Here is a 56,778-nt window from a genome sequence, read left to right on the forward strand (position 1 = left end):
ACGATGCAGGGCCCGGATTGCATCCACGCCCAAGCCTCCCGCTTCGCCCTGATAGGCGATGGAGGAATCGATGAACCTGTCCGACAGCACCCAACGGCCCTCGTTCAGCGCCGGCCGGATGACCTTCTCGACATGATCGGCCCGCGCCGCCGCGAACAGCAGTGCTTCGGCCCGCGCGCTCCATCGTGCTTCCTCGCCGCCGAGCAGAAGTTCGCGGATTTCCTCGGCGCCGGGACTCCCGCCCGGTTCGCGCGTCACGTGGACGTCGAGCCCCCTCGCCTGCAGCGCGTCCCGAAGCGCGGTCAGTTGAGTCGACTTTCCGACCCCCTCGCCGCCTTCGAGGCTGATGAAGCGCCCCCGCTCCACCGGTTAAGCGAGACCGACGAGGCCCTTGAGCCCGATCCATGCACGACGGAAGAAGCCGGCCTCTTCGACCGCCTCGCCGGCGACCAGCGGCAAAGTCGCCTCTGCGCCATCGACGGTCACGACCAGTTCGGCCACTTCCTGTCCTTGCGCGATCGGGGCCTTGAGCGGTCCCATGTAACGGATCTTGGCGCTCGGATCGGCGGCCATGCCCGCAGCGAAGGTCGCCGCCAGATCGCGCGGCGCGATCAAGGGAACGCTGTCGGCACTGCCCAGCTGCACGTCGGCGCGGCCGATCTCCGCACCTTCCTGGAACAGCGGCATGCTCTCCCACGCATTGAAGCCCCATTCCATGATATCGCGCGATTCCGCGACACGCGCGCCGTAGCTGTCGAGACCCGACACCACCATGATCAGCCGCCGCCCGTCGCGTTCGGCCGACCCGGTGAAGCCGTAGCCAGCTTCTTCGGTATGACCCGTCTTGAGACCGTCGGCACCCGAAACGCTTCCGAACAGCGGGTTGCGGTTGGGTTGGGTGATCGGGTCACCCGCCTGCGTCTCGCCCCAAGTGAATTCGGGCTTGCCGTAATATTTGGCGTACAGTTCCGGATGATCCTCGATCGTCGAGCGTGCCAGCTCGGCAAGGTCGCGCGCCGTGACGAGGGTCGCGCCCTCGTCGGGCCAGCCCACCGGATTGCCGAAACGACTGCCGCGCAGCCCCAGCGCCTCGGCACTGGAGTTCATGCGGTCGACGAACGCTTCCTCTGTTCCCGCGATGCATTCCGCCAGCACGACGGTCGCATCGTTACCCGAGACCGTGACGATGCCGTTCAGGAGATTCCCGACGCTGACCTGCTCGTTTGGCGAAAGGAACATCGTCGATCCCGCCGCCGGGCCCGACCACTGCCGCCACGTCTCGGGGCGGACGGTACACATCTTGTCCTCGTCGAGCTTGCCCGCATCGATCAGCTCGAAGGCGACGTGCGTGGTCATCATCTTGGCCATCGAAGCGGGCGGGATCTGCCGGTCGCTGTCGCGATCGAGCAGCACCTGACCCGACGACAGGTCGATCAGATAGGCGATCGGCGCGTCGGTCTCGATGGAAGGCTGCGCCAGGGCGGCAGCAGGAAGGACGGCAAGGGCAATAAGAGCACGGCGCATCGACGAGACTTTCGAATTGGAGGAATTGATCGCGGACGACTGTAGGGCGACGCCCTGCAACGCCTCAAGCCCCATCGTTCAAAATCGGACTAGCGCTCGATCGCGTCCGCGACGAGACCGATGGTCAGCGCGTAGAAGTTCGAGCAATTATAGTCGAGGATCATGTCATAGTTGCGCGACAGCAGGTAGGCGGTGTTCCCCGGACCGTCCGGCTCGAACAGCTTGAGTTCCACACCGTCGGAAAAACTCGACCCGACCGGCGTCACGCCCCGCGCGCGCCATTCGGCCATTGTCATCCAGCGGCTGTGCCGGTTGAAAACGGCGGGGCACCGTTCGGGTTCGGTCGTCCGCCGCACCGCATTGCGGTCGAAGTTCGACGGGACACTCACGGGAATTCCCCAGTCGATGCCGCGGATCCAGCCCTTGGACGCCAGATAGTTTCCGATCGAAGCGAACGCATCGGGCTCCGAATTCCAGATATCGGCAAAATTGTCGCCGTCCCCGTCGGCCGCCAGCGTGAGGATATTGGTCGGCATGAACTGCGTCTTGCCCGCCGCGCCGGCCCAACTGCCCTTCAGATGCCCGCGCGTGTAACCCTGGTCGAGCAGTTTCAGCGCGGCGATGAACTCGCCCTCGAAGAGGTCGCGACGACGCCCCTCCCACGCCAGGGCACCCAGCGCTTCGAACAGGTCGAAATTGCCGGTGACCCGTCCATAGCTGGTTTCCTTGCCGTAGATGGCGAGGATGACGTCCTTGTCGACGCCGTAGCGGTTCTGGACCCAGTTGAGACTGTCCCAGTTCTGCCGCGCCTCGGCCTTCCCGCGCTGGATGATGTCGCGGGTCACGTGGCGGCGCTGGTAGGGGGCGTAGGGCGGAATGACGTTCGATCCCGGCGATCCTCCCGGCTGCGAACGGTCGAGTTCGATCGCCCGGCTGCTCGGCTGCAATCCCGGCAGGACGCTGTCGACGGTCTGGGCGCGAACCCCCTCGGCGATGGCCCGGGCGCGAAGATGGTCCTTATACGATCCCCAGGCGATGTCCCCTTCCGGCGTAGCGGGAACCTGCGCGAGGTTGGAACGCTGCGCGTCCGCGGGAAGCGGCGCAAGCGGATCGTCCGCGGCGGGCTGGCTACAGGCGGGCAACGCGAAGAGCGCGCTCGCGGCAATAAGGGAAATACGCATCAAAGAGCTTACGAACATGCAGGCCATCCTATCCATCGCGGGGGCGAGGGCCAGCCACATTCGTCGCGGCTGAGCCTCAATCCAGCCTTTCCATGTAGGACGGCCTGCCTGTATGGGGCCTGACGCAGACCCGTGCGATCCTCGATGCGGAGAGGTGGCAGAGTGGTCGAATGCAGCGGTCTTGAAAACCGCCGTGGGTGCAAGCTCACCGTGGGTTCGAATCCCACCCTCTCCGCCATCCACGAGGAAGCAGTCAGCACCTTCGGGTCCTTCTTCGGTTCGGTATCATTCACCCCCGCCGCCGAGGACTAGCTGGCCGACCATCAGGGCGATCGACGCCGTCAGCCCCCCGATCGGCACCCACATAGGCACCTTCCGGATGCCGCCGCTCTGATCGTCGTCTCGCCGCTTGATCGCGATGAGCGCGGCATTGGCCACCGCGAAGACGGCGAGAATGATGAAGCTCGTTCCCCGCGCCAAGGAGGCCGTGGGGAAGAACAATGCCAGCGCCAGCACGATCCCGCCGGCGATGACCGTGGCCAGGATTGGGGTTTTCGTCCGCTCGTTCACATCGCTCAACCACGATGGCGCTCCGCCCCTTCGCGTGCCGAGATCATGGACGACCCGCGCCGCCATGATGATCTGCGCCAACGCACCGTTGACGATGATCAGCAAGCTGACGCCACCCAGCAGCCACCCGGGCTGGCCGCGGGCCTCGACGACTTCCACCAGCGGCGCCTCGGCCTCGTTGAGGGTCGCGGGATCGAGCACCGACACCGCGGCCAGAGCGACCAGAACATAGAAGAGCAGACTGACGAACAGCGCGACGAAGATAGCGAGCGGCACGGCTCTCGCTTGGTCCTCCGTTTCCTCGGAAAGCGTGACGATATCCTCGAAACCGATGAAGCTGTAGAAAGCGAGGAAGGCGGCGAGCAGGATGGCGACGCCGATCCCCTGATCCAGCCCCTCCCCCGACCAGGCGGACCTGAGTGCAGCCGGATAATCGACTGCCGCGGGAAGCGCGAACCACAAGACGTAGAGCAATCCGAACACCCCCGCCGCGGTCGTCACCCCCATGAACCAGGCCGATTGCTTGATTCCGATCGCGGCGACGATGGTCAATGACCCGACAAGCAGCGGGATCGACCACCATTTCGACACGTCCACGAATACCCCGAGGTAACCCACGAACCCGGTGGCGATCGTCGCAGCGGACACCAGTCCGGTAGCGATGACGGCCCACGCCACCGACACGGTCAGCCACTTCGTATCAAACCCGCGAGCGACGAATGCGGCGGACCCGCCGCTTTCGGGAACGCGCGTCGCCAGCTCCGCATAGGAAAAGGCCGTCAGACCGGCTGCGAAACTGGCCACGAGGAACGCGAACGGCGCGAGAGCGCCGGCTTCCCCGATGATCTTTCCGATCACCACATAGATGCCTGCCCCGAGCACCGTTCCCAGTGCATAGACCGACAACATCGCAGGAGCGATGTTGCGCGCCAGTTCGCCCTCTTTTTGATCGCTCATGTTCCCGCAACGGCGCGGAGCAGCGATTCTATCCGTCGGTGCTCGCTACGACGGAGCGGGCTATTCGAAGATGCGCTTGTATGCCGCCACCTTCGGCGCATCGTGCCGCACGATATACGGGTGGCGGGGGTTCTTGCGGGCGAAATCCTGATGATAGCCTTCCGCCGTCACGAAGAAGCGGAAGGGTTCGAGCTTGGTGACGATCGGCCGGTCGTAGACCCCGGCCTGTCCCAGCTGGCGGATATAGGCCCTTGCCTGCTTCTTCTGTCGCTCGTCGATCGGAAAGAAAACCGACCGATAATGGCTGCCGACATCGGGCCCCTGTCGATTGAGCTGCGTTGGGTCGGCAATCACCGAGAAATAGACCTGCATCAATTCGGCATAGCTGGTCCGGCGCGGATCGAAGGTGACCTTCACCGTCTCCGCATGGCCGGTACTTCCGCGGGTGATGTCCTGATAGGTCACGTCGCGCGACGCGCCGCCGGTGAAGCCCGATACCGCCGATTTGACGCCGTCGACTTCTTCGAACACCGCTTCGACACCCCAGAAGCAGCCGCCCGCAAAATAAGCGACCTCGATGGGCGCGTCGTTGGCCAGCGTCATCTTGGCTGCGGGAACGCGGGCATAGTCCTTCGCCATCGCGGGCGAGAACGCGAGCGCCGCTCCGGTCAGGAGACCGGCGAAAGCACCGGCGGTGAAGATTTTCTGTCGCATGGATTGATCCTCCTTACTTCGGGGATGCAGGGGAGCGTACCGACTGGTTACGCTTCAGTTGTTCTTTGAGTTTGCGCACGGGCGGGGTGTAGAGAAAGCCGAAGCTCACGCACCCCTCGCGCCCGTCGACCGCATGATGCAGCCGGTGCGCCTGATAGAGCCGCTGGGCATAGCCCGACTTCGGCACGATGCGGAAGGGCCAGCGCTGGTGCACCAGCCCGTCGTGCGCGATGAAATAGAGGATGCCGTAGATCGTCGTGCCGAGCGCCACGTACCACAACCAAACGGGACCCGTCGTCGCACCGATCGCGAACAGGGCCGTCGCCAGCACCGCGAACACCACCGCGTAGAGATCGTTCTTCTCGAACATTCCCGTCCGCGGTTCGTGGTGCGAGGCGTGCCACCCCCATCCCAATGGGCCGTGCATGACCCAGCGATGCACCGCATAGGCGGTCAGTTCCATCGCCGCGACGACCGCGAATGCGATCAGCAGGCCCTGCCAGACAGGGAAGGTGGACAGAAAATCGAAGCTCATGACGTCCTTCGCTTGGCCCGTTCGCCCGGCAGGCGCCACCACGGCGTCGCGGGCGAGAGATGATGTTCGTGGTGATAGCCGAAATGGAAACAGCTCAATAGGCTGGCCCACACGGGAAAATCGTTGGATCGGCTGTTATGATGGTCCGCGAAGGTCTCACCGTCGCGGTGCCGATGGGGGCGATAGGTTCCGAAGTAGAAAAGCTGCACCGACGCCGCCAGCGACGGGCCTGCCCAGAACAGGATATGCACCGCCCGCTCGACACCGCCCACAAGGTAGAGCGCGATGACATAAAGCGTCACGACGCCCCCGGTGGTCCAGAACACATACCAATCCAGATATCGGCCCATGAACGTCATGTACCAGCGCGGCGCGCTTTGCGGATGCGCAGGGTCGAAATCGGGATCCTCCGCCGTTCCCACATGATCGTGGTGGGCGTGATGCTTGGGATGCAACCGCGCATAGCTGAACCCCATGTAGAGGCGCAGCGCCAGCGTCCCGATCCCGCGATTGACGCGCTCCAGTCCGGGCGCGAGGCTGCCGTGCATCGCGTCGTGCGCGACGATGAACAGCCCCACCGACAACCAGGTCTGGATCACGAACAGCGCCATCGCCAGAACCGGCTGCTCCCACGCCACCAGGAACCAGACACCCGCGACATGCCCGCCCGTCCACGCCCCGATGATGAGGATCGCGAGCGTCAGGCCGGTGCACGTCTGGCGCTCGGCATCGCGGGAAAGGGCGGGATCGTCGTTCACGGTGAAGGACTTAGCGCTAGCACGGGCTTATTGAAAGCAGGCTGAACGGTCAGGTCTGTCGCACCGGATCGGGGTGCAGCTCGTCCATCCGCCGCGAGCGCCCATCGGGGCAGACGATCCGAACATGGTGCGGCTTCAGATCGCGGGGGGACGACACGCCGCAACTGTGTGCGATGATGTTCACTTCCTTGCGCATCTGAGCGACGAAATTGGCAACTTTCGTCGATTTCTCCTCGGGCACCAGTCCACGCTGCAGCCGCTTGTTGTGGGTCGTCACGCCCGTGGGGCAGTGATTGGTGTGGCACTTCATCGCCTGGATGCAGCCGATCGAGAACATGAACCCGCGCGCCGCATTGACGAAATCCGTTCCCGTCGCCAGCGCCCATGCGACGTCCGACGGCGTGATCATCTTGCCGGAAACGACGATGCGGATACGGTCCTGCAACCCGTGCTTGCGGCGCAGGTGCACCGTCAGCGGCAGGGATTCGTGCGCGACCATGCCGACATTGTCCATCAACGGCATCGGCGCGGCGCCGGTCCCGCCATCACCGCCGTCGATGGTAATGAAATCGGGCGCGCACTCCTGCCCGCGCTGGTTGATCGCCGCAAAGAAGCCGTCGAGCCATCCGTCGTCGCCCAGCACGGTCTTGATTCCTACCGGCAACCCCGACACACGCCGCAACCGTTCGATCTGGTCGAGCAGTTGCTGATCGTTCGCGATGTCGAGGTGACGGTTGGGCGAGATGCTGTCCTTGTTCACCGGAATGTGCCGGATCGCTGCGATTTCCTCGGTAACCTTGTGCGCCGGCAGGATCCCGCCCTTCCCCGGCTTGGCTCCCTGCGCCAGCTTCAGTTCGATCATCTTCACTTCCGGATGGGAAGCGATCGACTTCAATTTGTCCTCGTCGAGATTGCCGTCCTCGTCGCGCACGCCATATTTCGCCGTTCCGATCTGAAAGACGATATCGCCGCCTCCCTCGAGGTGCGCGGGCGCGAGACCGCCCTCCCCCGTCGACATCCAGCAGCCCGCCTTCGCCGTTCCCAGCGACAACGCGCGGATCGCCGGCTTGGACAACGACCCGTAGCTCATCGAACTCATGTTGAAGAAGCTGGGCGCCTCGTAGGGCCGCGCGGCCCCCGGCCCGATGATCAGCGGCGACGCCTCGACCGCTTCCTCATCCAGGGCGGGCCACGCCGAATTGACGAAGATCGGGGTTCCCACCGGCTGCAGGTTCTTGGTCGATCCGAACGGCCGCACGTTCCCCTTGCCGTCTGCCGAACGATATACCCAGTCCCGCTGCGCCCGGTTGAACGGCATCTCCTCGCGGTCCATCGCGAAAAAATACTGGCGGAAGAACTCCCCGAGCGAACTGAACAGCTTCCGGAATCGCCCGATCACCGGGAAATTGCGACGCACCGCATCCGAGGTCTGCGTGACGTCGATCACGAACAGGACGGCAACGATCAGCACCCCGATCCCCAGTGCCCAGATAAAGGCGAAAGCGAGCCAGGTGCCGGCATCCGCCACGTTCATATCGTGCTGTCCATCAACATTTCCCGAGCGCGGAGAGATATTCCCGCGCCCACCAGTGCACGTCCTCGCGCTGCAGCCCTGCGAACAATGTCTGCCATCGCTCCACCCGCTCGTCGCGGCTCATCGTCAGCGCGCGATCGATCTGCTTGGCGATGTCGATCTTGGCGTGCGGATTGACGGGCAGCGCGGCGTCCATCTGCGCGGCCGCCCCCGTGAACTGCGACAGGATCAGGACCCCCGGATCGTCGGGATCCTGCGCCGCGACATACTCCTTCGCGACGAGGTTCATGCCGTCGCGAAGCGAGGTGACGAGACCCACGTGCGATCCGTGAAAGATCCCGGCCAGCTGTTCGCGCGAATAGCCGCGATTGACGTACCGGATGGGCACCCAGTCGACGCGCGCATACTGCCCGTTGATCCGTCCCGACAGCGCGTCCAGCTTCCCGCGGATTTCCTTGTAGGCGCGTACTTGAGCGCGCGATGGAGGCGCGATCTGCAACAGGGTGACCTTGTTGTGCCAATCCTCGCGTTCCAGCAGGGTGCGATAGCCTTCGAACCGTTCGATCAGTCCCTTGGAATAGTCGAGCCGATCGACCCCCACGATGATCTTGCCCGGCACATTGTCGCGGGTCCGGATCAACGTCGCCTGCGCTTCGGGCGTTTTGACCATGTCGGCGAAGGCATCGGCATCGATCCCGATGGGAAAGGTCATGCAACAGAGCGAGCGACCCTCGTGGGTCAGTTGCGTGCCCTCGACATTCGCGTCCAGTTCCCGCTCGCAATAATGGAGGAAACTCTCGCGCCAGTCGTCCGACTGGAAACCGATGAGGTCGTAGGCCAGCATCGTCCGCACCAGCCGCTGGTGATAGGGCAACGCCTGCAGCAGCCGGTGGGGCGGCCACGGGGTATGAAGAAAGAAGCCGATCTTGTTGGATATACCGAGCTTTCGCAGCTCGTCCGCCATCGGAATGAAATGGTAATCGTGGATCCAGATGCGGTCGTCCGGTCTGATCATCGGGGCCAGCGCGGCGGCGAGGGCGGCGTTGACCGCCTCGTATCGCTTGCCGAACGCATTGTCGAAATCCGCAAGCCCCAGCCGGTAATGGAACAGCGGCCATAACGTTCGGTTGGCATAGCCGTTATAATATTCATCGACCTGCTTCTCGCCCAGATCGACCGTGGCGAAGGTCACACCACCGACCTCGGTACAATTCACCTCGCCCGTATAGCTGCTCGCGGTGTTCCCCGACCATCCGAACCACAGGCCCTTCGACTGGGCGAGCGCCTCGTCGAGAGCTACCGCCAGGCCTCCCTGTGCGCCCTTCTCCCCCTGCGGATCGGGGATCGCGACCCGGTTGGAAACGACGACCAGCCGGCTCACCGTACCGCACTCCACGGCCGCGACAGGAGCTTCGCGCAGTTGATCAGTCCGACGAGCGAATAGGTCTGCGGATAATTGCCCCACAATTCGCCGCTCGCGAAATCGGTGTCCTCGGACAACAGCCCCGCGGGGGTCAGCCTATCGAGCATCGTCTCGAAGAGTTCGAGCGCCTCGTCGTCGCGGCCGCAGCGGTGCAGCGCCTCGATCAGCCAGAAGGTGCAGAAATTGAACGCCGTCTCGGGCAGTCCGAAATCATCTTCGGTGGCATAGCGAAGCATGTGCTCGCCCTTGCGAAGCCGCTGTTCGACCGCATCCATCGTGGCGAGGAACTTGGGATCGTCGGCATCGAGAAACCGCATGTCGACCAGTTGCAACAGGCTCGCGTCCAGTTCGTCCCCGTCGAAGATTGCGGAGAAACGCCCCGCTTCTTCCTGCCAGGCGCGATCTTCGATCACGCCGCGCATCCGCTCCGCCGCCTCGCGCCAGTAGGTCGCGCGGTCCTCGATCCCCAGTTCGCCCGCGATGCTCGCCAGCCGGTCGGCCGCCGCCCAGCACATCACGCTCGAATAGGTATGCACCGACGCGCGCGTGCGGAATTCCCACAATCCCGCGTCGGGCTGGTCGAACCGCGCCAGCGCCTTCTCGCCGACTTTCTCGAGCGCGTGGAAATCCGCCTCGTTGCCCGCACGGAACAGCCGCCGGTCGAAAAAGGCCTGCGCGTTCGACAGCACGATCTGTCCGTAGGCGTCATGCTGTTCCTGTTCGAACGCCGCATTGCCCTTGCGCACCGGCCCCATGCCGCGATAGCCGCCGAGCGCCTCGGCCACCCCTTCGTCGAGCTGCGCCTCCCCGCCGACGCCGTAGAGCGGCTGGACCTTCCCCTCCCCCGCCGCGTCGACGATATCGCGCAGGTAGGCCAGATACTGTTCGAGCACGTCGAGTGCGCCCAGCCGGTTGAGCGCCTGGACCGTATAATAGGCATCGCGCACCCAGCAGTAGCGATAGTCCCAGTTGCGCTCCGAACCCGGCGCCTCGGGGATCGAGGTGGTCAGCGCCGCGACGATCGCCCCCGTCTCCTCGTGCTGGCACAGCTTCAGCGTGATGGCGCAGCGGATCACCATCTCCTGCCAGTCCAGCGGGATCGCCAGGCCGCGCACCCAGTTCATCCAGTGCCGCTCGGTCCGCTCGAGCATCCGCGCCACCGTGCTGCCGATCCGCCCCCGGAAACTCTCGTCGGTACCGAGGAAGAAGGCGTGGTCCTTTTCGACCCGGAAACCGCGCCCGTCGAGGACACGCCCGATCGGCGCGTCGGTCGACAGCCGAAGCGGCGCGGGCGCCATTTCGTAGCGGACATGATTGCTGCCCCGCGTCCGGTTGGCGTCATGGCTGCCCCAGTTCGTCGCGGGATTGAGCAAGACGCGCAGTCGCGGCGATCCCTTTACCGGGCGCACGATCCGCGCAAACGCCACGGGACGATACAGCCGCCCGGACGACATGTACCGCGGGCAGAAGTCGATGACGTCGAGCTCGTCCCCTTCCGCATCGGTCAGCCGGGTGACGAGGATCGGCGCGTTGCGAACGAACCGCGGTTCGGCCGACACCTGGTTCTCAAGGCACATCCGCCACTCGCCGCGCGGCTGATCGCGTTCGCCGGACGCTTCCGGGCCGAGCAGCGAACAGAACAGCGGATCGCCGTCCACCTGCGGCTGGCATCCCCATACCATGCCCGCCTCGTTGTCGATCAGCGCGGACACCTGGCAATTGCCGATCGGCCACAGGTCGAGGTTGGGCCGGTCCTTCATCGCAGCCATTCCCACAAAGCCGCCACGCTTTCGAGCTGATAGGCTGCCGCGGTCTCCCGCGCGGGTCCCACCAGTACTGCCGCGCCGCCCATCGCGCGCGCGGCCCGGAACGCATGTTCGTCGGTCAGGTCGTCCCCGATCATCACCGGCCTTCCATCGCATAGCGGCGCATCGCGCATCAACCGATCGAGCGCGTCGCCCTTGGTCCCGCCGGGCAGCCGCACCTCGATCACGTGGTTCCCGTCCTGCACCTCGAGGCCATAGCGGGCCGCCAGGCGAACGATCACCTCGTGCAGTTCCGCCTGCTTGTCCGGGCACTCGCGAAAATGCAGCGCCGCGCCAAATGTCTTGTCCTCGAACCGCACGCCCTCGTCGGCCGCGATCGCCGCAATCTTCGCGCTCGCCGCGGCCAGTCCGGGCTGTCCATCGTCGGGGGATTCCGTCCGACCGTCGATCCGGCGCTCCAGGCCGTGGGATCCCACCAGCGCGATACGATCATCCCCGATCCGCTGCTCCAGCGACGACAGCGCCCGCCCGCTGATTATGCACAGCCGCCCGTCGAGCCGCTCGTACAGCGCCGACAGCCGCGCCTGTTCGGCCTCGGTAAGGAAGACGGCCTCGGGATCGTCCTCGAACCCCGCCAGCGTCCCGTCGAAATCGAGGAACAGGCTCGCGCCGTCGAGCAGCGCAGCGGGCGGCGGTGGCAGGTCGGATGAACGGTCCAGCAGCAGTCGATCCTTTCCTCGCGCCGATCGGGATGCCCTAGACACCATTGTTGCCCGGACCGCGCAAGCACTGCTTTGGACTGGCCCCTGCCCGGTCGAGACGGTATAGCGCCCCCATGCTTCAGAAATCGAACGCCAAGACCCTCGTGCCTTTCGCATGGGACGATCCCTTCGCCCTCGAAGACCAGCTTACCGACGAAGAGCGCATGGTCCGCGATACCGCGCATGCCTACGCGCAGGAAAAGCTGCTTCCCCATGTCGCGAAGGCGTTCAACGAGGAAACTTTCGATCCCGACATCATGCCGCAGATGGGCGAACTGGGCATGCTCGGCGCCACGGTGCCGGAAGAATATGGCGGCGCGGGCCTCGGCTATGTCAGCTACGGGCTGATCGCGCGCGAGGTCGAGCGCGTCGACAGCGGCTATCGCAGCGCCTGTTCGGTCCAGTCGAGCCTCGTGATGCACCCCATCAACGCCTATGGCTCCGAAGAGCAGAAGCGCACGTATCTGCCCAAACTGGCGACCGGCGAATGGGTCGGCTGCTTCGGCCTCACCGAACCCGACGCGGGCAGCGATCCCGGCGGGATGCGCACGCGCGCCAAGAAGGTCGATGGCGGCTTTGTCCTCAATGGTGCGAAAATGTGGATCACCAATTCGCCCATCGCCGACGTCTTCGTCGTCTGGGCCAAATCTGATGCGCACGACGGCAAGATCCGCGGCTTCGTTCTGGAAAAGGGGATGAAGGGCCTGTCCGCGCCGCAGGTGAAGGAAAAGCTGTCCCTTCGCGCCTCGATCACCGGACAGATCGTGATGGAGGATGTCGAGGTCGGAGAGGATGCGCTGCTCCCCGACGTCGAGGGTCTGAAGGGGCCGTTCGGCTGTCTCAATGTCGCTCGATACGGGATCTCGTGGGGCGTGATGGGGTCGGCGGAAGCCTGCTTCACCGCGGCACGCAGTTACCAGCTCGATCGCAACCAGTTCGGGCGCCCGCTCGCCGCCAACCAGATCCCGCAGCTCAAGATGGCCGACATGGTCACCGAAATCGGCCTCGGCCTTCAGGCGAGCCTGCGGGTCGGGCGGCTGCTCGACGACGGGAAATTGACACCCGAGATGATCTCGATCGTGAAACGCAACAACTGCGGGAAGGCACTGGCGATCGCCCGCGTCGCGCGCGACATGCTCGGCGGCAACGGTATTTCGTCCGAATATCCGGTGATGCGCCACATGCTGAACCTCGAAACGGTCAACACCTACGAGGGCACGCACGACGTCCACGCGCTCATCCTCGGACGCGCGATCACGGGGATTTCGGCTTTCTAATCGCTCGGTGCGGGCCGTTTCAGCAGCACGAGCTCCTCGCCCTGGTAATCGAAGCGCCGCTCCGCCGCGAAACCGAGGCGCTCGGCCAGCCGGTGCGAGGATGCGTTTCGGGGGTCGATCATCGCATAGAGATCGCCGCCCCGTTCGGCGTCGAACCACATCAGGGCGGCGCGGCATGCCTCACCGGCATAGCCCTGCCCGTGCATCGGCGCGGCGAAGATGTAGCCGAGCTCGGCCTCGCCGTCCCAGCCCTTGCCTCGCAGACTGTCGAAGATCGCGACCGTTCCGATCACGTCGCCTTCGTCACGCCGCTCGACCATCCACCCGCCGATGCCGTTGACGGTCCAGCCGCCGACGCTCGCGAGCGTTCGCCGCCACAATTCCTCGCGCCCGATGGGTTCAGGCCCAAAGAAGCGGTACACCTCCGGATGCTGGTGATAGGCGTATATCGCGTCGAAATCCTCCGCGACGAAGCCGCGAAGGATCAGACGTTCGGTCGATAGCCGAGGCGCGGGATGCGCGCCCAACGAGCGACTAGCTCTTCTTGGAGAGGCTCAGACCGCCGAAACGCTTGTTGAAGCGTTCGACCTGGCCGCCCTGTGCCGCCTTGCGCGTACCGCCGGTCCAGGCCGGGTGCGTCTTGGGATCGATGTCGAGCGCGAGCGTGTCGCCCTCGGCGCCCCAGGTCGAGCGGGTCTGGAACTTGGTACCGTCGGTCATTTCGACGTTGATGATGTGATAATCGGGATGCGTGTCGGTTTTCATGGCGTTTTTCCGTTGGTTGGGCTGGTTTCCGACCAGCCTCTTGGGAAGGTCGCGGCTCTCTAGCCAACACCGTCCCGATTGACAAGTGAAAGTCCTGCGCTAGGCGTCGACGTCGATGGAAGGGTTTCGCTCCTGTCATGGGAGCGGCGAAGAGGGAAGCCGGCGAACATCCGGCGCTGTGCCCGCAACTGTGAGCCCCGCGGCAATCCGCCGGGGCAAGCCAGATACCGACCTTTCCATCCGTCCGTTCGTGCTGCCGGGACCAGCGGCGCGGCGCGGGAGACGCATGGCGCACGCATAAGCCGCGCGCCTGTCCTTCCTGCCGTGGCGATCCTGTCGTCATGGTTTGAAAGAGAAGGACTTTTCGTGCCCATCATCGCCTTCCTGGCCGCCTCCGTTCAGCCGGCGCCCGAACCCGCTATCGACCCGCAACAGGTCTCGCCCATCGTGGTCACGACGTCGCGAGAGGAAGAAGCCCTTCCCGACGCCGAACCCGTCACGCTGCTCGACGACACGACGGTCGAAGCGTTGGCACCCGCACGCCACACCGACCTGTTGCGCCTCTTCCCGTCCGCCTCGTTGTCGGAAACCGGCTCGCCAGGCTCGCAAGCACAACTGCGGATCCGCGGAGCAGAAGCGAACCAGACCCTCCTGTTCGTCGGGGGGATCAAGGCCAACGACCCCGCCGCGTCCAACGAGGCTCGCTTCGAATTGCTCGGCCTCCCGCTCGGCAATGCGCTCGAACTCGTGCGCGGACCCCGTTCCGCGCTGTGGGGTGCCGAGGCGATCGGCGGGGTCGTGGCCGTCCGGCCTGGCATCGGCACTGACGGATCGCGCATCCGGGCCGAGGCGGGAAGCGATGGTTTCCTACGCGCCGACGCCGCGACACGCCTCGGCAGCTTCGATCTGAGTGCGGGTTATCAGCGCGCCGACGGTTTCGACAGTTTCGATGGAAACGGCGATAAAGACGGCTATTCGAACCTATCTGCTGCGGTGTCCGGCACCATCGGCCTCGGCGCCATCGACCTTGAACTGTCGGCCTTCGGGATCGAAGGGACCAGCGAATATGATGGCTTCGACCCCCTCACCTTCCTCCGCGCCGACACGCGCGACGTCACCGACAACCGCCTCGGCGCTGCAAGAGTAGGTCTTGCCGGCGACGCAGGCGCGGGTTGGTCGTTCGAGGCCGACGCCAGTTTCCTCGCCTCGTCGAACGACAATCGGTTGGACGACGTCTTCCTCAATCGCACCAGCGCCGAGCGGCTCGCCACGGGTGCGCAGGCGCTGCACGAAGGCCGACTCGGTCGATTTCGCTCCGAGACCATCCTTGCGCTTCGCCATGAAACCGAATGGTACCGCGCGCGCGACGACCAATATGGAGGCGCGACCGACCAAGAGCGTCAACGAGGCAATACCGCCGCCGCGATCGAATGGAGCCTCGAAGGGGCAGCCATTCGCCCCGAACTCGCCGTGCGTCACGACATCTTCACCGATTTTGCGGACGCGACCAGCGTTCAGATCGGCCTTTCCGGCGAGGCCGCTCGACAGCTCACTTTGTTCGCTCGCTACGGCACCGGCATCGCGCAGCCCAGCTTCACCGATCTCTACGGCTTCTTCCCCGGCAGCTTTGTCGGCAACCCCGACCTCGCGCCCGAACGCAGCCGCGGCGGGGAGATCGGGGGACTGTTCGGGAGCCGCGGGGGGAACCATATCGCGCTGTCTCTCTTTGACCAGACGCTCACCGACGAGATCGTCTCGACGTTCGATTCGACGACCTTTCTGTCGGGCGCGGCCAATAGCGAGATCGACAGCCGCCGCCGCGGGATCGAGGTCGAGGGCCATGTTCGGCTGGCATCCTTCCTGACCGCCGGCGCGAACTACAGCTATCTCGATGCTAGCGAGGGAAGCGTTGCGGACGCCGCACTCGACGAGGTCCGCCGACCCGATCATCGCGCCGCCCTGATACTGACCGGCGAGCGCGACGACCTCACCATCGGGGCCACACTCGCGTACGTCGGCGCGCGGTTCGACACCGACTTCGATCGGTTTCCTGCCGAAACGCTACGGCTCGATCCCTACGTGCTCGCCGACGCGCGGATCGCTTACCGATGGACCGATGCGCTGTCCTTGTCGCTGCGCGGTCGCAACCTGTTCGACACGCGCTATCAGGATGTGATCGGCTATCGAACCGCCGGGAGGGGCTTATATGCCGGTCTCGATCTTCGCCTCTAGCACCGCTGCCGCCCTGCGGATCGCCAGCCTCGACCTGTGCGCCGACGAATTTGCCCTGAGCTTCGCTGCACCGGGCCGCGTCGTCAGCGTCAGCCACCTCGGCGCCGATCCTGCGGAATTCGCGCTGGCGCGGCGCGCACGGGGATTGCATCGCAACGACGGCACGATCGCCGACATCGCGCGTCTGAAGCCCGACGTCATTCTGACGTCGCGCGCCCTGCCGACGGGCGGTGCACGGCTCGCCCGGCGCCTCGGCATCCGGATCGAGACGCTTCGCCCCACCACTCATCCGCGCGAGGTGCGCGCTGAGGTTCGTCGGCTCGCACCGCTCCTTGGAAATCGCCGCGCCGCCGCGCAGTGGATCGCTCGGTTCGACCGAATGGCCGCCGACCCTCCACCCCCGCGTCGCGCCCTTTTTCTGGGCGCTGGAGGGTCGGAAGTCGGTTCACTCAGTTCGGCGTGGCTGGCGATGGCAGGAATAGCCCCGATCGCCATCGCACCCGGGCGCAGCCGGATCGAGCAGATCGTCCGTACCAGGCCCCGCCTCATCCTCGAAAGCCGCTATCGGTCGGGAGACTGGCACCGCGGCGGCGATTGGAGAAGCCATCCGCTCGTCGCCAACCTCGATGCACCGCGATACGTTATCGACGGCCGGGCGATGAATTGCGGGCAGGTCGCGATGCTCGGCGCGATCGAGGAGCTGAAGGAACAGCGTAGATGATCCGCTGGCTTCCCCTTCTCCTTCTCGCGTTGCTGGCGACGGCTCATCTGCTGGTGCCGACCGACCTGTTCGCGCTCGACGACTCCATTGCCCGGGCTATTCTGCTCGAACTGCGAGCGCCGCGGACGTTGCTCGCCATCGGCTATGGCGCAACGCTGGGGATCAGCGGCGCCGCGCTCCAGGCAGTCTTCGCTAACCCCCTCGCCTCCCCCGACATCACCGGCGCAGCGTCGGGTGGTGCGCTGGGGGCGGTCGCGGTCGCGCATTTCCTCGCGATGACGACCCCCATCGCGCTGGCGCTGGGCGGTGCCGCAGGATCGGGCCTCGCGCTCGCGGGCCTCTTCGCGATTGCGGGACGCGGCGCGGATCCGGCGCGGCTCCTCCTGGCGGGACTTGCCATCGCGCTGGCGGCCGGCGCTGCGACATCGCTACTCCTCGCGCTCGCCCCCTCCCCCTTCGCCTTCTACGATCAGTGGCGTTGGCTGATGGGGAGCCTGGTTGATCGGGGGTGGCCCGATGCAGCCTCTGCACTGGTTCCTTCGGCAATATGCGGAACGATCCTGTGGTGCGACCGCCGCGCCTACGATCTGCTCGCTCTCGGCGGCGACGTCGCAGCTTCCTACGGGATTGATCCGACGAGCCTTGCGCGGCGCACGATCCTTCTGTCCGCGATCGCCATCGGTGCCTGTGTCGCCGCGTGCGGTGCGATCGGGTTTGTCGGACTGATCGCGCCGATCGCGGCCCGGCGGCTGGTACGCGGCCATCCGGGACGCGCTCTGCTCCCGTCGGCCCTGCTGGGTGCAGCGCTCCTGCTGGGCGCCGACATGCTTGTGCAAGCGGGCCCTCCCGGACGCCCGATCCCGATCGGGGTCGTGACCGCCCTCATCGGAACGCCGCTTTTCATCGCGCTGCTGATGCGTCTCGGTAGGAGCCCAGCGGCATGAGCCTCGTCGCTGAAAAAGTCGCCCTGCCCGGTCGTCTCGACCCGTGCGACCTCCGGGTCGAGCGCGGCGAGCGCGTGGCGCTCATCGGCCCCAATGGCAGCGGCAAGACCAGCCTGCTGCGCGCTCTGGCAGGAATTGACGGAACGGCTCTGGCCCTCACGGTCGACGACGAACCGGTGCGTCAGAACAGTCCTGCCCGCCGAGCGCGAATGATCGGCTACCTTCCCGCCGCACGCCGGGTCGACTGGGCGATCCCTGTTGCCGATCTCCTGCGCCTCGCCCCGATACCGGTCGACGAAACACGGCTAGCGGGCCTCATCGACCGGCTTGCGCTCTCCGACTTTCTGCAACGCGCGGCCAACGCCTTGTCGACGGGCGAACGCGCACGGGTGCTGATCGCCCGAACGCTGGCGACCGATCCGCATTTTCTGCTGCTCGACGAACCGCTCGCCAACCTCGACCCCTTCTGGGTGCTGACGATCGTCGATCTGTTCAAAGAGGAAGCGGGGCGCGAACGCGGCATCGTCGTCGCGCTGCACGATCTTGCGCAGATAGAGGGGTTCGACCGGCTCGTTCTGATGGACAAGGGACGGATCGTCGCCGACGCGCCGAGGGCCGAATTGCAGCAAAGCGACCGGATCGCCCGGCTGTTCGACCTCACGCGCGGCGAGGACGGGACCTTGCGTCTCTAGCCTTGATCGCGTCCGTCATCGGGCGGATCGGCGATCATTGCGGTGAAATTGACCTCGCAGGTCGTCTCGCCCTCGACCGAAGCCTTTCCGGCGAACTTGCAGATGTTGCGGCGCATCTGCACGATCTCCGCATCGAGATGAAGCAGGCATCCGGGCTCCACGGGCTTGCGGAACTTGGCCCCCTCGATCGCCATGAAATAGACAAGCTTGCCCGAACCCGCGAGATCGAGGCTTTCCACGGCGAGGACGCCGGCGGCCTGCGCCAACGCCTCGATCTGGAGGACGCCGGGCATGATCGGGCGACCGGGAAAATGCCCCTGGAAGAACTGCTCGTTCATCGTCACGGCCTTCACCGCACGGATGGAACTGTTCTTCTCGAGCCGCTCGACCCGGTCGACGAGCAGAAGAGGATAACGGTGCGGCAGCGCCGCCATGACCCGCACGACATCGAGCGGACCCATCACGGCGCTGTCGCCCCCGTTGTCCATTAGCGGCCCTGCGGAGTCGCGGCGGGCTGCTGCGCCGGCTGCTGCGGCGCGGGCGCGTTGACGTTGATCGTCGTCAACGTGCGGTTGAGTTCATTGAGAACATCGGTCGTCACGTCCACGGCCGGCGCGTTCGCCAGCGTGCTGTTCAACGGAACGATGATCGTCGCGCGGCGGGTGTTCAGAACCTGCGTATAGGCCGGCTCGAGCGCGGTCGCGATCTGCTGGAGCACGAAATTGCGGTTACGGTCGACGACCGCACTACGCTGCTGGATTTCGCGCGCGATCGTGTTGCGCTGCTGTTCGAATGCCTGTGCACGCTGCTGGAGCGCGGCGTCCGGCTGTGCGCCGTTGAGCGCCTGGAGTGCCGTATTGAGCGCCTGCCCTTCGGCCTGCAGCGGGGTGGCGAGTTCGTTCTGACGCGCCTGCACCGCCTGGACCTGCTGCTGCAGCTGGGTGTTGGCAGTGACGCAGGCGTTGCAGGTCGAGATGACGCGTTCGACGTCGACGACGCCGATCTTGGCATCGGGGAGCGCCTGGGCGCTGGCAGCCTGCGGGGCAAGAGTGGCGGCAGCGGCAAAACCGGCCGCGATCACGAGATTTTTCATTTAAAAAGAAGTTCCTACATTGAAATTGAAGACACGCGGCTCGTCGCCATCCTGCTTGAGGATGGTAGTCGCAAGATCGATACGCAGCGGGCCGAAGGGCGATATCCAGTTGGCACCGATCCCGGCGGTCAGGCGCGGGCTGGAACTGTTTCCGACGAACACTTCGCGATATCCCGGCTGGAAGACGTACGAGTTCTCTTCCTCTCCGAAATCGTCACACGAAGTGATCGGCATCTGACCGCCCATTCCATCGTCGATCGTGTCGCCGGGACGCACAATCTGCTGGTTGAGGCCGGTGCCGGGCACCGGGGTACAGAAGAAGAGAATATCCTGCGTCAGCGGCTCGGTAAGATCGAAGACCGAACCGATATCGACGAAGACCGACGGACGAATGCCGAAGCTGCGGATCCCGGCCGAAACCGGGATTTCCACTTCCGCACGCCCGAAATAATAGGCGCGACCGCCGAGCGAGGAACGACGGCCGTCTTCGGGCACTTCGCCCAGCGACCCGTCGGCAAGATACGGGATGCGCTGAACACGCGGCCCGATCCCGCGAATGTCGAACCCGCGAAAACCGCTCTGCGGTCCGAAGAAGCGGTCGGTGATGCGGATCGGATCCAGCCCTTCGATCTCGCTGTCTTCGAACGGGGCGATATAGCCGCCTTCGGCGCTGAGCGAGAGGATGAAGTCGCTGGGCAGCTGGAAATAGCGCGACACGTTTCCGCGAGTACGCAAATAGCGCGTATCGCCTCCGAGCCCGGCGAAGTCTTGGCTGAAGCTGGCCCGCCACCCGCGCGAAGCACGGATGCCGTTGGTATTGTCGAACGCGAGGCTGTAGCCGACCAGCGAAGTCAGACGCTCGCCCTGCTCCGCGCAGAACACACCACCGCGCAGGAGGTCGCATTCGTCGTCGTCGAGAACGCCGTTGCCGTCGAAGTCCGTGAAGAAGATGTTCCGATCAAGCGTAATCTCGTCGAGGCTGAGGCTGTAGCGGAAGCCCGCCGACAGGAATTCGGTCACCGGGAAGCCGAGCCGGAGCCCGCCACCCGTACGAACCTGGTTAAAGGTCGTCTCGAAGTCACCATCGATCAGTCGACGACCCGGGCTCGAGAAATCCTGCCGGAACAGATCGGCGCCGAACAGGATGCGACGATCGAACAGATAGGGTTCGGTGAAACCGAGCTGCACCGACTGGGAGAAGCGCGACCAGTTGACGCCGGCGTTGAGCGTCTGGCCCTTGCCCATGAAATTGGTCTCGGCGATCGAGGCGGCGAGCAGGAACTGCTCGAGGCTCGAATAGCCGGCCTGGAAGGTCAGCTGACCGGTCGGGCGGTCCTCGACCGCGACCGACAGCGCGACGCGATCGTCGGCGACCTGCGTCTGCGTGATTTCCAGTTCTTCCTGGAAATAGCCGAGGCTCTTGATGCGGTTCTCGGTACGCTGAATCGCAGCGGCGTTGAAGCTGTCGCCCTCGAACAGGCGGAATTCGCGGCGGATGACGTTGTCGCGCGTCGTGACGTTGCCGGTGATGTCGACCCGATCGATATAGACGCGGCGCGATTCATTCGTGCGGAACGTCACGTCCATCGTCAGATCGTCGGGGTTGCGGCTGTAGGCGGGCGTGATGTCCGCGAACGCATAGCCCAGAAGACCCGCGGTCTCGTTGAGGTTGGTGATGACATCTTCGGCGCGCTCGACGTCGAACCAGTCGCCCGTCTGGATCGGGACCTGGGCCCGCATGACGCTTTCGGGATAGTCGCGCAGCGCACTATCGACGTCCACGTCCCCGAACTTGTAGCGCTGTCCTTCCTCGACGACGTAGGTGACCACGAAATCCTCGCGGTCCGGCGTCAGTTCGGCAAGCGCGCTGACAACACGGAAATCGGCGTAGCCCTGCGTCAGGTAGAAGACGCGGAGCGCCTGTTGATCCGCCGCGATGCGGTCCGCGTCGTAGCTGGTGTTGGACTTGAGAAAGCCCAGAATGCCGCCCGCCTCGCGCGAGAACATTTCCTTGATAAGCTTGCCGTCCGAAAACTGCTCGTTCCCGATGATGTTGATCGAGCGGATCTGGGAACGCGCGCCTTCGCTGATCTCGAAGATCAGGTCGACACGGTTCTGGTCCAGTTCGACGATCTTGGGCTCGACCACCGCGGCATAGCGACCTTCGCGGGTGTAGAGTTCGATGATCCGGTCCACGTCGGCGCGCACACCTTCGCGGGTGAAGATCTGGCGCGGCGCGAGACGGATTTCGGCGGCGATATCCTCGTTGCTGATCCGGTCGTTCCCCTCGAGGACGATCCGGTTGATGATCGGGTTTTCGGCGATTTCGATGACGATGTTGCCGGTATCTGCACCGTTGATGATGACGTCGGCAAACAGATTGGTATCGTAGAGATTGCGCAGCGCCGCATCGAGCGAGTCCGCATCGTAGCTCTGGCCCGGCTGCAGCCCCGAATAGGCGATCACCGTCTCGCGCTCGATGCGCTGAGTGCCGGTGACCTGGATCGAGCGGATCGTACCTTCGCGCGGGTTCTGCGCGGTCGAAGGCGTAACCGGCTGCGCGGTGGCGGCATCCTGTGCCGGCTCCTGCGCCACGTCGAGTTCGGGAAGCGGTACTTCCTCGATGTCCTGTGCCAACGCCGGGCTCGCCAGCAGGCATCCCGACAGGATCGTTCCCACCAGCAATGCCCTGTTCGTCCGGCTCATCGCCGTTGTCGCTTTGACTTTCACGCGTTCCCCGCCCTTTTTCATGATGATGATGCCGGAAGCCGTGTCCCGCGCACTGTTCGAAATTTCGCGCCCGTCTAGCGCCTTCGAGGCTACCCGATCAAGCGTTCGATCCGGTCCGCCACGCCGATCGAGGAAAGATCGTTGAACGTGGTAAACAGGATCAGTGCCAGCAGCAGGGCCAACCCTCCACGAAAGGCCCATTCCTGAACGTGCGGACTGACCGGCCGCCTGCGGATCCCCTCGATCGCGTAGAAGAGAAGATGTCCGCCATCGAGCATGGGGACTGGCAGGAGATTGATGAAGCCCAGATTAATCGACAGCAAAGCCGCGAAACCCACTGCCGCTTCCCAGCCCAACTGAGCCTGCTGGCCGGTGATCTGCGCCATCTTGATCGGGCCGCCGATCTCCTTGACCGACAGGTTGCCGAACAGGATCCGCCCGAGACCGTCGACGATCCAGGTGAGCAGACGCCAGGTTTCCGTCACTCCCTTGCCCACCGCCGCGATCGGACCGACCGCCGCCCGCTCGACCGAGCCCTCGACCCCTAGGCGACCGACGGTGAATTCCTGGCCGTAGCGATCGGTCGCGACGTGAGCGGCAAGCTGGGTGCGTGTGGATCGCACTTCCCCGTCCCGCTCGTAGCGGATGTCCACCTCTTCTCCCGGCCGGATGACGACCGTGCGCATGATGTCGTCGAAGGAAGCGATGTCCCGGCCTGCGATCGAGACGATCTCGTCCCCCGGAACTAGCCCTGCGGCGGCAGCGGCGCTGTCGGGCTCGACGCTGTTGATCTGGCTCGTGGACTGTGCGGTTCCGATTGCCATGAAGAAGGCGGCGAAGATGACGATCGCAAGTAGGAAATTGGCCATCGGGCCTGCCAGAACGATCAGGAAGCGTTGCCACACCGGCTTGTTCTGGAAATGGTCGGGGTCACCGTTGCTTTCGCCCGGGCGGCTCGCCGCATCGGCATCGCCCGCGAACTTCACGTAACCGCCGACGGGGAGCATCGCGACTTTCCAGCGCATCCCGCGCTTGTCGGTCCAACCGAAGATCTCCTTCCCGAACCCGATCGAGAAGGCGTCGCATTTCACGCCGAACAGACGGGCGACCCCGTAGTGGCCAAGCTCGTGGAAGAACACGAGCGGCCCGAGCACCGCCACGAAGGCGGCGAGAATGAAGAAGATGCTGGGTTGTTCGATCATGCCGCTCTCGCCTTCACCAGCGCGGCGGCGTCGGTACGTGCGGCGTCATCGACCAGCAGGACGTCGTCGATGGTCCGCAGCGGCCCCTCGTTCGCGGCCTTCTCGAGCACCTGCTCAACCGTTGCCGCGATGTCGGCAAAACCGATCTTTCGATCGAGAAAGGCCGCCACCGCCACCTCGTTCGCGGCATTGAGACGCGCGGGCGCGCTTCCTCCCGATTCAAGGGCGGTTCGCGCAAGTCGCAGCGCAGGAAAACGGTCGGCGTCGGGCGCTTCGAAATCGAGCCGTGCCACCGTTGCAAGGTCGAGCCGCTCGATATCTGTCTTCATCCGATCGGGCCAGGCGAGGCAGTGAGCGATCGGCACCCGCATGTCGCTGGGACCCAGCTGGGCCAGGATCGAACCGTCGCGATATTCGACGCAGCTGTGAATGACCGACTGGGGATGAACGACGATGTCGATCCGCTCGCTGGGAAGCCCGAACAGATGATGCGCCTCGATCAGCTCGAGACCCTTGTTCATCATCGTCGCGCTGTCGACGCTGATCTTCGCCCCCATCGACCAGTTGGGATGCGCCACCGCCTGCTCGGGCGTCTTGGCCGCCATCTCGTCGGCGGACAGGGTCCGGAACGGGCCACCGCTCGCGGTCAGGATCAGCCGATCGACCTGCGAGCAATCGCCATCCGCAAGACATTGGAAGATCGCATTATGCTCGCTGTCGACGGGCAGGATCCGCGCCCCATGCCGTCGCGCCGCTTCCATCATGAGCGCGCCCGCCGTGACGAGGCTTTCCTTGTTGGCGAGGCCGACGGTCACGCCCGCCTCGATCGCCGCCATCACCGGCTTCAGACCTGCCGTTCCGACGATCGCCGCCATGACCAGATCCGCGTCGCGCGCCACCGCGCACAGCGCGTCCTCGCCCGCCAGTGCCTCGCAATCGGTTTCCGAAAGTGCCGTGCGCAATTCGCCGAGCAGCCCGCCGTCCGCAATGACCGCCCGTTCGGCACCGACGCGCCGCGCGATCTGCGCCAGCCCCTCGACGTCGCTTCCGGCGGTCACCGATACGATGTCGAAGGCCGGATCGTCCTCGATCAGCGACAGAGTCGATCCGCCGACCGATCCGGTGGCTCCGAGAATGGCGATACGCTTGCTCACAGCCAGCCCGTATAGACCAGAACGGCGGTCAGTGTCGCCACCACCAGAAGGCCGTCCAACCGGTCGAAGACTCCGCCATGGCCCGGTAGCCAGCGCCCCGAATCCTTCACGCCAGCCATCCGCTTCATCTGGCTTTCGAACAGGTCGCCGACCTGCGCCGCCACCGCCGCGAACGGCGCGAGCATATAGAGACCGTGCGGCAGACCGACCCGCCATGTCCACAGCCCGCCGAGCACCGCCGCGAATACCATGCCGCCGATCAGACCTTCCCAGGTCTTGTTGGGACTGATCGCAGGAGCCAGCCTGTTTTTGCCCATCGTCTTGCCGACGGCATAGCCGCCGATGTCGGTCGCCCACGTCACGATGAACACCCACATGACGAGGTAGAAACCGTCCAGCGCGACCAGCAGGCCCGACCGGTCGCGCAGCCACAGGAGCGCGATGGCAGGGATCAGGCAGTAGAAGAAACCCGCCACCTTCCACCCCAGTCCCCGGTCGCGGACCAGCTGCATCCATTCCCAGTAGATCGCGGTGGCCACGGCGGCAACGAAGATCGCGAACATCATCCCGCCGGTCCAGGCGACCGCCACGGCGATCGCAACCATCAGCAATCCCACGATTGCCCGAATCGTCAGTTCGTTCATCGGCCGCCGAACCGCCGCTGGCGTTTCTGATAGACCGCGATCGCCTCGCCCAGCGCCGCCGCATCGAAGTCGGGCCACAATTGGTCGAGGAAGATGAATTCGGCGTAGGCCGCCTGCCACAGAAGGAAATTGCTCAGTCGCTGCTCGCCCGACGTGCGGATGACGAGGTCGAGGTCGGGCAAACCGGCAGTCTGCATTGCATTTTCCATCGCGTCGCAATCGATACTGTCGACGGTCCGGTCCCCCGACGCCACCTGCTCCGCAAGCCGCCGCGCCGCGGCCGCGATTTCCTGCCGGCTCCCGTAGTTCAGCGCCACGTTGAGCGTCAGTCGCTCGTTGCCCGCCGTTTTCTCCGACGCGCGCTGCAGTCGGTTCCAGAGGTCCGGCCCGAAGGCGCTCGGCTCGCCGATGAAGCGTAGGCGCACACCTTCGCGCGCCAGCTCTTCCAGCTCGCGATCGAGGTAGAAGCGCATCAGCCCCTTGAGATCGGTGACTTCTTCCTCGCTCCGGCGCCAGTTCTCGCTCGAGAAGGCGTAGAGCGTCAGGCATTCGACCCCGTATTCGACCGCGGCGCGCAAAGTGCGTCGTACCGCCTCGGCACCTTCGCGGTGACCCGCGACACGGGGCAGCCCCTTCGCTTTCGCCCAGCGCCCGTTGCCGTCCATGATGATGGCAACGTGGCGCGGCACGTTCGCGCGGGTTTCCGCACTCGTCTCCGAAGAAGAGGCCAGCGCCTCGCTCACTGGGTGAGGATTTCCTTTTCCTTCGCCTCCGCGATCTTGTCGATCTCGGCGATCTTGTCGTCGGTCATCTTCTGGACTTCGGTCTCGTGACGCTTGCGCTCGTCCTCGCCGAATTCACCCTTCTTTTCATCGGCCTTGATCGCATCGTTGCCATCACGTCGCACGTTGCGAACCGCGATTTTTGCCTTTTCGGCATATTGTCCGACGAGCTTCGCAAGCTCCTTGCGACGTTCCTCGGTCAGATCGGGGAGCGGCAGGCGAATGAGCTGCCCGTCGACCACGGGATTGACCCCAAGGCCCGCGTTGCGGATCGCCTTTTCGACATTGCCGATGTTCGACTTGTCCCAAACCTGCACGCTGATCAGCCGCGGCTCGGGTACCGAAACGGTCGCGACCTGGTTGATCGGCATGTTCGCACCATAGACCTCGACCTGCACCGGATCGAGCAGCGCGGTCGACGCGCGTCCCGTCCGCAGACCCGAAAGGTCGCCTCGAAGGCTTTCGACCGCGCCGTCCATGCGGCGGGAAATGTCGCTTTTCTCGTACTGGGCCATCACTCGCTCTCCTCGTTGGTGACGATCGTCGCGGTCCCCTGCCCCGCCAGCACGCGCTGCAGCGTGCCTTCCTCGCGGATGTTGAAGACGACGATCGGAATATCATTGTCGCGGCACAGCGCCACCGCGCTCGCGTCCATGACGCGCAGATTGTCCGCCAGCACGCGGTCGAAGGTCAGGCTCTCGTAGCGGTTCGCACCCTTCACCTTCTTGGGATCCGCATCATAGACACCGTCCACGCTGGTTCCCTTGAGCAATGCGTCGCAGCTCATCTCGGCCGCCCGCAGCGCCGCGGTCGTGTCGGTCGTGAAGAAGGGACTGCCCGTCCCGGCCGCGAAGATCACGACGCGGCCCTTTTCCATGTGCCGCCGGGCGCGGCGACGAATATAGGGTTCGCACACGCTCGCCATCGGAATGGCGGACTGGACCCGGGTATCGACTCCGATCTGCTCGAGGGCATTCTGCATCGCCAGCGCATTCATCACGGTCGCGAGCATGCCCATGTAATCGGCGCTCGCCCGGTCGATGCCCTGCGCGGCGCCCGCGACCCCGCGAAAGATGTTGCCCCCACCGACCACGATGCACAGCTCGAATCCCGCTTCCTTGGCCTTCTTGATCTCGCCCGCGACGCGGCCGGTCGTTTCCGGATCGATCCCGAACGCACCTTTCCCCATCAGGACCTCGCCCGACAGTTTCAAAAGGACGCGATTGAAGGTCGGGCGGGTCATGAGGTCTCCGGGCACGAGGGTTTAAAGGCTCTTAGAAGGCACCGCCCAGCGTCACAAGGCATGAGGGCATGAAAAAAGGGCGGGAAAGCCAAAGCTCGCCCGCCCCAATCCATTCGGTTCGAAAGGAAAAGAACTACCGACCCGCGGCCTTCGCCACTTCCGCGGCGAAGTCGTCTTCTTCCTTCTCGATGCCCTCGCCGAGCTGATAGCGTTCGAAGGCGACGAGTTTGATCTCGGCACCCGCTTCCTTGCCCGCAGCGCCGACGACGTCCGAAACCGGCGTCTTGTTGTCCATGACGAACAGCTGGCTCATCAGCGCGTTTTCCTTCGCGAACTTCTTGATCGAACCTTCGACCATCTTTTCCGCGATATTCTCGGGCTTGCCCGATTCCATCGCCTTGGCCTTAGCGATTTCACGCTCGCGATCGAGCATGTCCTGGTCGAGATCGTCCGCCGTCAGCGCCAGCGGATTGGCCGCCGCGATATGCATCGCGACCTGCTTGCCCAGCGTCTGGAGTTGCGCGGCGTCAGCCGTGCTCTCGAGCGCGACGAGTACGCCGATCTTGCCGAGGTTCGGCGCGGCGGCGTTGTGGACGTAGCTGACGATCGCACCCTGGTCGACGGACAGCGTTGATGTCCGGCGCAGCGACTGGTTCTCGCCGATCTTGGCGATGTTGTCGGTCAGGCGGTCTTCCACCGTGCCGTCGGCACCCGGATAATTCATGGCCTTCAGCGCGTCGATGTCGCCGTCGGCCGTGAGGCTGAGTTCGGCCACGTCCTTCACGAACGCCTGGAACGTGTCGTTCTTGGCGACGAAGTCGGTTTCCGAATTAACTTCGATCACGGCGCCCTTGTTCCCGTCGACGGCAACGCCCACGAGACCTTCGGCAGCCGTGCGGCCCGACTTCTTCGCGGCGGCGGCAAGGCCCTTGGTGCGCAGCCAGTCGACCGCGGCTTCCATGTCGCCGTCGGTTTCGGCGAGCGCCTTCTTGCAATCCATCATGCCCGCGTTGGTGCGGTCGCGGAGTTCTTTCACCTGAGCGGCGGAAATGGCCATTGAGGACGGTCCTTTCGAATTTGTGCAAGGGGGAAGGAACGGCCCATCGCCGTGCCCTCCCCCGGATCATGGTGTCGTGGCGCCAGCCCTACCGGGCCCGCACGACGGAAATGTTACGCGGTCGCGGCCGCTTCGGCGGGCGGATTCTCGCTCGCGCCGAAATCCTCGCCGCTCATCTGCGACTCCTGACCGCGACCCACGTTCGCCGCATTGGCGATGGCATCGCAGTACAGGCGGATGGCCCGGCTGGCATCGTCGTTGCCCGGAACCGGGAACGCGATCCCGCTCGGGTCGCAGTTCGAATCGAGGATCGCGATCACCGGGATGCCAAGCGTGTTGGCTTCCTTGATGGCGAGGTCTTCCTTGTTGGTGTCGATCACGAACATGACGTCGGGAAGCCCGCCCATATCGCGAATCCCGCCGAGGCTCTTCTCCAGCTTGTCGCGCTCGCGCGTGAGCTGAAGGACTTCCTTCTTGGTGAGGCCCGCGGTGTCTCCACCGAGCTTCTCTTCGAGGCTCTTGAGACGCTTGATCGAATTGGAAATGGTCTTCCAGTTGGTCAGCATACCGCCGAGCCAGCGATGGTTGACGTAGTGCTGACCGCAGCTCGCCGCATATTCGGCGATCGGCTCCGACGCGGTGCGCTTGGTCCCCACGAACAGCACCTTGCCGCCGCGCTGCACCGTCTGTTCGACGAAATCGAGCGCGCGGGCAAAGAGCGGAACGCTCTGCGAAAGATCGATGATATGGACACCGTTGCGCGCGCCGAAGATGTACGGCTTCATGCGCGGGTTCCAGCGGTGGGTCTGGTGGCCGAAATGCGATCCGGCTTCGAGCAATTGCTGCATGGTGACGACATTGGCCGCCATAGGATAGTCTCCTTCCGGTTATACGTCGGCGGGTCCAGAGAACTCTTCATGAGAGCACCGGTATGGTGGTCCCGCCTGCGAGATGGCGCGGCGATTAGGCGAAAAGCTGCCGCGCTTCAACCCCTTATCGCACCTGCGAAGCGCGATGAGAACAAAAAGAGACCGAAACGGCTTGACTTCACGAGAACGAAAGGCGAACTGTGGGACAGGAACGAAGCAGGAACGATTCTCAATCGCAGGGGTTGCCGCCATGATCGTCGGACTGTTCTTCGCCTTTCTCATCGCTGCCATGTCGATGGCCTTCGCCTCCGTGTTCAATGCGGAAGGCGACAAGATCCGAGCGGCGCTCTCGGGCGAGAGCCGACCGGCACCCGTCGCTCGCGCCGTCAGTGTGCGGTGGGAGAAACCGCTGCCGTGTCGGCCCGCAATTCGTCCCGTTCTGCGCGCCGCCGCTTGACGCGGCCGTAGCTCGCCATGCTGAACGGCAGCAGCACGACGTAAAGCGCGCTGATGGCGAGAAGGGTGATCCACGGCGACGTGATCAACGCCGCCGCAAGCAGGCCGACGCCCGCCAGCGCTGGGATTCGCCAGGCACGCCGCAGCCGCAGGGACGACCAGCTGTAGGTCGCGACCGAACTGATCATCAAAAGCGCCACGAACAGCACCCACGGCATCACCACGTACCAGGCGCGGAAAAATTCGATTTCCGTGATCAGCCACAGGTAAATGGGAACGAACGCCAGCCCCGCCCCCGTCGGCGCCGGCACTCCGGTAAGGTAGCCCGCCGACTTGTGCGGCTGATCGTCGGCATCGATCTGTGCGTTGAACCGCGCCAACCGGAGCGCACAGGTGACAGCGAGCGCCAGCGCGGCGATCCATCCGAACCGCGGTGCCTCCTGCAACGCCCACAGATAGATGATGAGCGCCGGAGCGACCCCGAACGCGATATTGTCGGACAGGCTGTCGAGTTCGGCCCCGAACCGGCTCTGCGCGCGCAGCAACCGGGCGACACGTCCGTCCAGCCCGTCGAGAACCCCCGCCACGATGATACAGCCTAGGGCAAGGCCCCAATGGTCCATTTCCCCGCCCGCCGCGGAGACCGCGTAGCGCACCCCCGTCAGCCCGAAGCACAAGGCCATCGCGGTGATCGCGTTGGGCGCCAGCGCACGAAACGGAAGCCCGCTTCCCGGCTTGATGTCCGGATTTTCGTCTCTCACGATGCGGCCCTCACTGGGCGCGGCCTTCGAGCCTGACGTCGCTGCCGAGGCGCGCCAGCACCGTCTCGCCCGCGATCGTCCGCTGACCGAGCAGCACGTTCGACCCGGTTCCCTCGGGAAGATAGACGTCGACGCGGCTCCCGAACCGGATCAGCCCGACCCGCTCGCCCTTCTCGACGCTCTGTCCCTCCTTCACGTGGGTGAGGATCCGCCGTGCCACCAGTCCGGCGATCTGGGTGAAGCCGATCTGCGCGCCGTCCTCGCGCTGGACAAGGATGTGGCAACGCTCGTTGTCTTCGCTCGCCTTGTCGAGATCGGCATTCACGAACTTGCCCTCGATATAGGCGATCTTGGCGATCCGGCCGGCGATCGGCGCGCGATTGATATGAACGTCGAAGACGCTCATGAAGATCGACACCCGCGTATAGGTCCCGTTACGCAACAAGCCCTCGCCGGTCAGTTCGGGCGGCGGCGCGCCCTTCTTGATCATCGTGACCAATCCGTCGGCGGGTGCGATGACCAGTTCGGGATCGGTCGGCGCCACCCGCACCGGATCGCGGAAGAAGCTCGCGACCCAGATCGTGACCCCCACCATGAGCCAGGCGAGCAGTTCGCTGAACCATCCGTCGAACGCGACGAACAGGAAAAAGGCGACGAAGCCCGCGATGGCGACGAACTTGCGTCCCTCGGGATGGACTTCGGGAAATCGCCACTTGACCGCGGTCAGCTGGCTGTCTGGATGATCGATCTGGGCCATATTCGGCGCTCCCCTAGGGCCCTATGGCCTCCGAAACAATAACGCCCCAACACATGGGAGCGCTCGCCGGTTGCGAAAGCCCCCGCTCCCCCTTAGAGCCTGCGACCAACCGAACACGCAAGAAAAAGAGGCTTCAGCGCACATGCAAAAGATCAAGGTCGCCAATCCGATCGTCGAACTCAACGGCGATGAAATGACTCGCATCATCTGGGACTGGATCAAGGAGCGGCTCATCGCGCCTTATCTCGACATCGATCTGAAGAGCTACGATCTGTCGATCGAGGAGCGCGACCGCACCGACGACCAGATCACCAAGGACGCGGCCCACGCGATCCGCGAACATGGCGTCGGCGTCAAATGCGCCACCATCACCCCTGACGAACAGCGCGTCGAGGAATTCGACCTCAAGAAGATGTGGCGCAGCCCCAACGGCACGATCCGCAACATTCTCGGCGGCGTGGTCTTCCGCGAGCCGATCGTCATCGACAACGTTCCGCGCCTTGTCCCTGGCTGGACCGACCCGATCGTCGTTGGCCGTCACGCCTTCGGCGATCAGTATCGCGCCACCGATTTCCTCGTTCCGGGTCCCGGCACGCTGACGATGAAGTTCGTCGGCGATGACGGCGAGGTGATCGAGAAGGAAGTGCACCAGTTCCCCGAGGCCGGGGTCGCCATGGGCATGTACAACCATGACGACAGCATCCGCGACTTCGCGCGTGCCTGCATGAACTACGGTCTCGACCGTGGCTGGCCCGTCTATCTGTCGACCAAGAACACGATCCTCAAGGCCTACGACGGCCGCTTCAAGGACCTGTTCCAAGAAGTGTTCGACGCCGAATTCAAGGACAAGTTCGCCGAAGCGGGGATCGAGTATCAGCACCGCCTGATCGACGACATGGTGGCCTCCGCGCTCAAATGGAACGGCAAGTTCATCTGGGCCTGCAAGAACTATGACGGCGACGTTCAGTCGGACACCGTCGCGCAGGGCTTTGGTTCGCTGGGTCTGATGACCAGCGTCCTCATGTCGCCCGACGGCAAGACCGTCGAGGCCGAAGCCGCGCACGGCACCGTGACCCGCCACTATCGCCAGCACCAGGAAGGCCGCGCCACTTCGACCAACCCGATCGCGTCGATCTTCGCCTGGACGCGCGGCCTCATGTACCGCGGCAAGTTCGACGATACGCCCGACGTTGTGAAGTTCGCCGAAACGCTCGAGGACACCATCATCAAGACCGTCGAAGGCGGCCAGATGACCAAGGATCTCGCGATCCTGATCGGCCCCGACCAGGCGTGGATGACCACCGAGCAGTTCTTCGAAGCGATCGTGAACAACTTCGAAGAGCGGATGCAGAACTGGAGCTAGGGCGACCTTGCCGAACCAGAAAACCAAGGCCCGGCTGAAGGTCCGGCAGGCTCGCCTGTCGGACATCGCCGGCATCACCGAGCTGGCGGCACACGCCTACAAGGATTTCGTGCCCTACACGGCCAGCGAGATCCGGGGCCAGCTTAACAATTATCCGCGCGGCTGTTTCGTCGCGGTGCTCGACGACCGCATCGTCGGCTATTGCGCTTCCATGCGCCTCGCAGAGGGGATCGCGCTCAAGCATCACACGTGGCGCGAGATTACCGGTGGCGGCTACGGCGCGCGGCACGATCCGACCGGCGACTGGCTCTACGGCTATGAAATGGTCGTCGACGTCAAGGCGCGCGGCACCCGCATCGGCCGCCGTCTGTACGAAGAACGGCGCAAGCTGGCCGAGGAGCTCGAACTCACCGGTATCGCCTTCGGGGGTCGCATTCCCGGCTATCGCCGCAACCGCAAGAAGGTGTCGGGCGCACAGGACTATCTCGACAAGGTCGTTTCGGGCGAGATCCACGATCCCGTGATCCGGTTCCAGCTGGCCAACGGCTTCGAACCGATCGGCATTCTGAAGAGCTATCTGCGCGAGGACAGCCGGTCGATGGGCCACGCGGTCCACATGGTTTGGCGCAATCCGTACGTCGATCGCGAAAGCCCAAAGAAATTCCGCCTTCCCCGCGGCGTCGAAAGCGTCCGTATCGCCACCTGCCAGCTACAGGCCCGCGCGGTCGGCGATTTCGACGAGTTCATCGACAATGTCCGCTACTTCATCGAGGTCGCCAGCGACTACGAGAGCGATTTCATCCTCCTTCCCGAACTCTTCACCCTCAGCCTTCTCAGCGCCGAGGAGAAAGAGCTCGAACCCAAGGACGCGATCGAGAAGCTCACCGAATATACGGGCCAGATCCGCACCAGCCTGTCGGAAATGGCCATGCGCTACAACATCAACATCATCGGCGGGTCGCACCCGACGCGCACTCCCGACGGCGAGATCCAGAACGTTTCATTCGTCTGCCTTCGTGACGGCGCGATCCACGAGCAGGAGAAGATCCACCCCACGCCGAACGAGCGTTACTGGTGGAACATCTCGGGCGGCGATACGATCGACACCATCCCGACCGACTGCGGCCCGATCGGCGTTACCATCTGCTACGACAGCGAATTCCCGGAACTGGCCCGCCGTCTGGTCGACGAGGGCGCGCGGATCATCTTCACGCCCTTCTGTACCGACAGCCGCCAGGGCTATCTTCGCGTGCGCTACTGCTGTCAGGCGCGCGCGATCGAGAACCAGTGCTTCGTCGTCCTGGCGGGCAATGTCGGCAACCTGCCCAAGGTCCACAACATGGATATCCAGTATGCGCAGAGCTGCATCCTGACGCCATGCGACTTTCCATTCGCTCGCGACGGGATCGCGGCGGAAGCGACCGAGAATGTCGAGACGCTGACGATCAGCGATGTCAACCTCGCCGATCTCAGCTGGGCCCGCGCAGAAGGCACGGTGCGCAACCTCGCCGACCGTCGCTTCGACCTTTACGACATCAAGTGGGACACCTCGCATCCCCACGACAAGGAAAGGCCACGCGCCGAACCCATCGGCCCGGGCGGCATGGGCGGCGGCTGATACGACTGACCGATTCAACCACCGTTCACGCTCTGGTTTCCATCGCCGGAGAAACGGTCGAGGAGAATGTCGATGATCTGCCCTTTACGCACCGCCATCGTCCTCGCCGCTTCGGCCATCGTTCTGGCCACGCCCGTCGCTGCCGTGGCGCAGGAAGCCCAAGTCCCGGATACGGAAGAAGCCGAGATCGTCATTCTCGGCATGGCCGGTGAACCCTTCCGGCTGACCAGCGACCGACTTCGTGATGCGATCCGCACCTACGAGGAGAAGCGGGAGGCCCTCGCTCCCCAAGCCACCCTGGAATGGACGATCCGGAACTACGATCCGACGAGCGATCTTGCGCTGACGTTGGTCGATCGCAAATCGAAGCAGCGCACCAAGGTCGCGATCACCCCGGACGGACGGTTCGTCCTTCCGCACGACAGAATGCTGGAACGAAAGTTCGACCTCGTCGCCAACCGATCCCGCGAACCGGTCGGTATCATGCCGACGGTATTCTCGCCGGGCGGGACCCTCGAACGGCACCGGGTCGGCGATGCCCGCCTCGCCTGCCACGTCACCCTGGCCTTCATCGACAACGACATGTCGGCGTTCGAACGGATGGTCCTGCGAACGGTCGGCGGATGCGATTCCAGTCGCGTCTCCGCCATGCGCGGGACCGATCGTCCGATCGCGACAGTCGACGTCAGCGGCTGGGATGGTGAGATCCGGGTGGCCGATGATCGTCGGTCCTACCGAATGCCGGTGCACGACCGTTCGCTCGACAATGAATCGATCATCACGTTGCGCTACGCGCAGGAAGGATCGAGCGCCGACTGACCTTGCGTCGACTGTCGCGAGCGACGCCCTCTGAAAGATAGCCGCCCGGGTCCCGCATCGACTTGATCGACATTACGGTTTTGCCCCGTGACACCCGCGCGCCCATGCGCCAAATAGCCCCCTATGGCGGGCGAACTCGATATTGAAGGACTGAGCGACGCGCTGGTGATCCTCGGTGCGGCCGGGATCGTCATTCCCGCCTTCGCACGGTTCAAGATCAACCCCGTCATCGGGTTCATTCTCGTCGGGATCGCCACCGGGCCCTTCACGCTCGGCGCGCTCAGCGACGAGATCCGCTGGCTTCGCCATTTCACGATCGACGATCCCGAGGCGATCCAGCCTTTCGCGGACTTCGGTGTCATCCTGCTCCTGTTCGCCATCGGTCTGGAACTGAGCTTCAAGCGGCTCTGGTCGCTTCGCAACATGGTGTTCGGGATCGGCGCCGCCGAACTGCTCGTCACGGCGAGTATCTTCGGCGCGGTGATGCTGCTGATCTTCGGCTGGGAAACCAAGAGCGCGGCTGCGCTCGGGCTCGCGCTCGCGATGAGTTCGACCGCGCTGGTGCTGCCCATTTCCGGAACCCACAGCCCCGTCGGTCGTGCCGCGCTCGCGATGCTGCTGTTCGAGGACGTCGCCCTCGTCCCCATGCTGTTCGTCTTCGGAACGGTGGGCGGCGCGGATGTCGACGGGCTGACTCAGGTCGCCATCTCGGGCGGCATCGCGGTCGTCGCGATTCTCGTCGTCGGCCGGTTCCTCCTCCCGCCACTCTTCGCCCAGGCGGCGCGCACCAAGTCCCCCGAAGGCTTCTTCGCGATCTCGCTCCTGACGGTGATCCTCGCCGCGGTGGCAACCTCGGCGGCGGGCGTCTCTCCCATCCTCGGCGCTCTTCTCGCCGGCATGCTGATCGCCGAAACCGAATATCATAGCGAGGTCGATGTCGTCATCGCGCCCCTAAAAGGCCTCGGCCTCGGGGTCTTCCTCATCTCGATCGGGATGCTGATCGACGTCGGAGAGGTCATCCAGGAGTGGCACCTGATCCTCGGCGGGCTGGCGGGCGTCCTGCTCGTCAAGTCGCTCGTCACCGGGTCGCTGCTGCGTATCGCCGGCGCACGCCGGGGGGTTGCCGCGGAAACCGGTATCCTGATGGCCAGCCCGTCGGAAACCACGCTCATCCTGCTGGGCGCAGCGGGCGCGGCCGGTGTCCTCAGCCGCGAAACGGTGAGTTTCTGGTCCGCCGCGACCGCGCTCGGTCTCACGATCACCCCGTTTCTTGCCGATCTCGGTCGGCTCGCCGGACGCCGCGTCGAAAAGAACGAAACTGCCGCCGACCTCGCTGCCGAGGACGTCGCCGATCGTACCGTCATCTTCGGCTTCGGGCGTGTCGGGGAATTGATCGCCCAGATGCTCGATGAACATCAACGCCCCTACCTTGCCATCGACAACGACATCGATGCCGTCCGCCGCCACCGCGAGCGCGGATACAATGTTCTCTATGGCGATGTCGCGCGCGCCGATCTCGTCGATCGCCTTAGCTTAGCGGATGCGGCCGCCATCGTGCTGACGATGGATGCGCCCGTGCTGACCGCGCGGTTGACCGATACGATCCGTGCGGACCATCCGGACCTTCCGATCATCGCCCGCGCCCGCGATAGCGAACACGCCGCGAAGCTCTACAAGGCGGGGGTGACCGACGCCGTCCCCGAAGCCTTGGAAGCCTCGCTCCAACTGTCCGAAGCCGTGCTCGTCGATATCGGGGTCGCGATGGGCCCGGTGATCGCCAGCATTCATCAGAAGCGTAGCGACCTTCGCGACCAGATCATGGACGAGGGCGGCCTGGCGACCGCGCCCAGCCTCGGCAAACGGCGGGACTAGGCTCGCCCCGCGACGCTCAGGCGGAAACGCTCGCCAACGCGTCCTTCACCGCCACCAGCGCTTCGTCCGCCGCTTCGCCATCGGGTCCACCGCCCTGCGCCATGTCGGGGCGTCCGCCCCCGCCCTTGCCACCGAGCTTCTCGACCGCCGCGCGAACCAGGTCGACCGCATTCACGTCGGCCGTCAGGTCGTCGGTGACGCCGACCGCGACGCTCGCACGCCCTTCGTTCACCGCGACCAGCGCAGCGACGCCGCTACCCAACTGGGATTTCATCTCGTCGATCGTCGGACGCAGCTCCTTAGGTTCCAGTCCCTCGACCTTCTTGCCCAGAAACTTGCGGCCCGCGACATCTTCGGGTCCCGCAACGTCGGTCGAACCGCCGCCACCCATCGCCAACGCCTTCTTCGCCTCGGCCAGCTCTTTCTCGACGCGCTTCATGTTCTCGACCAGCGCCGCGATCCGGTCGGGCACCTCGTCCGGAGCCGCCTTGAGGCTCGCCGCGGCGCTTCGCAACTTGGCATCGCGATCGAGCAGCCACTGACGCGCGGCCTCTCCCGTCAGCGCTTCGATGCGCCGAACGCCCGACGACACGGCGCTTTCGGAAATGATCTTGAACAACTGGATGTCGCCCGTCGCGTTGACGTGCGTGCCGCCGCACAACTCGACCGAATAGTGGCGGACAGTCTTGCGACCCATCGACAGGACCCGGACCTCGTCGCCATATTTCTCGCCGAACAGCGCCAGCGCACCCGCTTCGACCGCATCGTCGGGAGCCATCAGTTGGGTTCCGACGCCCTCGTTGGCGCGAATTTCCTCGTTCACCTCTGCCTCGATCGCCGCAATCTCGTCGGCGGTCAGCGAGGACGGGTGCGAGAAGTCGAACCGTAGCCGCTCGGGAGCCACCAGACTGCCTTTCTGCGTGACATGATCGCCGAGAATGCCGCGAAGCGCCGCGTGGACGAGATGCGTCGCCGAATGATTAGCGCGCACCCGGTTGCGTCGATCGACGTCGACCTCTTGGTGCAGCGTATCGCCCACCTTCACTTCGCCCGTCGCAACATTCGCCTGCAAGGCATGCAGCTTGCCAAGGGGCTTGGCCGTATCGGTCACGATCAGCGCGACCCCGTCGGCCGTGAGTTCCCCCGCATCCCCGACCTGCCCGCCGCTCTCGCCGTAGAAAGGCGTCTGGTTGAGAAGGATCTGCACCTCGTCGCCCTCGCCCGCTCGTTCGACAGCGGCTCCGTCCTTGACGATAGCCTGCACGACGCCCTCGCCGGCGGTGGCGGCGTAGCCGGTGAATTCGGTCGCGCCATGCCGGTCGGCCAGGTCGAACCACAGCTCGTCCGACGCCTGCGCGCCCGATCCCTTCCAGGCCGCCCGCGCTGCTGCTTTCTGTTCGGCCATCGCGGCGTCGAAACCCTCCCGGTCGACCTCCAGCCCGTCGCGCCGCAGCGCATCCTCGGTCAGATCGTAGGGAAAACCGTAGGTGTCGTAGAGCTTGAACGCCGTCTCACCCGACAGCTTCTCGCCCTCGCTCATGCCGACCCGCGCCTCGTCGAGCAACTTCAGGCCATTCGCCAGCGTCCGGCGAAACCGCACTTCCTCAGCATGCAGCGTCTGCTCGATCAGGGGCTGCGCGCGGACGAGTTCGGGAAAAGCCCCGCCCATCTCGCTCGACAGTTCGGGAACCAGCCGATGCATCAGCGGATCCTTCGCGCCCAGCAGATGCGCATGGCGCATCGCCCGGCGCATGATCCGGCGCAGGACGTAACCGCGCCCTTCGTTCGCAGGCAGCACGCCGTCGGCGATCATGAAGGCGCTCGAACGAAGATGGTCCGCAATCACGCGGTGCGAAGCGCGGCGATCGCCCTTGCTGTCGGTACCCGTCATCTCCTCGGACGCGGCGATCAGCGCGCGGAACAGGTCGATGTCGTAATTGTCGTGCACGCCCTGCATGACCGCGGCGATCCGCTCCAGCCCCATGCCGGTGTCCACCGAAGGCTTGGGAAGGTCGGCGACGATCTCGTCGTTCGCCTGCACGAACTGCATGAACACGAGATTCCAGACTTCGACGAACCGGTCGCCGTCCTCGTCGGGACTGCCCGGGGGGCCACCCGGAATGTCCTCGCCATGATCGTAGAAGATCTCGCTGCACGGTCCGCATGGGCCGTCGGCGCCCATCGCCCAGAAATTATCCTTCGTGGCGATGCGGATGATCCGCTCCTCGGGCAGGCCCGAAATCTTGCGCCACAGGTCGAACGCCTCGTCATCGGTGTGATAGACGGTCGCCGTCAATTTCTCGGGCGCCAGTCCCCACTCCTTCGTGAGCAGCGTCCACGCATGGACGATCGCCTGCTCCTTGAAATAGTCTCCGAAGGAGAAATTCCCCAGCATTTCGAAGAAGGTATGATGCCGCGCGGTATAGCCGACATTGTCGAGATCGTTGTGCTTGCCGCCCGCCCGCACGCATTTCTGGCTGCTCGTCGCGGTCGAATAGTCGCGCGTTTCCAGCCCCGTGAACACGTTCTTGAATGGCACCATTCCGGCATTGACGAACATCAGCGTCGGATCGTTGTGCGGAATGAGCGGCGCGGAGGCCACGCGCTCGTGCCCGGCCCCCTCGAAATAGTCGAGGAAAGAGCGGCGGATGTCGTTGGTCGATGTCATGCAGCCGATGTATGCGGCCCGCCCCGCTGCGGCAAGACGGCAAGAAAGCGGACGCCGTTTCCGACGCCCGCTTTCCATCCGTTTGAAACGACCTAGCTGTAGATGTCGTAGCTGTCGGTAATCAGATAACTGTCCGGATCGACCGCATATACATAGCCGTCGGCGTAGCGATACGAACGATCGGGATTCTCCACGAACCGGGCGCGATACTGCTGCGGAACGTTATAGACGCTGTAGCTGGCCGGCATCGGCTGGCCCACGCTCAGCGGCTGTCCGGTGACCAGCGACACCAGAGCGGTGATCAGCTGCGTCGTCGGATCGACCCGATAGATCGCATTGTCGGCATAGCGATACTGATAGTCCGGCGTGTCGTAATAGAGACCCTGATAGCCGTACGGCACATTGTAGTCCGGATAATCGGTCGGCCACGGCGACCCGACCATATAGTCGGCTTCGTAGAGCGGGTATCCGTTCGTGACGTAGCGCGTCCGCGGATCGATCTCGTAGACGTAGCCGTCGTCGTAACGATACCAGGCATCGTTCGTGTCGACATACCGGTCGCGATAGCTGACCGGGACATTGTAGACGTCATAGCCTGCGGGCATCCGCTGACCGACCGAGAAGTTCTGACCCGTCAAAAGGGCGGCCACCGCCGTGATCAGCTGGGTCGCGGGATCGACCCGATACACTGCCGGCCCAACGGTCCGGTAATAACTGTTCGACGTCGGATAATAGGCGCCCTGATATCCGTAGGGCACATAGCCCTGGTCGTAGTAGCTCGGCACGCTGCGGCCGATCCAGTTGGGGCTGTAGTAAGCCGGGATGACGGACCGCACGACGTTGCGCGTCCGGTCGATTCGATAGATCGTGTCGAGGTTCCGATCGTAGCGGTAATAGTCGTTCCGCGTGTCGCGATAGCGGGTGCGATAGGCGCTCGGAAGACGCGGTTCGTACCAGTCCCGCTGGACGGTGCTGCCGGCCCGAACGAAGCGGACGGGATCGTTGGCGATCACTTGGCGCGTCGCGCGACGATCGCCCCGTTCGACCCAGTCGCGATAGGCGGCGCGCTGTTCGTAACGACGCTCGGCACGGCGTTCGGCACGCTGGATCTGGCGACGGACCTCGACGCGGCGTTCGCGAATGTCCTCGCGACGTTCTGCGCGGCGCTGCTCGACCCGGCGCTGCTGCCGGAGATCGCGACCGCGTTCGATACGGCGTTCCATCGCTCGCTCGGCACGACGCTCGTTACCACGCTGCTGGAGACGCCGCTCCTGCGCGATCCGGGCACGATTCTCCTGAACACGCTGGTCGCGGCGCTGGTCGATGCGGCGATCCTGGCGACGCTCGGCGCGGCGTTCCTGCACGCGCTGGGCACGACGCTGTTCGGCGCGCTGCTGCTGGCGCTGCTGCGCGCGTTGCTGTTGACGCTCGGCCCGGCGCTCTTGAGCACGTTGCTGCTGACGCTCCTGTGCGCGTTGCTGCTGCCGCTCCTGCGCTCGCTGAGCTTGGCGCTGCTGCTGGCGCTCCTGAGCACGTTGCGCCTGCCGCTGCTGCGCACGTTGCTGCTGGCGTTCCTGCGCACGCTGTTGCTGACGTTCCTGCGCGCGCTGCTGCTGACGCTGTTGAGCGCGTTCCTGCTGACGCTGCTGGGCGCGCTGTTGCTGACGAGCGTCGGCCTGGCGTGCCTGACGCTGCTCCTGACGGGCATTTCCCCGACGGTCCTGACGCTGCGCTTGGCGTTGCTCGGCGCGCTGCTGGCGGCGGTCCTGGCGATCGGCCCGATCCTTGCCGCGGTCACCGCGCTCGGCGCGTTCGGGCTGGACGTCGACGCTGTCGACACCTGCTGCCGCTGCCGACGGGGCGATGAGCGCCAATCCGGCGACCGATGCAATCAATGAAATTCGGGTCATGAACGACCTCCTGCTGCTTCCAATCTTCAACGCCCAATTTACCAAATGGTGCATGGACCAAGCTTGAACCCAAGTGGAAAATCGCCCCGTTTGCCCCGTTTTGTCGGCAACCCAACGATACTGTAGGCTGGCGTTCAGTTTAGCGTCGGGTTACCGCGGAGCGCATGTCTACCAAGCGTCGCCCCGCCGCCCGCCTCTTCATCTGGCTCCTGTGGTTCGCCCTCCTGCTGTTCCTCGCCAGCATCGTCTGGGTCGGCCTCTACCGCTTCGTGCCGGTCCCCATCACCGCAACGATGCTGATCGACGACAATGACCTCCGCAAGGACTGGGAACCGCTCGAGCGGATCGACCGCGACATGGTTCGCGCCGCCATCGCCGCCGAAGACGGCAAGTTCTGCGCTCATAAGGGCTTTGACTGGGAAGCCATCGAGGAAGCTCGCCGCCGCAACGCGGAAGGCGGCACGCTTCGCGGCGGCTCGACGATCAGTCAGCAGACGGCCAAGAACGTCTTTCTGTGGCAAGGCGGCGGCTATGTCCGCAAAGGCGTCGAAGCCTATTTCACCTTCCTGATCGAAAGGCTGTGGGGAAAGCGGCGGATCATGGAGGTCTATCTCAACGTCGCCGAAACCGGGATCGGCACCTACGGCGTGACCGAAGGCGCGAGGCGCTATTTCGACAAGGATGCGTCCAGTCTTTCGGCGCGCGAGGCCGCGGCGATCGCCGCGGTGCTCCCGCTTCCCAAGGAGCGCCCGGGTCGCAATCCGAGCGGTTTCACCGCACGCTACGGGGCGACCATCGCATCCCGCATCGGCACCGTGGAACGCGACGGCCTCGATGCGTGTGTCTATCCCGAAGGAGAATCGACGATGGACAACGACACCCCCGAACAGCCGCAGCCCGATCCGGCGCCGCGCCCGCAGCCGGCGACCCCCGGTCCGGACCAGGATCCGGCACCCGCGGAGACGCCCCCTCCCGTCGAACCGCAGCCCGATCCGGTCGACCCGAGCCCGAGCGAGACCCCGCCGATCGAAACCCCGCAGGAAACGCCCCCGCTGACGCCCGACAGCGTTCCGGAAGTCTAACCAGCCGCCGAGTAGACGAGCTGCGGTCGCTGCGGCTCGTCGCTCGACAGCGCGACATTGCTTTCGCCCAGCATCCGCTCGAGCCGATCGACGAGATCGGTGTCGAGCGCGAAGTCGCGTCCGAGGAACAGTTCGGCCTGGCGCCCGTCACCCACCGGCACGGTCGCATGAACCGCTCCCCGCCCCCCGTTCGACAGCTCTTCGACGAGAACCGACAGCGCCGCCCGATCTGTGATCGTCACGTCGAGCCGAAGCCGCTGATTGCTCGCCAAGGCGGAAAAGGGCGTGAAACCTCGGACCGTGACGCGCACCTCTTCCTCGCCCTCGCGTCGATCCAGTTCCGCCGAAATGAGGCCCGCTTCGCCCGACTTGGCAGCCGCCTCGATCGCTTCCGACGCAGTCTCGTCGAAGCACATCGCGCTGAACTGGCCCGACGGGTCGGACAGCGTCGCCATCATGTAGCGATTGCCCCGCGCCGAAGTGCGCCAACGGGCTTCCTCGACCAGCGCTGCCATCTTCGCTGCCGCCCGCGATCCCGGCTGGACGTTGAGCTCGCCGAGGTCCGAATGGCGTCGCACCTGATGCGCCGCGATGAGGTGTGCGTCCGCTTCGACCGGGTGCGAAGAGAAATAGAAACCGAAGGCGTCGCGCTCCGCCGTCATCCGTTCGGCACGGTTCCAGCTCGCCTGCGGCAGGCGGATGGCCGCCATTTCGGCTTCCCCCTCGCCGCTGAACAGGGCTGCCTGCCCGCTCATCCGGTCGGACGCCGCTGACTGGGCGTGGCGCAGGATCGTTTCCGCGCCCGCATGCACCGCCGCCCGATCATCTTCGAGCGCGTCGAAAGACCCCGCCCCAGCAAGCGCTTCGAGCTGCCGCCTGTTGAGTAGCCGCGGGTCGATGCGGCCTGCAAAATCCTCGAGGCTGGCGAATTTCCCGTTGGCCTCGCGCTCCTGCGTCAGCTGCTCCATCGCCTTTTCCCCCACGCCCTTGAGCGCGCCGAGGGCGTAACGGACCGCCAGTTCACCGTCCGGACCTTCCTGCACGTCGAATTCGGCCATCGCCTCGTTGATGGTAGGCGCCAGCACCTCGATCCCGGAGCGTTTCGCATCGTCGACGAACAGAGCGAGCTTGTCGGTCAGATTGCTGTCGTAGGTCATCGATGCGGCATAGAATTCGGCCGGATGATGCACTTTCAGCCACGCGGTGTGATAGGCGACGAGCGCATAGGCCGCGGCGTGCGACTTGTTGAAGCCGTAGCCCGCGAACTTGTCGATCAGGTCGAACAGTTCGTTGGCCTTGGCCGGCGCAATGTCGTTTGCGGCCGCGCCTTCGACGAACCGCTTGCGCTGCTTGTCCATCTCCGCCTGAATCTTCTTGCCCATCGCGCGGCGGAGCAGGTCGGCTTCGCCCAGACTGTAGCCCGCCAGCACCTGCGCGGCCTTCATCACCTGTTCCTGGTAGACGAAGATGCCGTAGGTCTCCTTGAGAACGTCCTCCAGTTTCGGGTGGGGATAGGCGATCTCCTTGCGCCCGTTCTTGCGGTCCCCGAACAGCGGGATGTTGTCCATCGGGCCGGGGCGATAGAGCGAGACGAGCGCGATGATATCGCCGAAATTGGTCGGGCGAACGGCCGCCAGCGTTCGGCGCATCCCTTCCGATTCCAACTGGAAGACCCCGACCGTGTCGCCGCGCTGCAAGAGCTTGTAGACTTGGGGGTCGTCCCACTCGAGGCTGGCGTAATCGACCGTCACGCCTTTCTTGGCGCACAGCCGCGCGCCTTCCTTCAGCACCGACAGCGTCTTCAGCCCGAGAAAGTCGAACTTCACCAGGCCCGCCTGCTCGACATGCTTCATGTCGAACTGCGTCACCGGCATGTCCGATCGCGGGTCGCGATAGAGCGGGACGAGCCGATCCAGCGGACGATCCCCGATCACCACCCCCGCCGCATGGGTCGAGGAGTGGCGCGGAAGCCCTTCGAGTTTGGTGGCGAGGTCGAACAGTCGCTTCACGTCGCTGTCGGATTTCACTTCCGCCGCCAGTTCGCTGACGCCGTTGAGCGCGCGTTTGAGGTCCCACGGATCGGTCGGATGGTTGGGCACCAGCTTGGCGAGACGATCGACATGGCCGTAGCTCATCTGGAGGACGCGGCCCGTATCCTTGAGCACCGCGCGTGCCTTCAGCCGCCCGAACGTGATGATCTGCGCCACCTTGTCGCGCCCGTATTTCTCCTGGACGTAGCGGATCACGCGGTCCCGCTTCGTTTCGCAGAAATCGATGTCGAAGTCGGGCATCGACACACGCTCGGGATTGAGAAAGCGTTCGAACAGCAGGTCGAGTTCGAGCGGGTCGAGATCGGTGATGGTCAGTGCCCATGCCACCGCGCTCCCCGCGCCCGAACCACGACCGGGACCGACGGGGATGTCCTCGTCCTTGGCCCATTGAATGAAGTCGGCGACGATCAGGAAGTAGCCGGAGAACCCCATGTTCGCGATGATCTCGAGCTCGTAATCGAGCCGTTCGCGATAGGGTGCCTTGTCATCGTCCGCCTTGTCGGCGAGGCGCTTTTCGAGTCCCGCGTGCGCGGCGCGGCGCAGCGCCTCGTCCTCGTCGTCCGACATGGTCGGCAGGATCGGGCGACGGTCGGGTGCCGCGACCGCGCATCGCCGCGCGATGGCACCCGAATTGGCAACCGCATCGGGAAGATCCGAAAACAGCATCTCGATCTGTCCGGCGTCCTTCAACCATGCCTCGGGCGAACTGGTAACGCGGTCGGGATTATCGACCTGGCTCGAACTGGCGATGCAGAGCATCGCATCGTGCGCGGCATGGAAATCGGGTGTCGAATAATGCGCTGGGTTTGTCGCGACGATAGGATAGCCTCGTGCGTCGGCCAGCGCGATCAGGCGCTTCTCCGCTGCATTCTCGACGGGATGCCCGCGCCGGGACAGTTCGATGTAGAGCCGGTCCGGAAACAGGAGGGAGAGACGCGTTGCGAGCGCTTCCGCCTTGTCGTCCTGCCCGTCGGCGTACAGGCGCGCGATGCCCCCCTCGCCCCCTCCCGACAAAGCGATCAGGCCGTCGGTACGCCCCGCCAGCTGGTCGAACGTGACGTGGGCATCTTCCTCGACCGGCCGGTCCAGATGGGCCGCGGACACGAGGCGACACAGATTGTCGTATCCTGTCTCGTCCTGCGCGTAGAGCGGGAGCCAGTCGATCGCCTTGCCGTCACCGCAATCGGCGGGCCGCTTGACCGCGAGCAGCGTCCCGATGACGGGCTGCACCCCGTCCGCGAACGCCGCCTTGGAAAAACCCATCGCGGCGTAAAGACCGTTTCGGTCGCAAAGCCCTGCGGCAGGAAAGCCCAGTTCCTTCGCGCGCGCGGCGATCGCCTTGGGCTCGATCGCGCCCTCGAGCATGGTAAAGCTCGAGAAGATGCGCAGCGGGACGTAGGTCATGGCGGCAATATGGCGGCTGCGAGGGCGCGCGCCAACCGACTTATCCACAGATTTTCGAATGTTAGGCGAAGCTGATGCCCGGCCCCAGCTTGCCGTCGTGCAACCGCACGACACGGTCCATCTGCGCCGCCAGCGCTTCGTTGTGGGTCGCCACCAGCGCTGCTGAGCCCTCGGTTCGCACCAGTTCCAGGAAGGCCGCGAACACCCGTTCGCTCGTCGCCTCGTCCAGATTGCCCGTGGGTTCGTCCGCCAGGACGATCGGCGGCCGATTGGCCAATGCGCGCGCGACGGCAACGCGCTGCTGCTCCCCGCCCGACAGCTTCGACGGACGATGATCGAGCCGCTCTTCGAGCCCGAGCCGCGTCAGCAGATCCCTCGCGCGAAAGTCGGCGCCTTCGCGGTCCATGCCGTGAATGAGCTGGGGCAGGACGACGTTCTCGAGCGCGTCGAAATCGGGCAGCAGATGGTGGAACTGGTACACGAACCCCAGCGCGTCCCGCCGTAGCTCGGTCCGCTCTTCGGCGTTCAGACGGCTCGCCTCGATCCCGTTGATGCGGATCGACCCGTCGAACCCGCCTTCCAAGAGGCCGACCGCCTGGAGGAGGGTCGACTTGCCCGAACCGGAAGGGCCCAGCAGCCCGACGATCTCGCCCGGCTGGATCGAGAGGTCAACCCCGCGCAGGACATCGATGGTGACATGGCCCTGCGTGAAACTGCGCCGAAGATCGCGGGTCTGGACGACGGCCTCATTCATAGCGAAGCACCTCGACAGGATCGGTCTGCGCGGCCTTCTTCGCCGGGAAGAGCGTCGCGAGGAAGATCAGGACCAGCGTCGTGACGACGATCGCGGCGACCTCGAACGGATCGGTCTTGGCCGGCAGTTCGGACAGAAAGCGAACGCTGGGGTCCCACAATTCCTGCCCGGTCAGGAACTGGATGCCGTTCACGACCTGCTGGCGGAACATGAGGAACAACGTGGCGAGAATGATTCCGAGCAGGATCCCGACCAGGCCGATCGTCAGCCCCACGGTCATGAAGATCTTCGTCATGCCGTTCCGGCTCGCCCCCATCGTGCGGAGGATCGCGATGTCCCGCCGCTTGGCGCGGACGAGCATGATGAGGCTGGATGCGATGTTGAATGCGGCGACGAGGATGATGATCGACACGACCACGAACATGACGACACGCTCGACTTCCAGCGCCTCGAACAGTGCGCTGTTCATCTGGCGCCAGTCGACGAGCACGCCGCTTCCCTGGATGGTCGGAAGAAGCGGGACGAGCACTTCGCGGACCCGGTCGGGATTTTCCACTTCGATCTCGACCATCCCGACATTGTCGCCGAGCATCAGGAGCGTCTGCGCATCCTCCATCGGCATCATGACGTAGCGGGCGTCGAAATCGTACACCCCGACTTCGAAGATGGCGGCAACGCGATAGGAGACGATGCGCGGCAGCGTGCCGACGGGTGTCGACCGTCCCTCGGGACTGATCAGCTGGATTTCCGCGCCCGGATAGGCGCCGAGCGCGGCGGCAAGCCGACTGCCAATCGCGATATTGTCCGATCCCGGCGCGACTTCGAGCAGATTGCCCGACGTGACGTTCTCCGCGATCAGCGCGTTCGTTCGAATGTCCTCGATACGGTTACCGCGCAGCAAGACGCCCTCGACCCGTCCGTTGGCGGACGCCATCAGCGGTTGCTCGATCAGCGGCGTCGCCTCGACCACGCCGGGGAGGCGGACCGCGGCGTCGGAGATTTCCTCCCAGTTGGACAGCTGGCCGTCGAACCCCTGCACGACCGCATGGCCGTTCAATCCGACGATCCGGTCGAACAGGTCGGCGCGAAAGCCGTTCATCACGCTCATCACGCTGATGAGCGCGAAGACGCCGAGCGCCACCGCGACGACCGAAAAGCCAGCGACCACGAAAATGAACCCCTCGCCCTTGTGGGGCAGGAGGTAACGGCGCGCGATCATCCGTTCGTGGGCGGAGAGGATCATGCTGACGATGTTCCGGCGCTGGCCCGCAACAGGGCCGCACGATGCTGGACCCCGGCCCGTGCCGGGGAACAAGAATAGGTCATGCCGTCAACTTGGCCACGACCGCTTCGGGGGACAAGTTCTCGCGCTCCCCCGTTCGTCGATTTTTCAGTTCTACCACGCCGTCCTTCAGTCCGCGCGGACCGACGATGATCTGCCAGGGCAGCCCCATGAGGTCCATGCCGCCCAGCTTCACTCCGCCCCGCTCGTCGCGGTCGTCGTAGAGCGTCTCGACCCCTGCGTCGGACAATCGCGCGTACAGATCGTCCGCCGCCGTCATGGTCGCCTCATCGTCCGCGCGCATGGTGACGAGGCCGACCCGCCACGGTGCGACCGCTTCGGGCCAGACGATTCCGTCGTCATCGTGGCTCGCCTCGATGATCGCACCGACGAGGCGCGACACGCCCACCCCGTAGCTACCCATCAACGGGTTGACCATGTTGCCATCTGGGCCCGAGACCTTGAGGTCCAGCGCGCTGGAATATTTGTCGCCGAAGAAGAAGATATGGCCGACCTCGATTCCGCGGCTGGCCTTGATCGCGTCGCCATGCTCGGCCTCGCGAGCTTCATCTCGCATCTCGTCGGTCGCGGCATAGCGATCGGGATGTTCGATCATCCGGGCGTAGAATTCGTCGAGCGCGGCGCCGTCGTTGGTATCGAAATCCGTCGCGTCGATCAGCGGCTGGTCGTCCCAGACCTTATGGTAGAAGACCTCGCTCTCGCCCGTATCGGCGAGGACGATGAACTCGTGGCTCAACTTGCCGCCGATGGGTCCGGTGTCGGCGCGCATCGGAATGGCCTTCAAGCCCATGCGATCGAACGTGCGCGTGTAGGCGATCAGCTGCCGGAGATAGCTCTTGCGGCCCGCTGCCTCGTCGAGATCGAAGCTGTAGGCGTCCTTCATCAGGAACTCGCGCCCGCGCATCACACCGAAGCGGGGGCGCACCTCGTCGCGGAACTTCCACTGGATGTGGTAAAGCATTGCGGGAAGGTCGCGGTAGCTCTTGGCATAATCGCGGAAGATGATCGTCAGCATCTCCTCGTTCGTCGGGCCATAGAGCATTTCGCGGTCATGCCGGTCGGTGATGCGCAGCATCTCGGGGCCATAGGCATCGTAACGTCCGCTCTCGCGCCACATGTCGGCGGGCTGGATCGTCGGCATCAGCATTTCCTGCCCGATGCGGTCCTGCTCCTCGCGCACGAGGGCCTCGATCTTCCGCAGCACGCGCAGGCCCAGCGGCAGCCAGGCATAGATGCCGCTCGAGGTCTGGCGGATCAGACCCGCCTGCAGCATCAGCTTGTGGCTGACGATTTCGGCGCTGGAAGGGCTTTCTTTCAGGACGGGCAGGAAGGAACGGGACAGGCGCACGGCGCGAGGACTTTCGACTGGGAATGGGACGCGCCTGCTCTAGAGGCGCGAGGCGATGAACACAATCGCTCGCACGGCCAATGCGTGGCCTCTCGGACACAGGTGACCCGAAAGCACCGATGTCGGCCCTTTCGGGGGTGACAAAAAGGTCGCGATCGTCCTAGCCAAAAGGGTGTCCGGCACGCGAACTCGCTCTTCGCCCGGACCCAAAGGGGGCTGACGAGCAATCGTCACGCAAGGACGCCCGGGCACCTCCACTGCCCGGGCGTTTTGTCTTTCCGGGTCATTGATCGCAAAGGTTGCGCCGCTGCCGCGCCGGCGCCATCGTCGACACCGGCACAGCGACAAGGGGCCGCGAATGCACGACTTCCTGCAGCAAATTGCCCGGGGCATCGAGCTCATGGGCGTCGTGGTGATCTGCCTCGGCATCCTCTATGCCACGGTCGTCTTCCTTCTCCGGGTAGCGCGCACCGACAACCGCCTGCGCGCATTCGAGAATTATCGCTCCAACCTCGGACGCGGGATCCTGCTCGGACTGGAGCTGCTGGTGGCGGCCGACATCATCTTCACGATTACGTCCGAACTGACATGGGAATCGGTCGGGCTACTCGGCCTTGTCGTCGTCATCCGGACCTTCCTGTCCTTCAGTCTCGAAACCGAGATCGAGGGCGTCCTTCCTTGGAAACGTCGCTTCGTGAAGGACGGCGACGAACAGGAACGGTAGGGTCGAATTATCGAAGGGAATGGTAGCGGAGGAGGGACTCGAACCCCCGACACGCGGATTATGATTCCGCTTCATCGGCGCGGAAAACCGCGCTTTTCGGCGTCCATGCCCGCTGTGTGCCCGTTCTAGGGAGAGATTACTGCGGGCCGACGATTTTCTCGCCTGCCTCGATCCGCTCATGCGCATCCCAGTCCGAGTATCGCACTCGAACTTCTCCATCTGGACCGAACCCCGCAGGGGATGGTCCGTGGAGCTCACGATACGATTTCAAGTGGCGCAGATGTGGCTGGTCAATCATCCTAGCTCCCTCTGGCTCTTTAGTCCATGAGTATCGAGGCACGAGGATGTCGTAAAAGATGTCGATTGGCATATCGATCGCAACGATGCGGTCCATCGCGATCGAACAGTGCTGGACGATAAATTCTGGTTCGATCATCCCAAAAGCTCCCTCTCGGCAGCCGCAGCGATCGCGGCGTCCTTCTCGTCATCCTTGATGAGGTGACCATAGACATCGAGCGTGGTCTGGATGCTGCTATGCCCCAACCACGTCGTCAGGCGCTTCAGGTCGACCTTCTGGGTGATCCACGCTGACGCCGCCGCATGGCGCAGTTCGTGAAAAGTATGCAGCGCCTTGCCGTCGCCCTTCACCACTCCGGCGTCGACCTGGAGCGGCCAGTATTCGCGGTTGAGCATGTTCGAGTGCAGGCGCACCCCGCCGTCGCTGTTCGGGAATAGCAGGTCGGACGGCGGCGATCGGAGCATCCATTCGCGCAGCGCCTTCACCAGCATCGGCGGGATCGGGATCGTGCGGTAGCCTGCCTTCGACTTCGGGGCGCCGATCACGCCCCACTGGTCGGCGCGCTGCGTCACGGTGCAGGTTGCGGCCTTCAGGTCGAGGCCCGACCGGGGGAAGCCGCGAAGTTCGGACGACCTCATGCCAGTGAATATCGCGGTCAGGAGCATCGGGTGATAGTCGGCATGATTCTCCGCAGCCTCGGCGATCATCGCCTTGAGGTTCGGCTTCGTCGGCACCACGACCTTGCTCTTGCCGCGCGGGGCGCGCTCGATCGTCACGTCCTTGGCGACGTTCTGCGCAACGAGGCCCCTCTCCTGCGCATCGTTGATGATCGCGACGAGCTGGCGCAGCGCCTTCGCTGCCATCGCCCGTGACCGCGAACCGAGCAGCGCATCGACATACAGCCGGACGCGCGGCTTCGTGAGGCGGGACAGCTTCTCCTCGCCTATCAGCGGTTCGATGTGCAAGCGCAGGATCTCGTCATAGGATTTCGTGGTACTGCGCTCGAGGCCGCGCAGCTTCCGCCCATCCAGCCAGAGCGCGCCGGCCACCGCAACCGTCGTGCTGGCACTGTCGGGCGTATGAATGCCCTGCCGGAGCTCATAGCCCAGCTGGTCGCGGTACGCGCTGGCATCGCCCTTCTTCGCGAATGTCTTCTGGCGCGGTGTGCCGCCAGCATCGACATATCGAAGGCGCCAGGCGGTCTTTTTCTCGCCACAGGCGGTAGTCCATTCGCGTTTCGCTATTGTCGACATGGGTCGGGCTCCCCGCTGGCGATGAGGTGTCGACGGACGGACGCGAACAAGATCGTATCGGCTGCCGTCGGGTTCAGAAGCAGCTTGCGCTCAAAATACAGCGCTTTCTCAAGCGATCGAGCCTCCGCAAGTTTGGATGATTTGAGGGACTGGGCTGTGTCCTGCGTGATGAGGATACAATTGTTTTTCGGGAGGCTCTCTGCGGTGTCTTCGACGACCTTAAAAATCTCACTCACGTCTGCAGCTTCTATGCCGCGCAGGTCCAGTATCTCGAACTCATCCTGGCCAGGTAAGGAAACCCTGAATGACTTCCATGAGCCGCTTTTCGACACTTCGATGAAAGGCCAGCGTAGATGGTCGTCCAGATCGTGCCCCTCGCCATCCCTGAGACTTTCGTCCCAATTCCAGATGATGTCAGCGCCCGTGGCGCGGAACAGATTGTTGGCGACCGTCCAGCCTTGAGAATAGACCTCGTAGGCGGAGCGTCGCATCTCCTTCAGGGTTTCCAGTTTGTTCTGACCAGCGAGATAGTTCGCCAGTCGATTGAGGACGGTAGACAAGTTGACTAATGAAACTCGTGATCCTCGTCGCCTCGTGAGTTCTTCGATGGTCCTCGAAAGAAGCGGTGTTGGTGAACTGAAAGCTTGAAAACTCGGTCCGCTTTCTGGGCCTAGCGGATCGTTCGGATCGAGGCTCGAATCACTGAACCGAAACGGTGTTCTACCTGATGGATCAAACCCGAAGTAGACATCGTAGTCCTCATCGATGTCGGCCCCATGCGCTTCGTCGATCTGGATGACCTGATCGGACGCTGCGGCAACGCCAGCAAAAATCCCGAAATATTCTCGCTCCGAGACCTCAAGCGCTCGTTGCGGATCAAGGCCCATCTGCGTGAACTCGAACATCAAAGTGTAGAGGATAAGTTCGCGGTAGCCGTAGGCTGGCACTCGCCCGCCCCCCTGGCCGACCTTCGGGAACGAGAAGTTCTCGAAATTTTTCACCCGCTCCAAATTCTTCAGGCGCGCCCTGAATGCAGTCCGGTGATCACCACCGATGCCATTCACCGCCGCGATTGCGTTCTCGATTCGACTGAAGGTGAACCTCGGCGCTGACGCGAATAATTCGGATAGGGCCTCAATTTGCATTTTAATGTTGCGCTTTCCCGTTACGTACCATACGCGTTAAAGTGCAAATTGAGTTTTTGCAACAGAAAGCGGCAAGGATCGGAAGAATGGAAAATGAAGCGGAACCCCGGGCGCTGCGTGGCGCCGCAGCCATTATGGGATACGCCAATTCGCGGATCGAAGGGGACGGCAAGCTGAGCATCCGCGCGGTTTATCGTCTTTGTGAAGGTGGTGACATCAGGTGTCGCCGGCTGGGTGGGATCCTGATGTCGACCACCCTTTGGGTCGACGAGGCACTCGGTCTCGCACCCGCCGCCGACGAAGCCGCCTAACCGTGGCCCGCGCGATCGGCCGGATCGCGGCCCCCATCATCCTCAAGGCTGTAGGCCTCGCGGGTATTCAGGCGTTCGTCGAGGCGATCGACGATCCAGCCGAACGCAAGGCCACCGTCATGAACTTGCGGACCGCCGGGATCGTCAACGACGATCAGGCGACGATCCTCATCCAGCATAATCATCTGGAGGCAGCGTGAGCCGCATCAGATCCGTTCACCCTGGCCTATGGACTGACGAGCGTTTCGTCTCGGTTTCCGTCGAGGCGCGACTTCTCGCGATCGGCATTTGGAACGAGTGTGACGATCAAGGCTCGTTCGAGTGGGCGCCCCTGAAGCTGAAGATGCGGTTGCTGCCCGCCGACCACGTCGACGCCGAAGCCCTGCTTGGCGAACTTGAGGACGCTCGCCTTGTCCTGAAGTACGAAGTGGACGGAAAAGCTTACGGAGCGGTTCGGAACTTCCAGCGGTATCAACGCCCGAAGAAGCCGAACTCGATCCATCCACAGACCGACGAGGTTCGGAAGTGGGTCGACACTGAGGCCCGCTCAAAGCGCGACGGTGGGGAAGCGGTGGGGAACCAGTCCCGAACCGGTTCCGAAAAAGCCCGCCAGATGAAGGATGGAGGAGGAAGGAGGGATACTCCTGTTTCTAACGAAACAGGGCGGCAGGCCGCCGAGAAGAAATTCTGGGATGCCGCCAAAGCCCTTCTCGCTGACCATGCAAAGGACCCCGGCGCGCTCGTCAACAAATGGCTGCGTGATCACGGCAAGGAATTGACCACGGCGGCGATCAACGCCGCGCAGCTCGAGAATGCGGTCGATCCGATCGCCTACGTCGAAGGCTATTTCCGTCGCCACGATCCGCCGAAGGCCAAGACGCCGCTGGTGCCGCTGTGAGCTGGCAGGACGAGACGAGTTGGCGCCCGACGCGCGCCGGGAAATTCCGCTGCCCGATGTGCAGCGATCACCGAAAAAACAAACGCGAAAAATGCCTGAGCGTATCGGAGAGCACTGATGGTTTCGTCTTCTATTGCCACAACGGATGCGGGTTCACCGGCGGCACCGGCGAAGCTCCACGAGAAGCACGGGGAATGGCTCGAAGCGCGCGGGATTTCCGTGGACCTGGCCGAGAAGCTGGGCCTTTTCACGGCAAAGCGAGAGGGCAAGGCGTGGATCGCCGTTCCCTACGTTCGCCATGCCGAGACGGTGAACCACAAGTATCGCCTGACATCGAAAAAAGATCACCGGATGGATGCGGGCGGGGTTCTCTGTCTGTGGAATCACGACACGCTGAAGACCGACCAGTCGGCACCGCTCGTCGTCTGCGAGGGGGAATGGGACGCACTGACGGCAATTCAGGCGGGGTTTCGCGCCGTCTCCGTCCCGAACGGCGCGAGCGGCGCTGAGCACGACAAACTCGACTATCTTTGGAACAGCCGCGAACTGCTGCTCGAGCAGAAGCAGTTCATCATCGCGACCGACGACGACGAGAAGGGCCGCGCGCTTCGCGATAATCTGATCGCGCATCTTGGCGCGGAGCGATGCAAATTCGTCGAATACCCGCCGGGCTGCAAGGATCTGAACGAGGCTCTGAATATCGACGGCCGCGATGCGGTGGCCGAATGTCTCGCCAAGGCGAAGGACTGCCCGGTCGCGGGGGTCCATCGGCTCTATGATTTCCCCAAGCAGGACAATGTGACCGGTCTTCCGACCGGCATCGACGTGCTGGACGACAAAGGCGCGATCGAGATCGTCCCGACGACGTTCACGGTCCTGTCCGGCTACGCCAACATGGGGAAGTCGACGGTCCTCTACACGGTCATGTCGAGCCTGCTGGCGCGCGGCGTCCGGTGCGCGATATTTGCGCCCGAAGGACGAACCTGGCCAATGGCGAACACGCTGGCGCAGGCGATGCTGGGCTGCAGCCGGTACGAACTGGAACGACACCCCAACCTCTACCCGACGCTCGACGCCATCCACGACCGGCTGTCGATCCTGACGAACCACAACGACGAGGATCTGGAGTTCGACGTCGATACGATGCTGGAGAAGCTCGAATACACGGTCCTCCAGCACAGCGTGAAGTTCATCGCAATCGACCCGTGGAACGAGCTCGACCACAAGCGCCGGCGCGATGAAAGCCTGACCGAATACGTCAGCCGCGCCATCAAGCGCCTTCGCGCCTTCGCCAAGGCCCACAACGTAGCCGTGTGGGTCGTCGCGCACCCGACCAAGCCGGCGAAGGGTAACAGCGGCATGCCATCGCTCTACGATGTTTCAGACAGCGCCCATTGGGCGAACAAGGCGGACTACGGCCTGATCTACCATCGCGACGACAAGAGCAGGAACGACGCTCAACTGGCGATGGTGAAGAAGAAGGAATGGCTGCCGGGCGAGTACGTCAACGAGCGCGTGAAACTCGACCACCGAACGGGAAGGATCTGCAGATATGAAAATTGAGACGGAAGACGGCTTGCTTAGGTCCTATTCGATCAGTGAATTGATCGCCGATCACGAGCGTCGCGAGGCGCTTCCTCCGACCGATCCCAACAGTCCGACCGGATTTGAGCGCGACAACGAAGCCGGCGGATGGGACCTGCACTGGGGCAACTACGCGTACTTCGTGCCGGACGATCGGCTGAAGACGCCAGAGGAGCTTCTTTGGTGGATCCATCATCTCGGGTCGAAAGGATGGAAGCGCATGACGCCAGGACGGATCGCGCGCTTCATCATGACGGTCGCGCTGCGGCGCGGGTGGGAACCTTACGGCGACAACGCTCAAGGCTAGGGAGGCGAGAGTGGGGAGAAATACTCGTTTCGATTTCGGGGCAGAGCGCTATCCGAACGGTCGAAAGAAACAGGAGAAGAAGGGATGCGATCGCGGCAACAAGCGAACGCACCAGCGCGAGCAGCTATTCAGCGCCCTGTGCTTCGCCGACGGCGGTCGCGGAAAGGAAGCTCACGATGGCGTCGGTCAACTGATGCTGATCGGTGCGCTCGACGAAAAGGACATGGAGCCCAACCAGCTCGTGCAGGTGGCGCGGGAATACGCCCGCCTTTACCACGAATGCCTCAACGACGTTGCGCCGACCACGCCACAACTGGAGCGCGTCGACAGCAGCCGCGCCCCCACCCCTGCCGCGCGTCGGCGGAAGGCTCGGGACCAACGAAGGTTCGAGGCGATGGACGATGCGCTGCGAGAACGTCGAGCAGAGCGCGAGGCCGTTCACGAACTGGCGATCGACACGTATTGGAATGACCAGATCGCCGGATGGGTGCAGCGCGCTGTCGTGGCCCACATGGTGCGCACGGCCTTTCCTGGCATGCGGGATATTCAGGCCCAACCGGCCGACCTCGCCACGATCCGTCTCGCACGGCAGGGATTGGTGAGGATGGCCGACGCGGTGGACAGTAATAGGTCGCCCTAGGCCCGATCGATGCTGATGGTATGGTCGAACGGTTCAGAATTGGGGAAAGCCTGATGGAACAGCTTCATCGCCTCGGCGACCGCCAAGTGCAGATCCCCGCTCCCGTGGATTTGCCACTCATGCTGAACCTGTTCCCCGTTCGACTTCGATACCGTTACCCGAATATCCATCGCTCATCTCCTAGTTCGACTAAGCAGTCTCCTGCACCAGGATACGCCTCGCTTGCAATCGGGGTGGAATTATGCTTCAAGGCAAGTGATGTTGATAGGCAGGCTAATAAAGTCATGCCAGAGAGCCCGCCACCGAGCGGGCTTTTTCATGCCC

At 64.2% G+C, this 56,778-nt stretch carries 53 protein-coding genes, 1 tRNA gene, 1 pseudogene and 1 riboswitch (1 of these 56 only partly in view); of the genes and pseudogenes, 19 read left to right on the forward strand and 36 right to left on the reverse strand.

The window, feature by feature from the left end; genetic code table 11:
* The 3 genes from tmk to WJT74_RS04830 form a co-directional block, all read right to left on the reverse strand.
* Positions 1–366: the 5' portion of a dTMP kinase gene (tmk, locus tag WJT74_RS04820; protein ID WP_343347499.1), read on the reverse strand. It extends 261 nt beyond the left edge of the window; the window shows 366 of its 627 coding nt (coding positions 1–366); it begins with the start codon at positions 364–366; the stop codon falls past the left edge of the window.
* 3 nt (positions 367–369) lie between these two features.
* A complete protein-coding gene (locus tag WJT74_RS04825) occupies positions 370–1,524 on the reverse strand; it encodes a D-alanyl-D-alanine carboxypeptidase family protein (RefSeq protein ID WP_343347501.1) in 1,155 nt (384 codons plus the stop codon).
* A gap of 89 nt (positions 1,525–1,613) precedes the next feature.
* Positions 1,614–2,705, reverse strand: coding sequence for a lytic murein transglycosylase (locus WJT74_RS04830; RefSeq protein WP_343347504.1), 1,092 nt, complete (start codon positions 2,703–2,705; stop codon positions 1,614–1,616).
* Positions 2,706–2,853: 148 nt separating this feature from the next.
* Between WJT74_RS04830 and WJT74_RS04835 the strand changes: the two genes are divergently transcribed.
* Positions 2,854–2,943: transfer RNA gene (locus WJT74_RS04835), tRNA-Ser, on the forward strand.
* A gap of 47 nt (positions 2,944–2,990) precedes the next feature.
* On the opposite strand, the gene WJT74_RS04840 is transcribed toward WJT74_RS04835, so the two are convergent.
* From WJT74_RS04840 to otsB, 8 genes are read right to left on the reverse strand one after another with little or no spacing between them, the layout of a single operon-like run.
* Positions 2,991–4,232 (reverse strand): APC family permease, encoded by a 1,242-nt coding sequence (locus WJT74_RS04840; RefSeq protein ID WP_343347507.1) that lies wholly within the window; start codon positions 4,230–4,232, stop codon positions 2,991–2,993.
* A 60-nt stretch (positions 4,233–4,292) separates the two neighbouring features.
* Complete coding sequence (gene msrA, locus WJT74_RS04845) at positions 4,293–4,946, reverse strand: peptide-methionine (S)-S-oxide reductase MsrA (RefSeq protein ID WP_343347509.1); 654 nt, start codon at positions 4,944–4,946, stop codon at positions 4,293–4,295.
* 13 nt (positions 4,947–4,959) lie between these two features.
* Complete coding sequence (locus WJT74_RS04850) at positions 4,960–5,481, reverse strand: sterol desaturase family protein (protein ID WP_343347511.1); 522 nt, start codon at positions 5,479–5,481, stop codon at positions 4,960–4,962.
* On the reverse strand, positions 5,478–6,239 hold the full coding sequence (locus tag WJT74_RS04855; RefSeq protein WP_343347513.1) for a fatty acid desaturase: 762 nt from the start codon (positions 6,237–6,239) through the stop codon (positions 5,478–5,480). Before WJT74_RS04855 ends, WJT74_RS04850 begins: the two co-directional genes overlap by 4 nt.
* Before the next feature lie 49 nt (positions 6,240–6,288).
* The gene (locus WJT74_RS04860) at positions 6,289–7,773 is read right to left on the reverse strand and encodes an FMN-binding glutamate synthase family protein (RefSeq protein ID WP_343347515.1); all 1,485 of its coding nucleotides are present in this window, start codon (positions 7,771–7,773) and stop codon (positions 6,289–6,291) included.
* A gap of 13 nt (positions 7,774–7,786) precedes the next feature.
* Positions 7,787–9,154: an alpha,alpha-trehalose-phosphate synthase (UDP-forming) gene (locus tag WJT74_RS04865; protein ID WP_343347518.1), complete on the reverse strand. Its 1,368-nt coding sequence runs from the start codon at positions 9,152–9,154 to the stop codon at positions 7,787–7,789.
* A complete protein-coding gene (locus tag WJT74_RS04870) occupies positions 9,151–10,956 on the reverse strand; it encodes a glycoside hydrolase family 15 protein (RefSeq protein ID WP_343347521.1) in 1,806 nt (601 codons plus the stop codon). The genes WJT74_RS04865 and WJT74_RS04870 overlap by 4 nt, the downstream gene beginning before the upstream one ends.
* Positions 10,953–11,726 (reverse strand): trehalose-phosphatase, encoded by a 774-nt coding sequence (gene otsB, locus WJT74_RS04875; RefSeq protein ID WP_343347523.1) that lies wholly within the window; start codon positions 11,724–11,726, stop codon positions 10,953–10,955. The genes WJT74_RS04870 and otsB overlap by 4 nt, the downstream gene beginning before the upstream one ends.
* Positions 11,727–11,797: 71 nt before the next feature.
* On the opposite strand from otsB, the gene WJT74_RS04880 reads away from it, so the two are divergent.
* On the forward strand, positions 11,798–13,000 hold the full coding sequence (locus WJT74_RS04880) for an acyl-CoA dehydrogenase (RefSeq protein ID WP_343347525.1): 1,203 nt from the start codon (positions 11,798–11,800) through the stop codon (positions 12,998–13,000).
* Here WJT74_RS04880 and WJT74_RS04885 read toward each other — a convergent pair.
* On the reverse strand, positions 12,997–13,527 hold the full coding sequence (locus WJT74_RS04885) for a GNAT family N-acetyltransferase (RefSeq protein WP_343347527.1): 531 nt from the start codon (positions 13,525–13,527) through the stop codon (positions 12,997–12,999). The genes WJT74_RS04880 and WJT74_RS04885 overlap by 4 nt on opposite strands.
* Positions 13,528–13,534: 7 nt before the next feature.
* Positions 13,535–13,765: a 50S ribosomal protein L31 gene (gene rpmE, locus WJT74_RS04890; protein ID WP_343347528.1), complete on the reverse strand. Its 231-nt coding sequence runs from the start codon at positions 13,763–13,765 to the stop codon at positions 13,535–13,537.
* A gap of 104 nt (positions 13,766–13,869) precedes the next feature.
* Positions 13,870–14,015: riboswitch (cobalamin riboswitch) on the forward strand.
* Between the two features lie 116 nt (positions 14,016–14,131).
* On the opposite strand from rpmE, the gene WJT74_RS04895 reads away from it, so the two are divergent.
* Genes WJT74_RS04895 through WJT74_RS04910 form a run of 4 tightly spaced genes read left to right on the forward strand, consistent with a single transcriptional unit; the run spans position 14,132 to position 18,354 of the window.
* Positions 14,132–15,997 carry a TonB-dependent receptor plug domain-containing protein gene (locus WJT74_RS04895; RefSeq protein WP_343347529.1) on the forward strand — a complete coding sequence of 622 codons (1,866 nt, stop codon included), beginning with the start codon at positions 14,132–14,134 and terminating at the stop codon, positions 15,995–15,997.
* Complete coding sequence (locus WJT74_RS04900) at positions 15,972–16,718, forward strand: ABC transporter substrate-binding protein (protein WP_343347531.1); 747 nt, start codon at positions 15,972–15,974, stop codon at positions 16,716–16,718. The genes WJT74_RS04895 and WJT74_RS04900 overlap by 26 nt, the downstream gene beginning before the upstream one ends.
* Entirely contained in the window at positions 16,715–17,662 is a 948-nt protein-coding gene (locus tag WJT74_RS04905) for a FecCD family ABC transporter permease (protein WP_343347534.1), read from the forward strand. Before WJT74_RS04900 ends, WJT74_RS04905 begins: the two co-directional genes overlap by 4 nt.
* Positions 17,659–18,354, forward strand: coding sequence for an ABC transporter ATP-binding protein (locus WJT74_RS04910; protein WP_343347537.1), 696 nt, complete (start codon positions 17,659–17,661; stop codon positions 18,352–18,354). The genes WJT74_RS04905 and WJT74_RS04910 overlap by 4 nt, the downstream gene beginning before the upstream one ends.
* Here WJT74_RS04910 and fabZ read toward each other — a convergent pair.
* From fabZ to WJT74_RS04975, 13 genes are all read right to left on the reverse strand, one after another.
* Positions 18,351–18,842 (reverse strand): 3-hydroxyacyl-ACP dehydratase FabZ, encoded by a 492-nt coding sequence (gene fabZ, locus WJT74_RS04915; RefSeq protein WP_343347540.1) that lies wholly within the window; start codon positions 18,840–18,842, stop codon positions 18,351–18,353. The two genes, WJT74_RS04910 and fabZ, sit on opposite strands and share 4 nt — an antisense overlap.
* Positions 18,842–19,447, reverse strand: a complete 606-nt coding sequence (locus tag WJT74_RS04920) for an OmpH family outer membrane protein (RefSeq protein WP_343347542.1) — start codon at positions 19,445–19,447, stop codon at positions 18,842–18,844. The genes fabZ and WJT74_RS04920 overlap by 1 nt, the downstream gene beginning before the upstream one ends.
* Entirely contained in the window at positions 19,448–22,153 is a 2,706-nt protein-coding gene (bamA, locus tag WJT74_RS04925) for an outer membrane protein assembly factor BamA (protein WP_343347544.1), read from the reverse strand.
* A 113-nt stretch (positions 22,154–22,266) separates the two neighbouring features.
* Complete coding sequence (rseP, locus tag WJT74_RS04930) at positions 22,267–23,379, reverse strand: RIP metalloprotease RseP (protein WP_343347546.1); 1,113 nt, start codon at positions 23,377–23,379, stop codon at positions 22,267–22,269.
* Positions 23,376–24,533 (reverse strand): 1-deoxy-D-xylulose-5-phosphate reductoisomerase, encoded by a 1,158-nt coding sequence (locus WJT74_RS04935; protein ID WP_343347548.1) that lies wholly within the window; start codon positions 24,531–24,533, stop codon positions 23,376–23,378. Before WJT74_RS04935 ends, rseP begins: the two co-directional genes overlap by 4 nt.
* Entirely contained in the window at positions 24,530–25,138 is a 609-nt protein-coding gene (locus WJT74_RS04940; protein ID WP_343347550.1) for a phosphatidate cytidylyltransferase, read from the reverse strand. The genes WJT74_RS04935 and WJT74_RS04940 overlap by 4 nt, the downstream gene beginning before the upstream one ends.
* Before the next feature lie 35 nt (positions 25,139–25,173).
* A complete protein-coding gene (locus WJT74_RS04945) occupies positions 25,174–25,920 on the reverse strand; it encodes an isoprenyl transferase (RefSeq protein WP_343347552.1) in 747 nt (248 codons plus the stop codon).
* Positions 25,917–26,474 carry a ribosome recycling factor gene (frr, locus tag WJT74_RS04950; protein WP_343347555.1) on the reverse strand — a complete coding sequence of 186 codons (558 nt, stop codon included), beginning with the start codon at positions 26,472–26,474 and terminating at the stop codon, positions 25,917–25,919. The genes WJT74_RS04945 and frr overlap by 4 nt, the downstream gene beginning before the upstream one ends.
* The gene (gene pyrH / locus WJT74_RS04955) at positions 26,474–27,202 is read right to left on the reverse strand and encodes a UMP kinase (protein ID WP_343347557.1); all 729 of its coding nucleotides are present in this window, start codon (positions 27,200–27,202) and stop codon (positions 26,474–26,476) included. Before pyrH ends, frr begins: the two co-directional genes overlap by 1 nt.
* A gap of 133 nt (positions 27,203–27,335) precedes the next feature.
* The gene (tsf, locus tag WJT74_RS04960) at positions 27,336–28,259 is read right to left on the reverse strand and encodes a translation elongation factor Ts (RefSeq protein ID WP_343347559.1); all 924 of its coding nucleotides are present in this window, start codon (positions 28,257–28,259) and stop codon (positions 27,336–27,338) included.
* A gap of 113 nt (positions 28,260–28,372) precedes the next feature.
* Positions 28,373–29,128 carry a 30S ribosomal protein S2 gene (gene rpsB, locus WJT74_RS04965; protein ID WP_343347562.1) on the reverse strand — a complete coding sequence of 252 codons (756 nt, stop codon included), beginning with the start codon at positions 29,126–29,128 and terminating at the stop codon, positions 28,373–28,375.
* 386 nt (positions 29,129–29,514) lie between these two features.
* Positions 29,515–30,345 carry a CDP-alcohol phosphatidyltransferase family protein gene (locus WJT74_RS04970; protein WP_343347564.1) on the reverse strand — a complete coding sequence of 277 codons (831 nt, stop codon included), beginning with the start codon at positions 30,343–30,345 and terminating at the stop codon, positions 29,515–29,517.
* Between the two features lie 10 nt (positions 30,346–30,355).
* The gene (locus tag WJT74_RS04975) at positions 30,356–31,102 is read right to left on the reverse strand and encodes a phosphatidylserine decarboxylase (RefSeq protein ID WP_343347567.1); all 747 of its coding nucleotides are present in this window, start codon (positions 31,100–31,102) and stop codon (positions 30,356–30,358) included.
* A gap of 142 nt (positions 31,103–31,244) precedes the next feature.
* Here WJT74_RS04975 and WJT74_RS04980 point away from each other — a divergent pair, with 142 nt between their 5' ends.
* The 4 genes from WJT74_RS04980 to WJT74_RS04995 all read left to right on the forward strand — a co-directional run bounded on the left by WJT74_RS04980 (position 31,245) and on the right by WJT74_RS04995 (position 36,774).
* Complete coding sequence (locus WJT74_RS04980) at positions 31,245–32,465, forward strand: NADP-dependent isocitrate dehydrogenase (protein WP_343347569.1); 1,221 nt, start codon at positions 31,245–31,247, stop codon at positions 32,463–32,465.
* A gap of 7 nt (positions 32,466–32,472) precedes the next feature.
* Positions 32,473–34,083, forward strand: coding sequence for a GNAT family N-acetyltransferase (locus WJT74_RS04985; RefSeq protein ID WP_343347571.1), 1,611 nt, complete (start codon positions 32,473–32,475; stop codon positions 34,081–34,083).
* 72 nt (positions 34,084–34,155) lie between these two features.
* Positions 34,156–34,902, forward strand: a complete 747-nt coding sequence (locus WJT74_RS04990) for a hypothetical protein (RefSeq protein WP_343347574.1) — start codon at positions 34,156–34,158, stop codon at positions 34,900–34,902.
* 123 nt (positions 34,903–35,025) lie between these two features.
* The gene (locus WJT74_RS04995) at positions 35,026–36,774 is read left to right on the forward strand and encodes a cation:proton antiporter (protein ID WP_343347577.1); all 1,749 of its coding nucleotides are present in this window, start codon (positions 35,026–35,028) and stop codon (positions 36,772–36,774) included.
* 16 nt (positions 36,775–36,790) lie between these two features.
* On the opposite strand, the gene alaS is transcribed toward WJT74_RS04995, so the two are convergent.
* Positions 36,791–39,442 carry an alanine--tRNA ligase gene (gene alaS / locus WJT74_RS05000; RefSeq protein ID WP_343347579.1) on the reverse strand — a complete coding sequence of 884 codons (2,652 nt, stop codon included), beginning with the start codon at positions 39,440–39,442 and terminating at the stop codon, positions 36,791–36,793.
* Between the two features lie 92 nt (positions 39,443–39,534).
* A complete protein-coding gene (locus WJT74_RS05005) occupies positions 39,535–40,455 on the reverse strand; it encodes a hypothetical protein (protein WP_343347581.1) in 921 nt (306 codons plus the stop codon).
* Here WJT74_RS05005 and WJT74_RS05010 point away from each other — a divergent pair, their 5' ends adjacent.
* Both WJT74_RS05010 and mtgA read left to right on the forward strand, forming a co-directional pair.
* A complete protein-coding gene (locus WJT74_RS05010) occupies positions 40,456–41,340 on the forward strand; it encodes a hypothetical protein (protein ID WP_343347584.1) in 885 nt (294 codons plus the stop codon).
* 176 nt (positions 41,341–41,516) lie between these two features.
* Positions 41,517–42,200, forward strand: a pseudogene (gene mtgA, locus WJT74_RS05015) (monofunctional biosynthetic peptidoglycan transglycosylase); the annotation flags it as partial.
* A gap of 230 nt (positions 42,201–42,430) precedes the next feature.
* Here mtgA and dnaE read toward each other — a convergent pair.
* The 4 genes from dnaE to proS all read right to left on the reverse strand — a co-directional run bounded on the left by dnaE (position 42,431) and on the right by proS (position 49,294).
* Positions 42,431–45,889 carry a DNA polymerase III subunit alpha gene (gene dnaE, locus WJT74_RS05020; RefSeq protein WP_343347586.1) on the reverse strand — a complete coding sequence of 1,153 codons (3,459 nt, stop codon included), beginning with the start codon at positions 45,887–45,889 and terminating at the stop codon, positions 42,431–42,433.
* Between the two features lie 61 nt (positions 45,890–45,950).
* Entirely contained in the window at positions 45,951–46,643 is a 693-nt protein-coding gene (locus WJT74_RS05025) for an ABC transporter ATP-binding protein (protein ID WP_343347588.1), read from the reverse strand.
* Complete coding sequence (locus tag WJT74_RS05030) at positions 46,636–47,886, reverse strand: lipoprotein-releasing ABC transporter permease subunit (protein ID WP_343347591.1); 1,251 nt, start codon at positions 47,884–47,886, stop codon at positions 46,636–46,638. Before WJT74_RS05030 ends, WJT74_RS05025 begins: the two co-directional genes overlap by 8 nt.
* A 79-nt stretch (positions 47,887–47,965) precedes the next feature.
* Entirely contained in the window at positions 47,966–49,294 is a 1,329-nt protein-coding gene (proS, locus tag WJT74_RS05035; RefSeq protein ID WP_343347592.1) for a proline--tRNA ligase, read from the reverse strand.
* Between the two features lie 358 nt (positions 49,295–49,652).
* Between proS and WJT74_RS05040 the strand changes: the two genes are divergently transcribed.
* Positions 49,653–50,018 carry a DUF1622 domain-containing protein gene (locus WJT74_RS05040; protein WP_343347594.1) on the forward strand — a complete coding sequence of 122 codons (366 nt, stop codon included), beginning with the start codon at positions 49,653–49,655 and terminating at the stop codon, positions 50,016–50,018.
* A 136-nt stretch (positions 50,019–50,154) separates the two neighbouring features.
* Here WJT74_RS05040 and WJT74_RS05045 read toward each other — a convergent pair whose 3' ends face one another.
* The 3 genes from WJT74_RS05045 to WJT74_RS05055 are packed head-to-tail and all read right to left on the reverse strand — an operon-like array spanning position 50,155 to position 52,714.
* Positions 50,155–50,454, reverse strand: coding sequence for a hypothetical protein (locus WJT74_RS05045; RefSeq protein WP_343347597.1), 300 nt, complete (start codon positions 50,452–50,454; stop codon positions 50,155–50,157).
* Positions 50,451–51,569, reverse strand: a complete 1,119-nt coding sequence (locus tag WJT74_RS05050; protein WP_343347599.1) for a tyrosine-type recombinase/integrase — start codon at positions 51,567–51,569, stop codon at positions 50,451–50,453. Before WJT74_RS05050 ends, WJT74_RS05045 begins: the two co-directional genes overlap by 4 nt.
* Positions 51,557–52,714: a hypothetical protein gene (locus tag WJT74_RS05055; protein ID WP_343347602.1), complete on the reverse strand. Its 1,158-nt coding sequence runs from the start codon at positions 52,712–52,714 to the stop codon at positions 51,557–51,559. Before WJT74_RS05055 ends, WJT74_RS05050 begins: the two co-directional genes overlap by 13 nt.
* Before the next feature lie 86 nt (positions 52,715–52,800).
* Between WJT74_RS05055 and WJT74_RS05060 the strand changes: the two genes are divergently transcribed.
* The 6 genes from WJT74_RS05060 to WJT74_RS05085 all read left to right on the forward strand — a co-directional run bounded on the left by WJT74_RS05060 (position 52,801) and on the right by WJT74_RS05085 (position 56,454).
* Complete coding sequence (locus tag WJT74_RS05060; RefSeq protein WP_343347604.1) at positions 52,801–53,025, forward strand: hypothetical protein; 225 nt, start codon at positions 52,801–52,803, stop codon at positions 53,023–53,025.
* A 2-nt stretch (positions 53,026–53,027) separates the two neighbouring features.
* Entirely contained in the window at positions 53,028–53,225 is a 198-nt protein-coding gene (locus WJT74_RS05065; protein WP_343347607.1) for a hypothetical protein, read from the forward strand.
* Positions 53,222–53,923, forward strand: a complete 702-nt coding sequence (locus WJT74_RS05070; RefSeq protein WP_343347610.1) for a hypothetical protein — start codon at positions 53,222–53,224, stop codon at positions 53,921–53,923. Before WJT74_RS05065 ends, WJT74_RS05070 begins: the two co-directional genes overlap by 4 nt.
* Positions 53,924–54,040: 117 nt before the next feature.
* On the forward strand, positions 54,041–55,486 hold the full coding sequence (locus tag WJT74_RS05075) for a toprim domain-containing protein (RefSeq protein WP_343347613.1): 1,446 nt from the start codon (positions 54,041–54,043) through the stop codon (positions 55,484–55,486).
* The gene (locus WJT74_RS05080) at positions 55,476–55,814 is read left to right on the forward strand and encodes a hypothetical protein (RefSeq protein WP_343347615.1); all 339 of its coding nucleotides are present in this window, start codon (positions 55,476–55,478) and stop codon (positions 55,812–55,814) included. Before WJT74_RS05075 ends, WJT74_RS05080 begins: the two co-directional genes overlap by 11 nt.
* Before the next feature lie 10 nt (positions 55,815–55,824).
* Positions 55,825–56,454 carry a hypothetical protein gene (locus tag WJT74_RS05085; protein WP_343347617.1) on the forward strand — a complete coding sequence of 210 codons (630 nt, stop codon included), beginning with the start codon at positions 55,825–55,827 and terminating at the stop codon, positions 56,452–56,454.
* On the opposite strand, the gene WJT74_RS05090 is transcribed toward WJT74_RS05085, so the two are convergent.
* On the reverse strand, positions 56,451–56,624 hold the full coding sequence (locus tag WJT74_RS05090; RefSeq protein WP_343347620.1) for a hypothetical protein: 174 nt from the start codon (positions 56,622–56,624) through the stop codon (positions 56,451–56,453). The genes WJT74_RS05085 and WJT74_RS05090 overlap by 4 nt on opposite strands.
* Between the last annotated feature and the right edge of the window lie 154 nt (positions 56,625–56,778).

Source organism: Sphingomicrobium sp. XHP0239 (genome assembly GCF_039555325.1).
GTDB lineage: Bacteria > Pseudomonadota > Alphaproteobacteria > Sphingomonadales > Sphingomonadaceae > Sphingomicrobium > Sphingomicrobium maritimum.

Excerpts from the sequence above, each read along its gene's own strand:
- WJT74_RS04940 (WP_343347550.1), bottom strand. The coding sequence starts at position 25,138 with ATGGTTGCGATCGCCGTGGCGGTCGCCTGGACCGGCGGGATGATGTTC.
- rpsB (WP_343347562.1), bottom strand. The coding sequence starts at position 29,128 with ATGGCGGCCAATGTCGTCACCATGCAGCAATTGCTCGAAGCCGGATCG.
- WJT74_RS04860 (WP_343347515.1), bottom strand. The coding sequence starts at position 7,773 with ATGAACGTGGCGGATGCCGGCACCTGGCTCGCTTTCGCCTTTATCTGG.
- msrA (WP_343347509.1), bottom strand. The coding sequence starts at position 4,946 with ATGCGACAGAAAATCTTCACCGCCGGTGCTTTCGCCGGTCTCCTGACC.
- WJT74_RS04880 (WP_343347525.1), top strand. The coding sequence starts at position 11,798 with ATGCTTCAGAAATCGAACGCCAAGACCCTCGTGCCTTTCGCATGGGAC.
- WJT74_RS05025 (WP_343347588.1), bottom strand. The coding sequence starts at position 46,643 with ATGAATGAGGCCGTCGTCCAGACCCGCGATCTTCGGCGCAGTTTCACG.
- WJT74_RS05055 (WP_343347602.1), bottom strand. The coding sequence starts at position 52,714 with ATGCAAATTGAGGCCCTATCCGAATTATTCGCGTCAGCGCCGAGGTTC.
- frr (WP_343347555.1), bottom strand. The coding sequence starts at position 26,474 with ATGGCCCAGTACGAGAAAAGCGACATTTCCCGCCGCATGGACGGCGCG.
- WJT74_RS05090 (WP_343347620.1), bottom strand. The coding sequence starts at position 56,624 with ATGGATATTCGGGTAACGGTATCGAAGTCGAACGGGGAACAGGTTCAG.
- WJT74_RS05030 (WP_343347591.1), bottom strand. The coding sequence starts at position 47,886 with ATGATCCTCTCCGCCCACGAACGGATGATCGCGCGCCGTTACCTCCTG.
- WJT74_RS05045 (WP_343347597.1), bottom strand. The coding sequence starts at position 50,454 with ATGATCGAACCAGAATTTATCGTCCAGCACTGTTCGATCGCGATGGAC.
- tsf (WP_343347559.1), bottom strand. The coding sequence starts at position 28,259 with ATGGCCATTTCCGCCGCTCAGGTGAAAGAACTCCGCGACCGCACCAAC.
- WJT74_RS04905 (WP_343347534.1), top strand. The coding sequence starts at position 16,715 with ATGATCCGCTGGCTTCCCCTTCTCCTTCTCGCGTTGCTGGCGACGGCT.
- WJT74_RS05075 (WP_343347613.1), top strand. The coding sequence starts at position 54,041 with ATGGTTTCGTCTTCTATTGCCACAACGGATGCGGGTTCACCGGCGGCA.
- WJT74_RS04830 (WP_343347504.1), bottom strand. The coding sequence starts at position 2,705 with ATGCGTATTTCCCTTATTGCCGCGAGCGCGCTCTTCGCGTTGCCCGCC.
- WJT74_RS05050 (WP_343347599.1), bottom strand. The coding sequence starts at position 51,569 with ATGTCGACAATAGCGAAACGCGAATGGACTACCGCCTGTGGCGAGAAA.
- WJT74_RS04840 (WP_343347507.1), bottom strand. The coding sequence starts at position 4,232 with ATGAGCGATCAAAAAGAGGGCGAACTGGCGCGCAACATCGCTCCTGCG.
- WJT74_RS05040 (WP_343347594.1), top strand. The coding sequence starts at position 49,653 with ATGCACGACTTCCTGCAGCAAATTGCCCGGGGCATCGAGCTCATGGGC.
- WJT74_RS04910 (WP_343347537.1), top strand. The coding sequence starts at position 17,659 with ATGAGCCTCGTCGCTGAAAAAGTCGCCCTGCCCGGTCGTCTCGACCCG.
- WJT74_RS04870 (WP_343347521.1), bottom strand. The coding sequence starts at position 10,956 with ATGAAGGACCGGCCCAACCTCGACCTGTGGCCGATCGGCAATTGCCAG.
- WJT74_RS04990 (WP_343347574.1), top strand. The coding sequence starts at position 34,156 with ATGATCTGCCCTTTACGCACCGCCATCGTCCTCGCCGCTTCGGCCATC.
- WJT74_RS04980 (WP_343347569.1), top strand. The coding sequence starts at position 31,245 with ATGCAAAAGATCAAGGTCGCCAATCCGATCGTCGAACTCAACGGCGAT.
- rpmE (WP_343347528.1), bottom strand. The coding sequence starts at position 13,765 with ATGAAAACCGACACGCATCCCGATTATCACATCATCAACGTCGAAATG.
- WJT74_RS04825 (WP_343347501.1), bottom strand. The coding sequence starts at position 1,524 with ATGCGCCGTGCTCTTATTGCCCTTGCCGTCCTTCCTGCTGCCGCCCTG.
- WJT74_RS04920 (WP_343347542.1), bottom strand. The coding sequence starts at position 19,447 with ATGAAAAATCTCGTGATCGCGGCCGGTTTTGCCGCTGCCGCCACTCTT.
- WJT74_RS05060 (WP_343347604.1), top strand. The coding sequence starts at position 52,801 with ATGGAAAATGAAGCGGAACCCCGGGCGCTGCGTGGCGCCGCAGCCATT.
- dnaE (WP_343347586.1), bottom strand. The coding sequence starts at position 45,889 with ATGACCTACGTCCCGCTGCGCATCTTCTCGAGCTTTACCATGCTCGAG.
- alaS (WP_343347579.1), bottom strand. The coding sequence starts at position 39,442 with ATGACATCGACCAACGACATCCGCCGCTCTTTCCTCGACTATTTCGAG.
- bamA (WP_343347544.1), bottom strand. The coding sequence starts at position 22,153 with ATGAGCCGGACGAACAGGGCATTGCTGGTGGGAACGATCCTGTCGGGA.
- WJT74_RS04995 (WP_343347577.1), top strand. The coding sequence starts at position 35,026 with ATGGCGGGCGAACTCGATATTGAAGGACTGAGCGACGCGCTGGTGATC.
- WJT74_RS04850 (WP_343347511.1), bottom strand. The coding sequence starts at position 5,481 with ATGAGCTTCGATTTTCTGTCCACCTTCCCTGTCTGGCAGGGCCTGCTG.
- pyrH (WP_343347557.1), bottom strand. The coding sequence starts at position 27,202 with ATGACCCGCCCGACCTTCAATCGCGTCCTTTTGAAACTGTCGGGCGAG.
- fabZ (WP_343347540.1), bottom strand. The coding sequence starts at position 18,842 with ATGGACAACGGGGGCGACAGCGCCGTGATGGGTCCGCTCGATGTCGTG.
- WJT74_RS04975 (WP_343347567.1), bottom strand. The coding sequence starts at position 31,102 with ATGGCCCAGATCGATCATCCAGACAGCCAGCTGACCGCGGTCAAGTGG.
- WJT74_RS05080 (WP_343347615.1), top strand. The coding sequence starts at position 55,476 with ATGAAAATTGAGACGGAAGACGGCTTGCTTAGGTCCTATTCGATCAGT.
- WJT74_RS04900 (WP_343347531.1), top strand. The coding sequence starts at position 15,972 with ATGCCGGTCTCGATCTTCGCCTCTAGCACCGCTGCCGCCCTGCGGATC.
- rseP (WP_343347546.1), bottom strand. The coding sequence starts at position 23,379 with ATGATCGAACAACCCAGCATCTTCTTCATTCTCGCCGCCTTCGTGGCG.